At 65.8% G+C, this 54368-nt stretch carries 60 protein-coding genes (1 of these 60 running past the window's edge); 34 read left to right on the forward strand and 26 right to left on the reverse strand.

The window, feature by feature from the left end; all coding sequences use genetic code 11:
• Positions 1-257 precede the first annotated feature (257 nt).
• Both HCU64_RS00005 and qatD read left to right on the forward strand, forming a co-directional pair.
• Positions 258-722, forward strand: a complete 465-nt coding sequence (locus tag HCU64_RS00005) for a hypothetical protein (protein WP_233381762.1) — start codon at positions 258-260, stop codon at positions 720-722.
• Between the two features lie 4 nt (positions 723-726).
• On the forward strand, positions 727-1470 hold the full coding sequence (gene qatD, locus HCU64_RS00010; RefSeq protein WP_233381763.1) for a Qat anti-phage system TatD family nuclease QatD: 744 nt from the start codon (positions 727-729) through the stop codon (positions 1468-1470).
• 464 nt (positions 1471-1934) lie between these two features.
• Here the strand turns inward: qatD and HCU64_RS00015 are convergent, their stop codons facing one another.
• A complete protein-coding gene (locus tag HCU64_RS00015) occupies positions 1935-2267 on the reverse strand; it encodes a hypothetical protein (protein WP_233381764.1) in 333 nt (110 codons plus the stop codon).
• A gap of 147 nt (positions 2268-2414) precedes the next feature.
• Entirely contained in the window at positions 2415-4481 is a 2067-nt protein-coding gene (locus tag HCU64_RS00020; protein WP_233381765.1) for a helix-turn-helix domain-containing protein, read from the reverse strand.
• A gap of 777 nt (positions 4482-5258) precedes the next feature.
• On the opposite strand from HCU64_RS00020, the gene HCU64_RS00025 reads away from it, so the two are divergent.
• The 7 genes from HCU64_RS00025 (at position 5259) to HCU64_RS00055 (ending at position 7080) form a co-directional block, all read left to right on the forward strand.
• Complete coding sequence (locus HCU64_RS00025; RefSeq protein WP_233381766.1) at positions 5259-5537, forward strand: glycoside hydrolase family protein; 279 nt, start codon at positions 5259-5261, stop codon at positions 5535-5537.
• 2 nt (positions 5538-5539) lie between these two features.
• On the forward strand, positions 5540-5824 hold the full coding sequence (locus HCU64_RS00030; RefSeq protein ID WP_233381767.1) for a hypothetical protein: 285 nt from the start codon (positions 5540-5542) through the stop codon (positions 5822-5824).
• Positions 5817-6197, forward strand: a complete 381-nt coding sequence (locus HCU64_RS00035; RefSeq protein ID WP_233381768.1) for a hypothetical protein — start codon at positions 5817-5819, stop codon at positions 6195-6197. Before HCU64_RS00030 ends, HCU64_RS00035 begins: the two co-directional genes overlap by 8 nt.
• On the forward strand, positions 6194-6430 hold the full coding sequence (locus HCU64_RS00040) for a hypothetical protein (protein ID WP_233381769.1): 237 nt from the start codon (positions 6194-6196) through the stop codon (positions 6428-6430). Before HCU64_RS00035 ends, HCU64_RS00040 begins: the two co-directional genes overlap by 4 nt.
• Positions 6427-6597, forward strand: a complete 171-nt coding sequence (locus tag HCU64_RS00045) for a hypothetical protein (protein WP_233381770.1) — start codon at positions 6427-6429, stop codon at positions 6595-6597. Before HCU64_RS00040 ends, HCU64_RS00045 begins: the two co-directional genes overlap by 4 nt.
• Before the next feature lie 61 nt (positions 6598-6658).
• Positions 6659-6820: a hypothetical protein gene (locus HCU64_RS00050; protein ID WP_233381771.1), complete on the forward strand. Its 162-nt coding sequence runs from the start codon at positions 6659-6661 to the stop codon at positions 6818-6820.
• Positions 6820-7080: a hypothetical protein gene (locus HCU64_RS00055; RefSeq protein WP_233381772.1), complete on the forward strand. Its 261-nt coding sequence runs from the start codon at positions 6820-6822 to the stop codon at positions 7078-7080. The genes HCU64_RS00050 and HCU64_RS00055 overlap by 1 nt, the downstream gene beginning before the upstream one ends.
• A 248-nt stretch (positions 7081-7328) precedes the next feature.
• Here HCU64_RS00055 and HCU64_RS00060 read toward each other — a convergent pair whose 3' ends face one another.
• The 8 genes from HCU64_RS00060 to HCU64_RS00095 all read right to left on the reverse strand — a co-directional run bounded on the left by HCU64_RS00060 (position 7329) and on the right by HCU64_RS00095 (position 13030).
• Entirely contained in the window at positions 7329-8156 is an 828-nt protein-coding gene (locus HCU64_RS00060) for a metallophosphoesterase (RefSeq protein ID WP_233381773.1), read from the reverse strand.
• Positions 8153-8374, reverse strand: coding sequence for a hypothetical protein (locus HCU64_RS00065; RefSeq protein WP_233381774.1), 222 nt, complete (start codon positions 8372-8374; stop codon positions 8153-8155). Before HCU64_RS00065 ends, HCU64_RS00060 begins: the two co-directional genes overlap by 4 nt.
• Positions 8355-8624 (reverse strand): hypothetical protein, encoded by a 270-nt coding sequence (locus HCU64_RS00070; protein ID WP_233381775.1) that lies wholly within the window; start codon positions 8622-8624, stop codon positions 8355-8357. Before HCU64_RS00070 ends, HCU64_RS00065 begins: the two co-directional genes overlap by 20 nt.
• A gap of 11 nt (positions 8625-8635) precedes the next feature.
• Positions 8636-10246, reverse strand: coding sequence for an AAA family ATPase (locus HCU64_RS00075; RefSeq protein ID WP_233381776.1), 1611 nt, complete (start codon positions 10244-10246; stop codon positions 8636-8638).
• A 67-nt stretch (positions 10247-10313) separates the two neighbouring features.
• Positions 10314-10898 carry a hypothetical protein gene (locus HCU64_RS00080; protein WP_233381777.1) on the reverse strand — a complete coding sequence of 195 codons (585 nt, stop codon included), beginning with the start codon at positions 10896-10898 and terminating at the stop codon, positions 10314-10316.
• Between the two features lie 140 nt (positions 10899-11038).
• Positions 11039-11368: a hypothetical protein gene (locus tag HCU64_RS00085; RefSeq protein WP_233381778.1), complete on the reverse strand. Its 330-nt coding sequence runs from the start codon at positions 11366-11368 to the stop codon at positions 11039-11041.
• A complete protein-coding gene (locus tag HCU64_RS00090) occupies positions 11368-11700 on the reverse strand; it encodes a hypothetical protein (protein ID WP_233381779.1) in 333 nt (110 codons plus the stop codon). The genes HCU64_RS00085 and HCU64_RS00090 overlap by 1 nt, the downstream gene beginning before the upstream one ends.
• A gap of 151 nt (positions 11701-11851) precedes the next feature.
• Positions 11852-13030: a DUF6011 domain-containing protein gene (locus tag HCU64_RS00095; protein WP_233381780.1), complete on the reverse strand. Its 1179-nt coding sequence runs from the start codon at positions 13028-13030 to the stop codon at positions 11852-11854.
• 417 nt (positions 13031-13447) lie between these two features.
• On the opposite strand from HCU64_RS00095, the gene HCU64_RS00100 reads away from it, so the two are divergent.
• From HCU64_RS00100 to HCU64_RS00115, 4 genes are read left to right on the forward strand one after another with little or no spacing between them, the layout of a single operon-like run.
• The gene (locus HCU64_RS00100) at positions 13448-13684 is read left to right on the forward strand and encodes a hypothetical protein (RefSeq protein ID WP_233381781.1); all 237 of its coding nucleotides are present in this window, start codon (positions 13448-13450) and stop codon (positions 13682-13684) included.
• The gene (locus tag HCU64_RS00105) at positions 13677-13943 is read left to right on the forward strand and encodes a hypothetical protein (protein WP_233381782.1); all 267 of its coding nucleotides are present in this window, start codon (positions 13677-13679) and stop codon (positions 13941-13943) included. The genes HCU64_RS00100 and HCU64_RS00105 overlap by 8 nt, the downstream gene beginning before the upstream one ends.
• Positions 13940-14386 (forward strand): hypothetical protein, encoded by a 447-nt coding sequence (locus tag HCU64_RS00110; RefSeq protein WP_233381783.1) that lies wholly within the window; start codon positions 13940-13942, stop codon positions 14384-14386. The genes HCU64_RS00105 and HCU64_RS00110 overlap by 4 nt, the downstream gene beginning before the upstream one ends.
• Positions 14383-14661, forward strand: a complete 279-nt coding sequence (locus HCU64_RS00115) for a hypothetical protein (RefSeq protein ID WP_233381784.1) — start codon at positions 14383-14385, stop codon at positions 14659-14661. Before HCU64_RS00110 ends, HCU64_RS00115 begins: the two co-directional genes overlap by 4 nt.
• 150 nt (positions 14662-14811) lie before the next feature.
• Here HCU64_RS00115 and HCU64_RS00120 read toward each other — a convergent pair whose 3' ends face one another.
• The 3 genes from HCU64_RS00120 to HCU64_RS00130 all read right to left on the reverse strand — a co-directional run bounded on the left by HCU64_RS00120 (position 14812) and on the right by HCU64_RS00130 (position 17101).
• Positions 14812-15630: a hypothetical protein gene (locus HCU64_RS00120; protein WP_233381785.1), complete on the reverse strand. Its 819-nt coding sequence runs from the start codon at positions 15628-15630 to the stop codon at positions 14812-14814.
• Positions 15631-15979: 349 nt separating this feature from the next.
• A complete protein-coding gene (locus HCU64_RS00125) occupies positions 15980-16504 on the reverse strand; it encodes a hypothetical protein (protein WP_233381786.1) in 525 nt (174 codons plus the stop codon).
• A 3-nt stretch (positions 16505-16507) separates the two neighbouring features.
• Positions 16508-17101: a hypothetical protein gene (locus tag HCU64_RS00130; RefSeq protein ID WP_233381787.1), complete on the reverse strand. Its 594-nt coding sequence runs from the start codon at positions 17099-17101 to the stop codon at positions 16508-16510.
• A gap of 305 nt (positions 17102-17406) precedes the next feature.
• Here HCU64_RS00130 and HCU64_RS00135 point away from each other — a divergent pair, with 305 nt between their 5' ends.
• The 6 genes from HCU64_RS00135 (at position 17407) to HCU64_RS00160 (ending at position 26564) form a co-directional block, all read left to right on the forward strand.
• Positions 17407-18300, forward strand: coding sequence for a methyltransferase domain-containing protein (locus tag HCU64_RS00135; RefSeq protein WP_233381788.1), 894 nt, complete (start codon positions 17407-17409; stop codon positions 18298-18300).
• Positions 18301-18555: 255 nt separating this feature from the next.
• On the forward strand, positions 18556-21849 hold the full coding sequence (locus HCU64_RS00140) for a glycosyltransferase (protein ID WP_233381789.1): 3294 nt from the start codon (positions 18556-18558) through the stop codon (positions 21847-21849).
• Complete coding sequence (locus HCU64_RS00145; protein WP_233381790.1) at positions 21849-23291, forward strand: O-antigen ligase family protein; 1443 nt, start codon at positions 21849-21851, stop codon at positions 23289-23291. Before HCU64_RS00140 ends, HCU64_RS00145 begins: the two co-directional genes overlap by 1 nt.
• Positions 23288-24076 (forward strand): polysaccharide deacetylase family protein, encoded by a 789-nt coding sequence (locus HCU64_RS00150; RefSeq protein WP_233381791.1) that lies wholly within the window; start codon positions 23288-23290, stop codon positions 24074-24076. The genes HCU64_RS00145 and HCU64_RS00150 overlap by 4 nt, the downstream gene beginning before the upstream one ends.
• A 5-nt stretch (positions 24077-24081) precedes the next feature.
• Positions 24082-25356, forward strand: coding sequence for a glycosyltransferase family 4 protein (locus HCU64_RS00155; RefSeq protein WP_233381792.1), 1275 nt, complete (start codon positions 24082-24084; stop codon positions 25354-25356).
• A complete protein-coding gene (locus HCU64_RS00160) occupies positions 25356-26564 on the forward strand; it encodes a glycosyltransferase family 4 protein (RefSeq protein ID WP_233381793.1) in 1209 nt (402 codons plus the stop codon). Before HCU64_RS00155 ends, HCU64_RS00160 begins: the two co-directional genes overlap by 1 nt.
• On the opposite strand, the gene HCU64_RS25385 is transcribed toward HCU64_RS00160, so the two are convergent.
• Positions 26536-27669, reverse strand: a complete 1134-nt coding sequence (locus HCU64_RS25385) for a GNAT family N-acetyltransferase (protein ID WP_233381794.1) — start codon at positions 27667-27669, stop codon at positions 26536-26538. The two genes, HCU64_RS00160 and HCU64_RS25385, sit on opposite strands and share 29 nt — an antisense overlap.
• A gap of 210 nt (positions 27670-27879) precedes the next feature.
• Positions 27880-28194 carry a hypothetical protein gene (locus HCU64_RS00170; protein ID WP_233381795.1) on the reverse strand — a complete coding sequence of 105 codons (315 nt, stop codon included), beginning with the start codon at positions 28192-28194 and terminating at the stop codon, positions 27880-27882.
• Between the two features lie 352 nt (positions 28195-28546).
• Between HCU64_RS00170 and HCU64_RS00175 the strand changes: the two genes are divergently transcribed.
• The gene (locus HCU64_RS00175) at positions 28547-28900 is read left to right on the forward strand and encodes a hypothetical protein (protein ID WP_233381796.1); all 354 of its coding nucleotides are present in this window, start codon (positions 28547-28549) and stop codon (positions 28898-28900) included.
• Here the strand turns inward: HCU64_RS00175 and HCU64_RS00180 are convergent.
• Positions 28875-29801, reverse strand: coding sequence for an amino acid ABC transporter substrate-binding protein (locus HCU64_RS00180; protein ID WP_233381797.1), 927 nt, complete (start codon positions 29799-29801; stop codon positions 28875-28877). The genes HCU64_RS00175 and HCU64_RS00180 overlap by 26 nt on opposite strands.
• Before the next feature lie 23 nt (positions 29802-29824).
• Entirely contained in the window at positions 29825-31108 is a 1284-nt protein-coding gene (locus HCU64_RS00185; protein ID WP_233381798.1) for a dicarboxylate/amino acid:cation symporter, read from the reverse strand.
• A gap of 526 nt (positions 31109-31634) precedes the next feature.
• Between HCU64_RS00185 and HCU64_RS00190 the strand changes: the two genes are divergently transcribed.
• The 6 genes from HCU64_RS00190 to HCU64_RS00215 all read left to right on the forward strand — a co-directional run bounded on the left by HCU64_RS00190 (position 31635) and on the right by HCU64_RS00215 (position 38098).
• Positions 31635-33278 (forward strand): porin, encoded by a 1644-nt coding sequence (locus HCU64_RS00190; RefSeq protein ID WP_233381799.1) that lies wholly within the window; start codon positions 31635-31637, stop codon positions 33276-33278.
• 131 nt (positions 33279-33409) lie between these two features.
• Positions 33410-34321 carry an amino acid ABC transporter substrate-binding protein gene (locus HCU64_RS00195; protein ID WP_233381800.1) on the forward strand — a complete coding sequence of 304 codons (912 nt, stop codon included), beginning with the start codon at positions 33410-33412 and terminating at the stop codon, positions 34319-34321.
• 10 nt (positions 34322-34331) lie between these two features.
• On the forward strand, positions 34332-35054 hold the full coding sequence (locus HCU64_RS00200; protein WP_233381801.1) for an amino acid ABC transporter permease: 723 nt from the start codon (positions 34332-34334) through the stop codon (positions 35052-35054).
• On the forward strand, positions 35054-35746 hold the full coding sequence (locus HCU64_RS00205) for an amino acid ABC transporter permease (RefSeq protein ID WP_233381802.1): 693 nt from the start codon (positions 35054-35056) through the stop codon (positions 35744-35746). Before HCU64_RS00200 ends, HCU64_RS00205 begins: the two co-directional genes overlap by 1 nt.
• Before the next feature lie 196 nt (positions 35747-35942).
• Positions 35943-36671 carry an amino acid ABC transporter ATP-binding protein gene (locus tag HCU64_RS00210; protein WP_233382843.1) on the forward strand — a complete coding sequence of 243 codons (729 nt, stop codon included), beginning with the start codon at positions 35943-35945 and terminating at the stop codon, positions 36669-36671.
• Positions 36672-36739: 68 nt separating this feature from the next.
• Positions 36740-38098 carry a dicarboxylate/amino acid:cation symporter gene (locus HCU64_RS00215; protein WP_233381803.1) on the forward strand — a complete coding sequence of 453 codons (1359 nt, stop codon included), beginning with the start codon at positions 36740-36742 and terminating at the stop codon, positions 38096-38098.
• Between the two features lie 21 nt (positions 38099-38119).
• On the opposite strand, the gene HCU64_RS00220 is transcribed toward HCU64_RS00215, so the two are convergent.
• The 7 genes from HCU64_RS00220 to urtA form a co-directional block, all read right to left on the reverse strand.
• A complete protein-coding gene (locus tag HCU64_RS00220; RefSeq protein WP_233381804.1) occupies positions 38120-38626 on the reverse strand; it encodes an ureidoglycolate lyase in 507 nt (168 codons plus the stop codon).
• The gene (locus tag HCU64_RS00225; protein ID WP_233381805.1) at positions 38626-39459 is read right to left on the reverse strand and encodes a bifunctional allantoicase/(S)-ureidoglycine aminohydrolase; all 834 of its coding nucleotides are present in this window, start codon (positions 39457-39459) and stop codon (positions 38626-38628) included. The genes HCU64_RS00220 and HCU64_RS00225 overlap by 1 nt, the downstream gene beginning before the upstream one ends.
• Positions 39460-39746: 287 nt before the next feature.
• On the reverse strand, positions 39747-40442 hold the full coding sequence (gene urtE, locus HCU64_RS00230; RefSeq protein WP_233381806.1) for an urea ABC transporter ATP-binding subunit UrtE: 696 nt from the start codon (positions 40440-40442) through the stop codon (positions 39747-39749).
• A gap of 3 nt (positions 40443-40445) precedes the next feature.
• Complete coding sequence (urtD, locus tag HCU64_RS00235) at positions 40446-41192, reverse strand: urea ABC transporter ATP-binding protein UrtD (protein ID WP_233382844.1); 747 nt, start codon at positions 41190-41192, stop codon at positions 40446-40448.
• A 59-nt stretch (positions 41193-41251) separates the two neighbouring features.
• The gene (gene urtC / locus HCU64_RS00240) at positions 41252-42406 is read right to left on the reverse strand and encodes an urea ABC transporter permease subunit UrtC (protein WP_233381807.1); all 1155 of its coding nucleotides are present in this window, start codon (positions 42404-42406) and stop codon (positions 41252-41254) included.
• A 1-nt stretch (position 42407) separates the two neighbouring features.
• Positions 42408-43994, reverse strand: a complete 1587-nt coding sequence (gene urtB, locus HCU64_RS00245) for an urea ABC transporter permease subunit UrtB (protein ID WP_233381808.1) — start codon at positions 43992-43994, stop codon at positions 42408-42410.
• Positions 43995-44135: 141 nt separating this feature from the next.
• Positions 44136-45431, reverse strand: coding sequence for an urea ABC transporter substrate-binding protein (urtA, locus tag HCU64_RS00250; protein WP_233381809.1), 1296 nt, complete (start codon positions 45429-45431; stop codon positions 44136-44138).
• 235 nt (positions 45432-45666) lie between these two features.
• Here urtA and rocF point away from each other — a divergent pair, with 235 nt between their 5' ends.
• From rocF to HCU64_RS00290, 8 genes are all read left to right on the forward strand, one after another.
• Positions 45667-46605: an arginase gene (gene rocF / locus HCU64_RS00255; RefSeq protein ID WP_233381810.1), complete on the forward strand. Its 939-nt coding sequence runs from the start codon at positions 45667-45669 to the stop codon at positions 46603-46605.
• A 34-nt stretch (positions 46606-46639) separates the two neighbouring features.
• Positions 46640-47461: an urease accessory protein UreD gene (locus tag HCU64_RS00260; RefSeq protein ID WP_233381811.1), complete on the forward strand. Its 822-nt coding sequence runs from the start codon at positions 46640-46642 to the stop codon at positions 47459-47461.
• 72 nt (positions 47462-47533) lie between these two features.
• Positions 47534-48154, forward strand: coding sequence for an urease subunit gamma (locus tag HCU64_RS00265; protein ID WP_233381812.1), 621 nt, complete (start codon positions 47534-47536; stop codon positions 48152-48154).
• A 2-nt stretch (positions 48155-48156) separates the two neighbouring features.
• Positions 48157-49884, forward strand: a complete 1728-nt coding sequence (ureC, locus tag HCU64_RS00270; RefSeq protein ID WP_233381813.1) for an urease subunit alpha — start codon at positions 48157-48159, stop codon at positions 49882-49884.
• On the forward strand, positions 49884-50390 hold the full coding sequence (locus tag HCU64_RS00275) for an urease accessory protein UreE (protein ID WP_233381814.1): 507 nt from the start codon (positions 49884-49886) through the stop codon (positions 50388-50390). The genes ureC and HCU64_RS00275 overlap by 1 nt, the downstream gene beginning before the upstream one ends.
• Complete coding sequence (locus tag HCU64_RS00280) at positions 50308-51051, forward strand: urease accessory protein UreF (protein WP_442785881.1); 744 nt, start codon at positions 50308-50310, stop codon at positions 51049-51051. Before HCU64_RS00275 ends, HCU64_RS00280 begins: the two co-directional genes overlap by 83 nt.
• A gap of 6 nt (positions 51052-51057) precedes the next feature.
• On the forward strand, positions 51058-51675 hold the full coding sequence (gene ureG / locus HCU64_RS00285; protein ID WP_233382846.1) for an urease accessory protein UreG: 618 nt from the start codon (positions 51058-51060) through the stop codon (positions 51673-51675).
• A gap of 65 nt (positions 51676-51740) precedes the next feature.
• Positions 51741-52334, forward strand: coding sequence for a HupE/UreJ family protein (locus HCU64_RS00290; protein ID WP_233381815.1), 594 nt, complete (start codon positions 51741-51743; stop codon positions 52332-52334).
• A 46-nt stretch (positions 52335-52380) separates the two neighbouring features.
• Here HCU64_RS00290 and HCU64_RS00295 read toward each other — a convergent pair whose 3' ends face one another.
• Together HCU64_RS00295 and HCU64_RS00300 are read right to left on the reverse strand one after the other, a co-directional pair.
• A complete protein-coding gene (locus HCU64_RS00295; protein ID WP_233382847.1) occupies positions 52381-53928 on the reverse strand; it encodes a gamma-glutamyltransferase family protein in 1548 nt (515 codons plus the stop codon).
• Between the two features lie 137 nt (positions 53929-54065).
• Positions 54066-54368 carry the 3' portion of a DUF1097 domain-containing protein gene (locus tag HCU64_RS00300; protein ID WP_233381816.1) on the reverse strand. 225 nt of this gene lie beyond the right edge of the window, so the window shows 303 of its 528 coding nt (coding positions 226-528); the start codon falls outside the window, past its right edge; it ends in the stop codon at positions 54066-54068.

The raw sequence follows: 54368 nt of genomic DNA on the forward strand, positions 1-54368 counted from the left end.
GCTCGTGAAGCGCCAGATGTACGGCCGCGGCAAAATGGATCTCCTCCAAGCCCGGCTCATTGGCCTATCGCCATAAGCATCAGCGAGAGTGAGTCAGAGCCAAAGTTGCACGCCGAAACACACCCGAGAACGGGCTCATTTCCCTCAACGTGCCTCTGGATCCGTTGCGTCTAGGCGCTTGGAGCACCAGGACGACCCACCCGTTCTACCTGGCACGGTGGGAGGAGCTGCTGCGGGCTCTGGATCTCGCGGATCGAGTGGAGAACCGTTACCGCTTCAAGACCAAGGGGCAGATGCTCGACGAGGTTGCCCACCGTGGTTTCGTTGAGAGGGCCGTACCCACCACCATCTCGTGCTCTTCGATCTCCAAGGCACGTTGGGATGGCCATGCACCGGGCCATTGCGGCTACTGCGTTCCGTGCCTCATCCGGCGCGCGGCTGAGACGCGGGCATACGGGCGTGAGCCAACGGCTTATGTTGGACTGCCCCAACTGAACGGAAGGGTCGACCCCCGCACATCGATAGGCGAGCATATCAGGGCTTTTGATTATATGGCCGAGCGCCTGCGCCAGAAGCCTGAGATTACCGGAACCCTCGTCCGCAAGCCCGGGCCGCTAATGGATTACACGCCCGACGACATCCAGGCCTACACCGGCGTGTTCGCCGAGGGTATTAGAGAAGTCGGCCGTGCCCTTAGAGGAGTGCGCGCCACCGCGATTTGAGGCAGTGGGCAGCGACGGCGTGCACGATTTTCACTGCCACCTCGACCTCATGGCAGATCCGGCCGCAGAGTATCTCTCCCGTCAGAAGTATCGCGTGACGACACTTGCCGTGACGACCACGCCACGGGCATGGCAGCAGAACATGTCGTGGGCTGACGGGAACCCATGGACCAAGCCAGCCTTGGGGCTTCATCCCGAACTTGTGGAGCAGGCACACAGGGAGGTCGGTCTTATGCTCGACCTCATGTCCGAAGCCCATTTCATCGGCGAAATCGGCCTGGATGGAAGCCCGCAACATGCCAGCTCACTCGACCTCCAGCGACGCGTGTTTCGCGAGATAGTGCTTCGCGCCGGAGCTCTCGGTGGCCGAGTTCTAAGCATCCATAGCCGGCGTGCCGCGACCCAGGTTCTCGATGAAATCGAAACCTGTCCTACCCGCGGCGGTGTCTTGGCGGTCTTGCACTGGTTCTCGGGCTCGGCGTCGGAGTTTGCCCGAGCCATCTCCCTGGGATGTTGGTTCTCGGTGAATGGATCCATGCTGAGCAGCGCTCGGTCACGATCGATGATAGAGGCGATCCCCCGAGACGTACTATTGATCGAGAGCGACGCCCCTTTGCGAGGCGGAAAGGGAGACCTTCGGTCCACCCTGTCCCGTCTTTCAGAGCTTCTTGGATTGCCAAGCTCCGAGATCGAGGCCGCCACGGACGCCAACGCCACGCGTTTGCTGTCCTGCGCAGCGCTCGCTTAACTCCCTAACTCCGAGTTTCCGGATTGTACTAGAACCGCCACATCACGCAAAACTACGCAGCGCGTTGATCTTGTTCGATATATTTCCCAGCTCTCTTTCCGGGACTACTTGCGGTTCTGTTCGTTTACCTGCACTTAAGCTACCATGTTCCCACGCAGGGAATCTGTGGCGAACCGGGCGGGGTTTCCCACGCCGGCCTATGCCTATTCCTCCTCCCGAGGATAGCCGAAGGCGTTCCTGATCGAGAAGTCGACGGCCCTATCGAACTCCCTTTAGGCCTCGTCGCGGAGGTTGTCGCGTGCGCGGAAAATCACCCCGTTCAGGGCATAGGACGAGGCGAAGGGAAGAACGTCCTTGGCGAACCCGCCGAGCCCCAGCTTGCCGTGTCCACCTGGAAGCGAAGCTGGATGAGATGGTCGTTGGCCATGCCGGCATCGTGCGTGCCGAGCCGGGACCTGCCTAGGTCAGTCCTGACGAGGCGCCAGCCTGTTAGCCAGGGCGAGGTGCATCTGGGCTCGGTTGAGCGGGATGCCCTGCTGCTCGCGCCCCTGGAGGCCGTCGAGGGCGAGGCGCAGCACGTCGCGGAACGCCACCATCGTCTTCTCGTTCGGCACGCCGTAGGAGAGAACGAGATCACGCAGGGCGTCGACTATCGCCGCGTCGAGCAGCCTGGCATCGGGGATTCCTGCGGCTCGCATGGCCTCGCGAGCCTCGCGCTTGCGCCGGCGGTCGGCATCGCGACGGGCGGCCCGGGAAGGCGCTGTATGGGTCATTGAGAGGGACGGTGCCGGGATCATGCCGGCATCGTGCCTGCGGGTCTGGCAAGGCACCACGGCCTCTGAAACGACGACACCCCGCCCGGGTTTCCGGGGCGGGGTGTGTGTCCTGGCGGACGATGTGGTGCATCAGTGAGCCAGTCCCGGGAGGCTCTCGCCACCCATGCCTTAGTGTAGGCGGGTCGCTGGCCGGGGACAAGGCAAGTAGTTGTTGGGGTCAATGCGTAGTCTGGCGAGACGCGCGCGAAGCTTGTCCTCGTGATGCGGCTTAGCCGGAGCGGGGTGCAGCTTCCTGCCCTGCAGCATCTCCTCCTCCAGGACCATGGCAGCCCCGGTCATATCGCCCCAATCGTCCCAACAGCAGCCGCGGACGTATTGGTAGATGGCGAGAAGGCGCAGCAGGGGGCCATGTGGAGGCCACTTCGGCTTCGGGGCCGTGGGGCGCGCCTTGGGCTTGCTGCGCCGGGCTGGGACGACGGCGTTTTCCGAGGCGTCGATCTGGCCACGGCAGGGGGCATAAGGGGGGACCATTAGATGCCGTGACACAGATTGAACAGCATCGGAGGAGTCTCCTGCCTCCCCGATCGCCGTGGCGGCAGCCTCGACGGCGTCCGCCTGGTTCGCCGCGAGCGCGCTATACACGGTGCCGCGGGCGCAGCCGAACATGGCCGCAATGTCCGTGAGCGGGATCCCGTCTGCGAGCATCTCGCGGGCAACGCGGGCCAGCGTGGCGCGGGAGTCGGCCTGCTTCTCGCGAGTGGCACGTCCCTCACGCCGGCGCTGTGCGGCCTTGCGGGCCTTCGCCGGCACCGCCTGGCAAGCCTCGGCCCCCGGGCGCAGGTACGTCAGGCCGGCCGCTTCGGCGAGATCCGGCGTAAGCCCAAGGCTCTCGATGACCTTCGCGTTGCTCGGGCTGTAGAGCACAGAGACCTGCCGGCCGTCCCACGTCGTCGTCTCGCCCGCCTCATGCCGGCGCAGGCGCTGGGCGACGCCCGAGAGATATCGGGCAAGCTCATCCTCGGGCAGCCCGACGATGGGCGAGAGCTTGGCAGCCCAAGAGGCCGCAGTGTCTCCTTGGCCCATGTGCGACCAAGCTGTCGCGACGTGATAGGCGACGAGGTCGCGGCGCCCCTCCAGCCCGGTGGGGCCGAGATAGCGCGCGAGGGTCAGAATATCGGCAGCGATGGCGCCCCAGCGGGACATGCGCAGGCGCGGCTTGGCGGTGGCGGCCGGCTTAGACTTCGAGGCCTTGGTCTCGCGGTAGGCCTGCACCTCGGCCCGGCCGTAGGGCAGGACGGCGGCGGCGAGCGCTTCGAAATCGACGCGCTCGGCTTCCTCGAAGGAGGCTGGCCAAACGATGCGAACGACCGTGCCCGACTTGGGATTGACCGTGCCGGCGAGCCGATGGACGCGCGTCACGTCCCGAACGGCATGATCTAGGGCGAAGCCGTCCCAGATCCGAGCCGCACGCGCCTCGGCCGCGCGCACGCGGGCATCATGCTTGGCGTGGCGGGAGTGGATAACGGTGCCGTCCTCGGCCACGCGGGGCCCGTTCAAGAAGTTGATGACCGCGCGCACGCGCTTGCGGGCGCCGGGGCACATGCCCTCGAAAACCCAAACTGGCCACAGCCCGCGGCCGCTGTCGAGGATGTAGCTCGGGAACGGGATGTTCTTAGACTTCAGTCGCGCAAGCAGAACCTCGGCGACGATGCGCCTGTCCATGCCCTCGAAAGGGGAGCCCTTGCGAAGCTCGGCATCGGCCCAGACGGCACGGATCGAGGCGAGCTGGGCGGCAACGCGGCGATCATCGAACGTGTTCAGCGAGACGAACTGCGCCTCGTCGAGGGCTTGCCCGCGTCGGCGGAATTGGCTCGGATGCAGGGCCTTCGGGCGCCGGCAGTCCTTATCAAGCAGGATGACTTCGCCAGCTGTGCAGGAGCGAGGGTGCAGGAAATCGAGATGAGCCAGCTTGGCAGCGCGCGCTTGAGACTGCTGGACATTGCGGTCGTTGTTTCGATCCGGCTTCCACTGCCGGCCGACTTCCCATTCGCCGAGCGCCGTCTCGTCCATGCCGTCGCACCAGACGACTTCCATCGCCTCAGGTGAGAGGGGCGCGAAGGCGTAGTCGGTGAAACTGGGGGCGGAGGCCAGATCCTCGGCACGAGCGATCGTCTCGACAGGCTCGTCGAGTAGGAACGCCGGCATCTCTGGGATCACGTACGGGCGGGGCTGCATTCGATCCGGGACGGTGGCTGCCAGCGGGGCACCACACCCGCAAGCAAGGCTAAGATGCTGAATTCGCGGGCCTGCCACAAGCGCCGCGCCTTGCTCCTGAAGGCCCACCGTTAACGGCGAAATCAGCCCCTCCGACGGGGCCGCCGCCGCCGCCCGAAGGCCCCTGGATGCGCGCCATCCGACCGAGCCACGCCTGATCGCGACTCCTGCAGGCGGCGCGCTCAGTCCGCTCCACGGCCGAGAAATCGCCCTCGCCGGGCCGCGCGTCATTTTGCGTAGACGAGGCGGCCGCCCCCGCAACAGGGCCTGATCGGAGGCGTCAAAGACCGAATAGGCCGTCCTTGCGCCGAATCGGTAGAGGTTCCACGACGTTACCGTGCGCGGTCCCGTCCCATCATGATCATCGAGCCTGCACCCACCGTCGTCGACCGCCGCGTGCCCCGAACCTGCGCCGCCCGCGCCCTCAGCGCGATGGCCGCGGCATGACCGGTCTCCCCTTCTCCGGGCATCACGAACGCCGCGAGGCCGAATGAGTCGGCGCGCTCGTCTGCTTCGGCGTCTCGCTCGCCCTGCTATCGCCTGGGCCGACCTTCTCGCGACCGACCTTCGATCCCTTCGCGGCAATCGCTGCTGAGGGAACTTGGGGCGTGGGCCTGCTCGCGGTCTCCGTGATCCGCATGCTCGGCCTCTGGGTCAACGGATCGAAGCGGCACAGCCCCTCGATCCGGTTCGTCACCGCCGCCATCGGCGCCGCCCTTTGGGGCCGGGTGCGACGCCATGCTCGTGAAGGCGCTCGGCGAGTTCGCCGGCGCGTCGGTCGAGAAGTGCATCACGCGAGAGATCTTGGACCCGACCTACGTCGCCTTCCTGGACCTCGCATACAACATCGGGTCCGGCGCCTTCTGCCGCTCGACCGTCGTCCGCAAGTTCAACGCCGGCGACCGCCGCGGCGCCTGCGACGCGCTCCTGCTGTTCAACAAGGCCGGCGGCAAGGTCATCCCCGGCCTGACCGCCCGGCGCGAGCGCGAGCGCGCCCTCTGCCTCAAGGGGATCTGACCATGACACCATTCCAATTCGTGTGCTTGATCGCGTCCTTCGGACTCGTCGTCGAGATCCTTGTCAACCGCTTGGCCTTCGCCGCCCGGCTGGAGCGGGACAGGGCTCCGGCATTCCTGCTGGCGGGCATCATCTGGATGTTCGCCTGCCAGCCGTTGACGGCGTCACCGCTCACCATGGCGGTTCTTAGGGCACTAGGCTTTGTCTTCTTCGCCGTCGCCCTGGTGCTGATGGTTTGGAATGTCTGGAAGGCGCTCCGGGCCCTGTGGGACACCCGGCGTGCTTGATCTGGCTATCGCCCTTGTCTGGACGCCGCTGGGCATAGCTGCTCTCGTCGCGGTGGCGGCCGCCGCCCTGGCGCTGGCGTACCTACCGCGCGCCGCGCTGCCTCTGGCCTGCGTCGCAGTCTTGCTCGCCGGGGCGGCCTACGTCGCCAGTCTGCAGGCCGATCTCGCCGCCTCGCGCATCGAGGCGCGGGAGGCGAAGGCGGACGCCGCGGCCAAGGGCAAGGCCATCGAGGCCCTGGAGCGGAACGCCAGGGCGACGGCGGCTCGGAACGCGGCCTCCCGCACCCGCCGGGACCGGATCCTCTCGGCCCCAGCGTCCGACGACGGGCCCGTGGCCAAGATCCTCGACGACACCCTGGAGAGCCTGCGGTGAGACGCCTGATCCTCGCGGCCGCCGCCGTCCTCCCGCTCGCCGGCTGCCACGACAGGCCGGTCCTGGCAGTCCCTGGCGAGCTGCTCCATTGCTCCGGCCGCCCGGCTGTACCGTCCCGGCAGGGCCGCACGCAGCTCGTCGTCGCCGGCTACGTCTCCGACCTGGCGGACGCACATGGCGACTGCCACGACAAGCTCGGCGCGGTGCGCGAGATCGTCGAGGGCACGCCGTGAACCTGACGCTGGCCCTCATCGTCCCGCTCGCCTGCTGGAATCCCCCGCCGCGGCCGCTCGTCGACGCCACGGTCCTCTCCGCTCTGCGCGGCGAGCCGGTGCCCGATGCCAAGCCGGACGTGTCGGCAGCGCTCGCCGCCCTCAAGCCCCCGCGAGTGCGCCGGTGATCATGTTCGCCATCGGCGTCGCACTGATGCTCTGCCTCGTTCCGCCGCCCCAGAGTCTGCCGTGAGTGAGGCGGCCGCCGCGGTGATCAAGGCCGCCCGCGACCTGGTGTTTCGGGAGCGCTGGCGCATGAAGCTCCCGCCTGAGAGGCCGCTCCCCTCCGAGCTGGCGGCCGCCCTCGAACGCGCGCTCGCCGCCCTCGATGCCGAGGCGAAGAAATCCTGATGGGTTCCCCGCACGTCGACCGCCTGGAGATCTATCCCTCTCGTAGGGAGCTGAACCCGCTCACGGTCGCAGATGTCATGGACACATCAGGCAAGCACGCCCGGGTCCGCCTTGTCCGGACGCGGCCGGGACAGCACCGCGAGCAGACACTCGTCACCCGGCAGGGCCTCGTCTGGCTCGGCCACCGGTGGCAGGCCAAGCTCGCCCGGGACGCGCGCGAGGTCGAGAGGGCCAAAATCCAGGGCGATCTCGACCTCTAGAACCGATGCAAGGAAAGCGAAGCTATCGAGGCTTCGCTTCCTATCGCGCGAGGTTTGCCACTTTTCGCGTGGAATTCAGGCGGTTTGACACCGGCGCGCGAGGTTTGCCACCGCGCCGGTCTCCCCGCAGCGCACGCGTTTTGTCATTTTGGGGGCCCAACGCACGCGCTTTGTCACTCGCGCACCTCGTTTGTCATTTCCGAGCCCGAAAACACCTCGTTTGTCACGACCAACACCTGGTTCGTCACTCAGACAGTGATCACGAGCGCCGGATCGAACGAGCGGTTCTCGGGCTCCGGCACCGCCAGCGCCCGGCCGCCGCGCCTCTCCGTGACGTAGCCGCGAGGGTTACACACGATACGCGTTTCCCCAACTCGGTAGTCTCGGGACTCATGGATATGCCCGTGGATCCAGAGGTCCGGGGCATGCGGCCCCTGCAGGATCGAGGACAGGTCGCTGGCATACGCCGCGTCCAGCAACTCCCTCCACTCGCCCCCGCGCAGGCTCCGCTCATGCGGGGCGTGATGTGTGACGACGACCGTACGACCGGCGAACGGGACGGCCAAGGCCGCATCGATACGGCGGCGCTGCTCAGCATGCAGCCCGCCCGAGATGGACGGGTGGAACGCCGAGTAATCGCCGGGCCCGCGCCGCCAGCGGATGCGCCGGACGTCGCGCATACCGGTGTTGCGGTCACTCGCCGTGCTCTGCGCAAGGCCACGCGCGCCTGGCCTGATCGACCAGTCCGTCCACAGCGTCGCGCCCACGAATCGCACGCCCGCGATCTCGGCGACGTCGCCCTCGGCGAGCAGGTGGATCCCCGAGGCCGCGGCAAGCTCGCGCGCGTCGGCAAGCTGGCTCTGATACGAGGCCCGGCCATGCCAGTAGCAGTGATTGCCCGGCACATAGACGAGCGGACGGTCGAACCGGTTGTGCAGCCAGGGCAGCACCCGATCCGCGAGGCGCTCGTCTACGTCGCCGGCGATAACGACGACGTCATGCTCCGGCAGCGTGAGATCGAGCGGATGCGTGCCGCCGAGGTGCAGGTCGCTGAGGATCCAGAGGCGTGTCGTCATCGTAGTCTCTCCTCAGCATCCCATGCGGCGGCGCGGGCGGCACGCAGCGCGCGCCCCGGTTCGATCATTCCCCGGCCGACGAGCGACCGGATGCGGAGCACACGCACCAGCGCGACGCGGGCAGGCAGTCTGCAGGACCGCCCCGGCACCCAGCAGGAACGGATGCCGGCGGCGATGTCGTCGAGGGCCTCGACGGTCTCAGGCTCGAACGTCCGCATCGCGAACCTCGCGGCGGGCATCGGGCCGTGTGAGCGAGATCGCACGAGCGACCCGGGAGGCGTCGAGGACGGCCACGTCGCCATCGATGATCCCCTCGCGCAGCTCGTGCTCCAGGCGGCGGATGTAGAGGACAGCGCCGGCTCCGAGCCCGACATCGATCTGCCCGGCATCCAGGGCGCGCCGCACGATCTCGCGGTTTACGACGAGCATCCGTTCGGCCGTCGGGACGTGGAGGAAAGAAGTCACCATCTTGCCCTCCCTCAGTGACGCGGCGACAGAACTTCGCGGGCCGCCAGGGCGGCTTCGCAAAGTCGACGGAGCGAACGGATCGATCCTCCCGGCCGCCAGTTCTCGACGACGGCGGCGAACTCCTCGCCGTCCAGCCCGGGCAGCCATTCCTCCGCGACGCCGCGCTCCTGCCGAATGTCGGCGAGGATGCCGGTGACGAGGGCCGGCAGGGACTCCTGCGTCGGCGCTGGCATCTCGATGACGAGAAACCGGTCCCGCAGCGGCGCCGACAGTCCAGCGAGGCTATTGGCCGTCGCGATGAAGGTCACGCCAGATAGGTCGACAGCGCACTCCAGGAACGGGTCGTGGAAGTGGCCGGCATGATCGAGCATGCCGAGCAGCGCGTCCTGGAGATTGCCGTTCGACTTACCGTCACCGGACTTCTCGGCCTCGTCGAGGATGATGGCCACGGAGCCCAGCATCGCCCGGCGGATCGACTGCAGGGGAACCGACCCCCGGCCCGTCCCCCACTGGCGGCTCGTCCCGGCGAACGCCGCGTCCGCGACACCGCCACAGGCGAAAACGGTGACAGGCAGCCCGAGGGCCTCGCAGATCTCCCTCGCCAGTCGGGTCTTGCCCGACCCAGGAGGACCGACGAGCAGCAGCGGCCGGAGCCGGGCAAACGGTTGCCCGAGCGCCAGGTTGAGGATCCTGTCGATCACCGCCTCGGCATGCGGGAAACGGCCGACCAAGGCGGCACGAATCGCCGGGAGATCCCCCGGCGTAGAGCAAGGCAGCCTGATCCCTGCGATGCAGGCGAACTCTGCCCGCGGCGTCGACGAGGATGCCGTCCGTGAGCCGTCTGACGTCGTGCCGGGCAGGTGCGAGACCGACTTCAGGACAACCAAACCGGGGCCATTGTCCGGTATGTAATCGGCGTGATCCGGGTCTCTTGGATCCCAGCCCGTGTCGTCGCGGACAGGGCCAAGCAGCCGCTCCGAGAGCGACCTGGTAGCAACCGCATCCCTGACAGCCTCGGCCATGTCGGCCCGCTGCCAAAAGATCACGCACTCGGCATCGGCGCGCAAGTCGCTCCACACGCTTTCCCGGATGCCCGCGCGGACCGAGTCCCGCTGCGTCTCTAGCGTGTTGCAGATGATCAGGTGTGCGAGGTGGCTGATCTCCTGGCGCGTCGTGAGGAGTAGCCGCTTCTCGGCATCATCCGTGGCGAGTCCGGCCGCGAGGTCCGCCTGGTGGTGTGCGATGCATGCCGAGCCATAGTGGCCGAGCCACGCCGCCAGGAGACGGCACCGGCCGGCATGCTTCTGGCATGCATCGCGGCCAAGATCCGTCAGGCCCTCGTTGGCGACGGCCCGCTCACAGGCCTCGGCGCATGCGACCAGAGCGGCCGCCGTCACGCCGCCGTGTGCCAGGGCAGAGATGGCCGCGCGCACGTCGTCCGGCAGCCCGGCCGTGTCTGCCGTCTGAGCCCAGGCTTGCCCGTCAGCGTACGGGGAATCCCAATACAGGGGCGCGCCGAGCAGCAGGTCTCGGTAGCTCGCCGGTGTCGCTGAGGTCTCGGGGGGAGTGAGCGCGATAAAGCTCGCGCGAGCGCGCTGAGCGCGCCGGTCGGCGTCGGTCATCTGCTAGTCTCTCGGTCAGTGCGCCAACTCATGGCGGCGCTCCAGCCGGAAGACTGACAGACAGGCGTTAAGATCGAGTTGACGAGCGGAATGCGAATATAGAGGCCCGGATATCGTCGACTTGATCGAGCGCCACGTCGACGACGCCCTTGAGATGATGACCGAGCTCGTCGCGGGCGGACGTGGACATGCGCCCCGCGGTCTCGGCGGGGTCGTCGCCCTCGGTCGCCTCGCGCCAAGAGTAAGCAATCGAGAGCATGGCGAAGCCCAGCGTCCTCGGCATGTGGTGCGCGCAGGCGCGAGCGAGGAGCTGAAGCACCGGCGCCGGCAGGCCATGCTCCGCGATGCGGTCGCGCTGCACGGATCGGTGCGCGAGTCCCGAGACGGTGGAGACGTGCCCGATCCAGTCCTGACCGAAAACTCGCTGCCCGGCGAACTCGATGGCCTCGGCAAGCTCATCTTTCATGCCCTTGGCGTCGACTGGCACGCCGTCGACGAGGGGCTGCCGGCCAGCGTACGTCAGCACCGGCAGGCCGCCCCATTCGCCGCGAGAGCCGTAGGGGCCCTTGAGCTTCGCCAAGCCGCCCGCCGGCACACCGACGTAGCCGACGGCATCCGGGTTTCCTGGGACGGCGATGATGCGGATAGCCATTACGGTCCTCTAAGCAAACGCGTAGTAATAAGCAGTGATGAGATAGTGACCGGAATTCTGATTGCCGGCGATTTGTAGATCGGGCACGGACATGTGCTGCAGCATGAACACACGTCCGCCGTAGATCATGAGTGGCATCCTCACGCGGCTTCCCTCCCGGCGACGTATTCTTCGATGAGGCGGTCGATCTCGTCGATTACGAGCCAAGGTATGTGGCCCGGCTCGCCCTTGATGATCACCGGGATCGTCAACGTGGGAGCCGGTTGGATCCCGGGGGACAGCAGGCCATCGTCCGTGAGCTCGATGGAGGCCAGCACGTCGCCGAACGGCGTCGGCGTGTCACGAAACCACGTAAGCGTCGTGCTGTACCGGTCGCCCTGGTAGTGCAGCTTGAGCATGGCCTCGAAGCCGACGCTCTCGAAACAGCCGACTGCGAGGCTATTCGTCCGGAAATCTGCAGAGAAGGCCATCAGGCAGCCGCCTTCTGGCTTTGAGCCCTGGCGAGGAGGCGGTCGATCTCGTCGAGAGCCTCCTCGATCGTGCCGGCAGCCTCGCCCTCGAAATCGTCGGCGCGGTTAAGCCAGCTGGCGTGCAGGTCGGTCGCGAGGCGGCCGTCGGACATCATCCAGATCGTGCTGCGCGCGCGGCCGCACGCCGTCTGATGGTCCTTCTTCCACTGCAGCGTCGTCCAGTAACGCCCTTCGAACAGGGAGAGCGACACGTTAGCGACGTAGCGCTCCCGCTCCAGCCGCTCGACGGCGGGCTGCGTCTCAGACGAGACACGGAATCCGATAGTATTCATCAGTTGTCTCCGAATGAGTATTGCTGGAAAGACTTGAGCCTGCAGGCGGCGCGGTTCGCGATAGAGACGAATTCCCAGTGGAGTGCCCACGGGCGCCCCTGAAGGATGACGATGGGCATCGTGCCGGCGTAGCGATGTGGAAGGCGGCGCCTCACCGGAGCGCCCTCAGGGCCTGCTTTCGCTCCTGATCGATCCCGTGGAAGCAGAGGAAAGCCCCGTTCCGGACGACCATTTCGTCCCAATTGCCCTGCGTGTCCCGGTAGATCACCGGCATGCGGTCGAGGTCGTACCCGAGCCTGCGCAGGTCCTCGACGACACCGGCCGCGTCGTTCGTCACGGTCCTCCCGCCGCGGGCGAGATCCGTGATGCAGATCACCGCCCCGGCGAGCTCGATGCGATAGTCGCTGGGCTCGTCGAAAAGGCTGAGCTGGCGGCGCTGGTGCCCCGCGGCCCTGCAGACCGGACCGATGCCGGTCTCTATGCTGACGGGATCCGTGAGCTCGCGGCCGCAGGGGTCGCAGGTCGTCGAGGCAAGCCGGAGATCCCGGGCCTGCGCCTGCTGCACGGGAGTCGGCATCTTCGCCCTGGCGGGGCGGTACACCGGCTCGATCTCCAGGCTCGCGCCGCACTCGACGTCATCGGGACCCCAGAACGTGGGATCGCCCGTGCCGGCAAGCAGCGCCGCCTTCAGGGGCTCGGCGTCGGCGGCACGGGCGAAGAGCACCGGCCACGTGTCGTGACGGAGCCCGCCGTACTCGTCGATCCAGAACTTCATGAGATTGAAGCCCTCGATCTCCTTGCCGGCGGGGACGTGCTGGGCCTGGGCCTGCTGGACCGGCGTGCGCATCATCGCCGGGGTCGGGGGGACCTGCTCCATCATCAGGATCACGCCCGCCTCCCTTTCGGTCGGGCTGAACAAGCTGGGGTCGCGGCCGCCGAGCAGCGAGACGATCTCGCCCGTTGCGTCCTCGGGGCGGCTGTAGATCTGTGGGAAGACGTGCGCCTGGAACGTGTCGCTCGCATCGAACCAGCACTTCACCACGCGGAAGCCGGAGATCGCGGACGGGGCGGCCTTGGCCGCGAGGATCGCCTTGAGCTTCTTCTTGGCGGCGGCGCGGTCGTGCCGCCCGTAGCGCTCTTCATAGTAGGCATCGCCTGCGAGGCGGTACTCGCCCGAGGCCTGAGCCGAGCGGAACGAGGCCCAGGCGGCGCGCATGGCGCTGGAGAGATGCTGGCTGACCGGGGTCTCGGTCTGGATGGCGGAATCGTAGGCGCGGATCCAGGCGTCGCGGACGACGGACGCGCGGTCCTGCAGCGTGACTTTGGTCATGGATGAGGTGTCTTTCTTTGCACTGGTTCGGATTGGTCCGAACCGGTAATGTCCATATATACAGACAATACGGGGATGCACAAGCGCCGAGCTTGGGCGAGCGAGATCCCCGGAGGAATCCCGCCGTTGCCCGCACGCAAGGGCGCGGTGTCGAAGGTTATCGTTGAGTTGCCCGTGCTTATTGCGCGGTGGCCGCTTGGGCCGGGCCGCGTCTTGTTTCGCGGTTTGGGGAGCATCCCGAATTCGGATCACCGGGGCAATAGCCTTGAGGGCCCACGGTTAACGGCCGTCAACCTACCCCCGAACTGGACGGCCTGACATCTGTTCTTCGCCAGCGCCGAGGCTAACCTTTGATCATGGCCTGGATAGACATCCTCTCCGGTTGCACCGGTGCCGAGATACCCATCGATCCGCGTGATGCCGATGACCACTGAGACCGTGATCGCTCTCGTCTGCCCCGATTGCGGGCGGCCGTATCCTCCGCACGAGGGCATGCGCCCGGAGATCCAGGGCTGCGGCCGCCTCGCCGTGCCGGTCCCGCATGTCGGTCTCTGCGTGGCTACGGACGACCGCGGGGGATTCGCGGTGCGCCGGTCGACGCGCCCCATTCAGACGTCGCTCTCGCTTCCGCAGGTGGGGTCGTTCCATGGCTGAGCGATCTGAAATCTGGCTGGCCCGCAAGCAGGATCAGGCGCGCCTTGGCCTGGATGTGCATGCCCTTGGGCGTGGCATCGACCAGCTCCGAAAGGTGCGAACCCAGTTCGCGCTGCTGGAGCACATCAGCAAGGACGCCCGCCGCATGACGGCGTTCGCCGGCATCGTCGAGGACATCGAGTCGCTCACGGTCCGGGCGACCTCGCTGCAGCGGCGCCTGAAGGCGAAGCGCCGGGATGAGAAGGGAGCCAAGGCGTGAGCAGGCGCGAATTCTGTTGGATCGAGACCCAGCGCAAGGACGGCTCTTGGGACAAGCCTGAGGTCGGCGAGGTCTGCCGGAACACGCCGGACAGCTTCATCGTCTTCCTGACGGGCAACGAGTGCGAGACGTATGGCCCGACGGTGCGCCTGATCGCGCCAGTCATCCCGCCCTGCATCGAGGCCGACGTCGCCGCCGTCGTGGTCGAGGGGCACCGCGATCTGGGCGTCGCGCTGGCCAAGGCGATGCTGTCCTTCTTCCAGGCGTCCTTCGACGGCGGCACGCCCCTCATCATGCTCCGCGGATCCCGTCTGATCAGCCCGGCAGTCCAGGCCGATGTCGAGCGTTGGTTCACGACCTGGGAGGCCAAGCACCAGGAAGGCATCCGAGCCATGCACCGGGCGATGGACCTCCTCCGCGAGGCGAAGGACGAGGCGGCGTGAGACCCCGTCAGATCACCACCCACGGCTGGTCCGTCGCAGACGACATGAGGGCTGACGCAATGTCCCAGGAGCGCGAAGCACCGGCCGCTGACGACGTCATGCAGCAGCCCTGGTGCTGCCTCGTGTGCAGCAGCCGGTTCCGGTTCGGCAAGATCATCTTGCGCGGCGGGAGCCTCGTCCGCCCCAAGTGCGAGGGCGTCAGCGGCCTGCATCCGGCGGATGGGACGGTCAAGGAAATTGGGGAGTATCAGGGCGAGATCGGGACGCGGAACTGACTGCTGGCGTGGTTTACGAGAAGTAAATACAGATTAACTGAATAGATAAAGTTAATATAGTTGGTGGCTCATATAGAAGTCACGTTCTCGGTCCGTTTCCCCAAAAGAAATCTGTGCGAGTCAGAATAAAATCGTTTACCAAGTCGTCAGTTAACCCTTCAGGCGCTCGATCCCATCCTGCACGGCCGCCTCGACCGTGGCCCCCAGGCCGTCCGTCTCGCGCCCATGCTGCCGGATCTCGTGCAGGGCGGCCCCGCGATCCCGTTCCGACACGATGACAGTGCTGCGGGCGGTCCCGACCATCACGCGGACGGTCAGCTCGACGAATCGCCCTGAGCCCGGGCCGTCCTCGACAGGATATCGCGGGGCGTCTGACATGCGATGCACGTGCGATCTGATCGCCGCGGCGTCGGCGTAGGCCTGGACGGTCGCGGCGTGAACTGGATTGTCGGTATGATCCCGCTCAGCGGCAGGCGGCGCCTCGTACGGGAGAGCGTGCGCGAGGTCGAGCAGTCGCAGCGCCTCCGCGATAAGGCCCTGTCGCGTCCTTCGGTCCCCCTGCAGCGCGCCGTAGAGCGGCCGCCCATCCTCGGGGAACAGATCGATCCTGGGGTGCCCGTCGGCGTCCCGGCGGGCATTGGATTGCCTCTGCAGCATCTCCCTGAACTCGGGGCTTTCAGTCGGGTCGAAGTCGGCATCGAGGCCTTGAGGATTCGATCCGACGAGCGGCCGGTCGATGGCCTGCAGCGCCTCCTCGACCAGCTTGACGTCCTCGAAGGGAAACCCGGTGTCTCGGTCAGTCGTGTACCAGAGCGCCCGGGTCCGGCTGGCAGGCATGGCGATCCGGGATGGCCTGCCGCCTAGCGCTCGCTCGCAGTCGTCGAGGACGGCCAGCGGGTCCGGCCAGCCGGCGTCCCGAGCGGCGCGCAGGCGGTCGAGGGCGGTGGCGCGGTCGGTGTCGTCCGTCATGCCGACACGATCGCAGCTCGCACGGCTGCCGGGCAATCGAGTCTCCCTACGGAGGATTCACCCGAGCGGATGAATTTGCCCACTGAACGCGAAATTCATCCGCTCGGCTAAATGCACCCGCTCGGGGACTTTTCGCCCCGCAGGCCCGGAAAGTCCCCGCTCGGGTACCTCGCCGGCGAACCACACGAGCGTGTGTATTTCAGCCCCGAGCGTTCAAAACCACACGAGCGTGTGTATCGGAAGCTTAGGTGGCGAGGGCGGCCCCGTTCTCAATCAGGAGTGTACCGACCGAGACTGCCGAGCGCCCAATCGTTCCTACGGCCGTTGAGCAGGCATAGGCAAAACTGAGCTACGCACGGCGGAAACCTGCTACGATCCAGCGCCCTATGAACCAGAGCGCAAACAACAACAGCGGTGGCACCAGGGCGACCCACAGCAGATAGGACTGTCGGGCCAGAGCGTTCCACCGACGCTTCCAGCGCTTCTCCCAGAACCATCGGCCGACGAGCTCCTGCTCCTGCTTTCCGAAGGCCGTATAGAGGTAGAGGACGCAGCCGTCCGGGAAGTCGACGACGATCTGCGTGCCGTCCTTCACGGACGCGTCGAAGTTCGACTGATATCGAAATTCGATCTTGGAGAAGGACGCCGGCCATTTGGCTTGCGAAGGCTTCTTGAAAACCTCGGCGATGGGGCGCTTGCTGTCGAAAGGCTCCGACCCCAGGTCCTCCCGAAGCTCGCCTGCATACTGGTAGTTGCCGATCATCTCGTAGCTGACAGCATCCCACGCGAGGAACGAGATGATGCCCAGCCAGAGGACACTGAGCACCGTCCAGATTCGAAATGCCCCCCGGGCGACGTTGACCCTATGCAGCACGTCTTACCTCTGCGCTTTGGGGTCAGTGCCGATGCGGTCAGCGAGTTCGGAGACCTTCACGTAGATCTCTTCGAGACCCACGCCCGTCAGGGCCCAGGACACGGCCGTGACGAAGGCCCCCTTAGTGAAGATGTCGATGGTCTGATCGCGCAGCAGCCAGGACGCCTGCATCGCGTTCATGAACGTGAACCGGAACACGAACGGCTCCATGTCGCTGCCGGCGCCGTCCTTCACGCGCGTCAGCCAGTCGAGCTCGGCCATCACGTCTTGGGGCGCGCGGTCGCGGAGCTGCTCGACGTAACGCTCCCGCTGCAGCAGCGTCAGGTCGTTGCGCACGACGTGAATCAGGCTGCCGGCCATCGTCATGACCGCCACGGTCTGAGGCGACCAGCCCCGGGGACGGCCCTCATTCATCCAGCGCTCGACGTCGTCCCGAAGCGTGTGACGAACCTTCCTCTCCTTATCCGGGTAGAGCAGGACCGCGATGTAGAGGCGCACCTGGCGTCGGTACCGCCATCGCTTGAACCCCTCGATCATGCTCGACAACCGCTCCGCTCCCCGGGGCCGGCATATAGCATAGCTGTCGCGGGCGATCATGGGCTGCCGCGGTTTGCTACGGGTTTGCTACGGAGCGGCAAGGAACGCCGCCGCGACGGCTGCTCTACGCTGACATAGTATTTGGGAGAGGCCGCCTGCTGTCTGCCGCTTAGAAGGCGGCTGCTCTATCCAGCTGAGCTACGGAGTCAGACATGCCCGAAGGGGCAAAAGCCATGCTCGGCTTTCACGGTCAACCCTTTGCGCATCGAGGCCGCGATGGCCGGCAAGACAGCCTCGCCCGATACGAGCGCTGATACGTTGCAGCACGCTTTACCAGCGATTGGTGCACGCTGTATCAGCGACGCGTGATCTCTCTCCGAAACGGCTTTCACTACGCACTCGGCCTCGCGGCGCTTGCGGCAGCGAGTCTGCGCCATCGGATCGGCGGCTACCGGCGGGCGACAGATTTCTCGCCAGACGACTGGCCAACCGCGGTCACGCACGTCCGCGAGATCGTCGAGGATTGGATCCGTCACCTCGCGGGCCCGGATGGCCGAGCGTACGATCTCATGGGCCTCGACATCCTCGAACTCGGTCCCGGCGCAACCCTCGGCACGGGCGTCCTGCTCGTGGGACTCGGTGCCCGCTCCTACCGCGCCATCGATGCCTTCGCCCTCGCGAAAGGCACGCCGCTCGGATTCTACCGAGCCCTCGAGGAAGCGGTGCGAGAGGCTGGTTTCGACGAGGCGCGCATCCGGAACGCAGTCGATGAGGTAGCAAACCAGGGATCGGATCCGATCACCTACGTCGTCGATCGGGACTTCGACATCGTGCGCGCTGCCGCGGGTCGATCTTTCGATCTCATCTTGAGTGCAGCGGCCTTCGAGCATTTCGACGATATCGAGCAGGTGCTCGGCCAGGTGAGCAAGGTCGCGCGGCCAGGCGCCATTTTCCTCGCGGGCGTCGACTTCCAGACTCACACCCGCGGCATCCGGGGCAACGATCCCAACAGCATCTACCGGTTCTCACCGGACCTCTATCGCAGCCTGTCGTTCCCGGGCCAGCCAAACCGGCGTCGCCCAGCCGACTACCTGCGGATCCTCCAGAATTTCGGCTGGACGGAAGCCGAGTGCCGCCCTGTCGACCTGGCCGCTCCCAAATATACTGAGTGGAGCGCATCTGGGCTCGATGCCAAATTCTCAGGCTCGGAGGCGGACATGCACGTTCTAACTGGCTTCGTTCGCGCCGTGAAACCATAAATGCATAGATCTTTCCACAGCATTTAGCCAGAGATGCTTCGGAAGGATGGTATTTATGAAGTTGAAGTGCTGGCATTGTCGCGCAGAAATGCGCCCACTTAGACGGGCGTAATATCTGCTTAAGTACGAAGATCGGGTATAGCGGTCAGCCTTGGGGGTGAAAGAGCCGGGCGTCTCGACTTATCTGGCGCGGCCACCGGCATCGTCGGTGGCGAGATGAGAGGCATGGACGGCATTCCGACGGATGGACTCCCGATGACCAGTGGAGCCAAGGACGCGCCGGGCACTGAGGTCGCGATCACGGTGGTGATCAAGGCGCTCAATGAAGAGGCGCATATCCGCCGCGCTGTGGAGAGCGCCCAGAAAGCCCTGCATGTCGCCGGAGAGGCCGGCTGGGGCGAGGGCGAGGTGATTCTCGCCGACAGCCGCTCGACGGACCGGACCGCCGCCATCGCAGCGGCCTGCGGGAGCCGGGTCGCTCGACTCGCGGATGACGTGCCCCGCAGTTGCGGGGTTGGTCCGCAGCTCGGCTACCAGTACGCCCGCGGTCGCTTCGTTTGCCTGATCGACGGCGACATGGTGCTCGACCCAGCCTTCCTCGACGCAGGGATGCGCTATCTGGCCGACAATCAGGGCGCGGCCGGGATCGGCGGTGAGGTGCACGACGTCAACGTCGTGAACCTCGAGTTCAAGCGCCGTGCCCTTCGCGGCGCAGCCGATCTGCAAGCCGGCCCGGTCGACCGGTTAAATGGCGGCGGCCTTTATCGCCGCGAGGCCATCGCGCAGGTTGGCCATTTCAGCGACCGGAATCTGCACGGCTACGAGGAATTCGATCTCGCGGTGAGACTTCGCGCGGCGGGCTGGTCACTGCACCGTCTGGCCGCGTCGTTCGTCGACCATCATGGCCACGTGATCGGTGGCTATGCCCTGCTGCTGCGGCGGATCCGCAGCCGCTACCTCGACGGCATCGGGGAGTTGTTGAGGGCCGCCATCGGCGGACCGCATCTACGGATGGCCCTGCGAGACCTCCCCGAGATCCGGCTCTGGCTCGGCGTCTATGCCGGATGGCTGATCGCGGCGGCGATCGCCACAACGTTTCCAGGCTGGACGAAGCTCGCCGCGCTCGCTGGACTGATGGCGTTACCCATCGCCGCCTTGAGCCTGCGCTATCGCTCGGCGCCGCTCGGCCTCTACGCCTTCGTCGCCTGGAACGCGCACGCCTTCGGCATGGCGCGCGGCTTTCTTCAACCCCGCATCGCGCCGGAGGCTTGGATCGCCAGCACCATGGCCGAGCCGAGCACCGCACGTACCGACGTCGCGGCAGCCGCGCAGCCTCCCTCGCCGATTGCGCGAACGACCCAGGCCGTGGCCCTATCTCTTGCGCTCGCCCTAACCGTCGCCTCGGCCATCGTGGCGAGACCCGCCGAGGCGAAGCCGGCGGAGGCCCGATGGGTCGCGGTGAAGGACCACAATCTTGCAATCGCCGAGGGCAGCCCGCTCGATTTCTCTGCGCTCTCGCCGCCCGGTGCGGCGGGCACCAGCGGCCGGGTAATCGCTAATTCGGCCGGCCAGCTCGCACTCGCCGACAAGCCGGATCGTCGTGTCCCGTTTCTGTGCGCCTCGCTTGCCTGGAGCCCCGCCTCTGGGAGCTATCCGGACAAGCCGACGGCCGACCGCTACGCGCGCCAGCTCCGCATCCACGGCTACAACGTCGCCCGGATCCATTTCGCCGACGCCATCCTGATGAGCGGACGCCGGAACGACTTCGATCTCGATCCGGAGCAGTTCGACCGGCTCCGCTATCTGCTCGCGGCGCTGAAACGGAACGGCATCTACTGGATGATCGACGGTCTGACCTCGCAATCCGGCGGCCTCGGTGGCATCGAGGACCGTTGGGGAAATGCGGGCGGCCTGAAACTCGCCGTCCACTTCGACGAAGCGGCTCGCACGCACTGGCGGAGGCTGGTCCAGACAATCTACGGCAGCGTCAATCCTTATACCGGATCGAGCCCGCTCAAGGATCCGGCTCTGGCGCTCGTGGTGCTCGCCAACGAGAACGGCGTCGAATTCGACACGATCCTGGCGGAAAAGGACACCGGCAAGGCCTATCCCGAGACGCTTCGGGCGCCGTTCAATGCGTGGCTCCGCAAGACCTATCGTGGCACCTCCGCCCTGCGCGCCGCCTGGGGCGATCTCGGCAGCGACGAACGCCTGGAATCCGGCACGGTGCGCGTGCCCCAGGATCGCTACACGCCCGGCCCGCGCATGCGCGATCTCAAGCGCTTCTTCGTGGCGTCGGAGACTGACACGCTCGGCTGGATGACCGACGCGCTGGCCGGGCTCGGCTATACCGGGCTGGTCACCGCCTACAACAACGGCCTGTCGAGCCAGACTGACCTGAGCCGCGCAGCGTTGCCCGTCGTGAGCATGAACGCCTATTTCGACGAGGTTCTCTCGTTCGATCCAGGCACGGAGATCTCGCAGAAGAGCTCGCTCGACGATGCCGCCAGCTACCTACGCGAGCTGATCGGACGCCGGCGCTTCGGGCGGCCCTTCGTGGTGACCGAGTACGATCACCTGTTCTGGAACCGGTTTCGGCACGAGGCCGGGGTCGTGGTGCCGGCCTACGCAGCCCTGCAAGGCTGGGACGCGATCTGCCGCCACGCCGCCGGGCCGATCGACCTGACATTCGATCAGCCCTGGCCGCACAAGCGTCGCCTCCTGCCCTTCGGCATCTCCCTCGACCCGGTGGCCAGAGCTGGCGAGACGCTCGCGGCGCTGCTCTTTCGACGCGGTGACGTCGCGCAGGCGCGCGGCGGAGCGGCGTTGCCGTTCGGCAGTTCAGATCTGATCGAGGACGGCCTCGGCTCCCTGCCAGATGCCGTTACCAGGCTCGGGCTGACGACGCGCTTTGGCCTCGTTCCACCTTCCGTTCACACAGGTCCGGAGAGCACCACACTCCTGCCGCCCCTTTCGCAGACGTCCGCCGACGAGACCGCGTATCGCCGCCTCCTGCAGGATGCCGGGCTCGCGCAAGATGGCTCGGCCGGCACCTACGAAAGCGACGGCGGCCAGATCCAGCTCGAACCCCGCGCGCGGCGCGTCCAGGTCGTGACACCCCGAACGGTCGCCGCGAGCTATGCCGCCCTGCCCGACCCCTTGCATCTGGGGCCAGCGACGATCGAGGCCGCCAGCGGACCTGCCCTATTGGCGGTGAGTGCGCTTGATGGGCGCGACCTCGTGCGATCGCACCGCGTTCTCCTGATCTTCGCAACCGATGCCCGGAATACCGGGATGCGGTTCCGCGATGCCGACGAGCGCGTAATCGACGACTTCGGAGCGATGCCGGTGCTGATCGAACGCCAGACCGTGCGCCTGCGACTGGAACTCGACGAGCCCCGCAGATGGAGGTTGCACGCACTCCATCTCGACGGCGCGCCGGGAGACGCGATGAAAACCCGAGTCGAACCGGGCGGCTTGGTGATCGACCTCGACAACACGGCGCCGAGCCACGGCCCGACGACCTTCTTCCTGATCGAGCGGTCGTGATGGCGGCCGAGACAACCCCTCCCCTCGATTTCCGCCATCGGATCGGGCCAAGGCGTGCGGAGCAGCGCCAGCAACCCGAGCCGACGGTCGAGGCCGAAGCAGAGCCGAAGACGGTGCATCCTGCCGAGCCGGCCGAAGTTGTGTCGGAATCTGGGACGGGCCGCTTCGCGTCGCTCCCTAGCCTCGTCGCTTCCGGCGCCCTGTTCCTGCTGGTGTTCCTGTTCTTCTGGATCTCGGTGAACCCCTTCATCGACCTGACGGACCCGACCTCACAGACTCCCAGTGAATCGGCGGGCGTCCTCAATCAGGTGGCCGGCATCCTCTTGGCTGCGTTGTCGGCCGTCAGCCTCGCCTTCGGTGCTTGGCGCCATACGAAGAGCCTCGCCGTTCCGCTGTTCCTGGCGCCGCTCGCCTGGTTCCTGTTGGCAGCCGGCCTGTCGGTCGATCCGGCCCTTTCAGCGCGCCGCTACGTGCTGACCTTCCTGATCATCGTGCAGGTGGTCAACGTGCTGCTGATGCCCGGAGACCGGCGCCTGTTCGCGGCCTTCCTCGGCATCTCCGTGCTCGCCGTGCTGGCGATCTGTTATGGCGGCGTCATTTTCTGGCCGAGCCACTCTATCCATTCCGCCGACGACATCCTGGAGCCGATGCATGCCGGGCATTGGCGCGGATCGTTCCTGCACAAGAATGCCGCCGGCGGCGCCATGGCGCTCGCGGTGATCGTCTCGATCTATGTCGGGCGCGCCTTCAACGGCGCGTTCGGCTGGCTCCTCGGGATCGCCTCGGCGTTTTTCCTGTTCGCGACGGTGTCGAAGACGGCCATCGCGCTCCTGCCGGTCTCATTGCTGCTTTCGGAGCTTCTGCTTCGGCTGCCCAGCGCGCCGACGCGCAGCGCCATTGTCGTTGCCGTCCTGGCGTTGTTCGGATTGTTCACGGTCGGCTCCGTGGTGCTGCCGCCGGTCCACACGATGCTGGCAGCGATTTCGTCAGACCCGACCTATACGAACCGCACCGAGATCTGGAGCTACGCCCTGTCGAAGCTCGGCGAGAGGCCGCTGATCGGTCACGGCTTCGAGGCGTTCTGGCGCTCCGACTCGGTGTTCTACAGCGCGACCGAGACCTTCGCGAGCCAGGCCGCCAACGGCCATGACGGCTATCTCGACATCCTGCTCACAACGGGGCTGCCGGGGTTGGTCCTGGCTCTCGGCGCCTTCGTGGTTCAACCGATCCTGGACCTCAACCGCAGCCTCGCAGACCGCAAGGACCCGTCCACGACGGCATTCTTCACGCGGATCTGGATGTTCTGTCTGCTCTCCGCCTTCCTGGAGAGCATATTCCTCAACAACACGCCCGGCTGGTTCATGTTCTTGCTTGCCATCATCGGCCTGCGTTTTCTCGCCTGCGCCCGCGTAATCGTGGCGGCACCCGAGGCGGCACGATGATCGGCGCCGCAGTATCGACAGGCCGTGAGCCTTTACGGCTCCGCTTTGCGCGGCTCGCAGCGCGCACGGTCCGCACGCGTACGGTGCAGGAACGGCCTCATGCGCCGCTGGTCAGCTTCACCTTCGACGACATCCCGGCCACGGCAGCGGAGCACGGCGCGTCGATCCTCGAAACGGCAGGCGGGCGCGGCACCTTCTACATCGCTGGCAGCCTCGTCGGGACCGTCGAGCCGGAGCGGCGCCTCGTCACGGCCGAGCAATGCCGCAATTTGCATCGCAGCGGCCACGAGATCGGCTGCCATACCTTCGCGCACCGCGCCGTCTCGGACATGGCTGGGCCAGCGCTCACCGATGACCTCGCGCGCAACGCCGCTTTCCTCGATGGGGTCGCCCCAGGCGTCGCACCGACGAGCTTCGCCTATCCGTTCAACACGACGTCGCTGCGGGCAAAGCGGCAGCTCGAGCGACATTTCGCGAGCTGCCGCGGCGGCGTGTCGGGAATCAACTCCGGGCGCATCGATCTCGGCTTTCTGCGCGCGGTCGAGCTCGCCGACCGGTGCAGCAATGCCGAGATCGTGCGCGGGTGGATCGCCCGGACGGTCGCGGCGCGAGGCTGGCTGATTTTTTTCAGCCACGGCATCAGCGAGAACCCCGAGCCCTACAGCTGCCAGCCGGATCTCCTGCGCCTCGCCGCCGACGAAGCGCGCGCCCAGGGCGCAGCGATCGTCACGATGCGCGAGGGCCTGGCGCAGGTGATCGGTGACCGCGCGGTCCGCCCAGAATGATGCCGGTGGCGGAGAGAGCCGGACTCGACCTCGTGCCGGCTGCCTCGCCATCGGGCGGGCGGCTGCTCTCGATCAACAACTACCACTATCGCCGCGGCGGCGCCGAGGTGGTCTTTCTCGAGCAGAACCGCCTGTTCGAGGAGATTGGATGGGACGTGGTTCCCTTCGCCATGCGGCACCCACGCAACCTTCCCTCACGCTACGACCGCCATTTCGTTGAGGAAATCGAGTTCGGCCACGCCTATGGGCCGCTGCGGCAGCTTCGGCATGCGGCGAGCATCATCTACTCGCGCGATGCCCGCGCGCGGCTGCGCGATATCCTGGCCGAGGCACGGCCAGACGTGGCGCATCTGCACAACGTCTACCATCACCTCTCACCTTCCTTTCTGCCGCTCCTGCGACAGGCCGGCGTGCCCGTCGTGATGACGTTGCACGACCTGAAGCTCGCCTGCCCCGCCTACACGATGCTGCGCGACGGCCAGGTCTGCGAAAGCTGCAAAGGAGGCCGCATTCACAACGTCGTCTTGAACCGTTGCATCAAGGGATCGCTGCCGCTGAGTGGCCTCGTCCTGTTGGAGACGACCGTGCATCGGATGCTCGGACTCTACCGCGACACCGTAGATGCCTTCGCCGTCCCGAGTCGGTTCTACATCGACAAGCTGGTGGAATGGGGCTGGCCGCGCGAGCGCTTCGTCTACGTGCCGAACTTCGTTGACGCCGCCGAGCTGCGGCCGGGGACCGATACGGGCGATGGCTTCCTCTATGTCGGCCGGCTCAGCCCGGAAAAGGGGCTCGAAGCCCTGGTGCGCGCCGCTGCACTTTCGCGCCAGCAGGTGACGATCGTCGGCACCGGACCGATGGAGGATTCGCTGCGCACGCTCGTTGCAGAGACCGGCGCCGACGTGCGCTTCCTCGGCTTCCGCACCGGCGAGGCGCTCCACGACGCGATCCGCGCCTGCCGCGCCGTGGTACTTCCCGCGACCTGGTACGAAAATGCGCCGATCAGTGTGCTCGAAGCCTACGCCCTAGGCCGCCCTGTAATCGGGACCCGAATCGGCGGCTTGCCGGAGATGATCCGCGAAGGAGAGACCGGCGCTATCGTGCCGCCGGGAGACGTCGTGGCTCTCGCTGATGCGCTCGCTCACTTTGCCGCCCTGCCGCCAGAGGTTCCTGCCACCATGGGCCGGGCGGGACGGCACTGGGTCGAGACCGACTTCTCGCGAGAGGCTTACCGGGATCGGCTTCTCTCGCTCTACGCTTCCCTGCGCAGGGCGCGCTGATGAGGCTGCCGATCAAGCCGCGCCGACGCGCGCCCGGCCGCCCGCTCAAGGTGATGATGCTCGGCCTGCGCGGTTTGCCGCGCGTTCAGGGCGGCGTCGAGCGCCATGTCGAGGAGCTCGCCTCGCGCCTTGCCAAGTCAGGCTGCTCCATCGAGATCCTGGTACGGCAGCCCTATGTCGAGCGAAAGGGCCCGCACCGCTGGTCCGGACTTCTCGTCATGCCGCTGCCAGTGCCTCGCGCGCGCTCGCTGGAAGCCCTGGTGCATACCTTCGTCGGCGTCGTCCACGCGGCGAGGCGCGGACCGGACGTCCTGCATATCCACGCCGTCGGCCCGTCGCTGCTGGTGCCGGTGGCGCGGGCGCTCGGCCTGCGCGTCGTCGTCACGCATCACGGGTTCGATTACGACCGGGCCAAATGGGGGCGCATCGCGAAAACCGCATTACGGCTCGGCGAGTGGGCCGGCATGCGGTTTGCCGACCGGCGCATCGCGGTCTCGCGGTCCATCGCGGGCACGATGAAGGAGCGCTATGGCGTCGCGATCGCGGCCGTACCGAACGGTGTGACGCCGCAGGCCCGGCCCGCCAGCACCGGCGCGCTGCAGCGGTTCGGACTGACCCCGCGCCGCTACATCATCATGCTCAGCCGCCTCGTGCCAGAGAAGCGGCATTTCGACTTGATCGAGGCTTTCGCCCAGGGCGCGCCGGAGGGATGGAGGCTCGCCATCGTCGGAGCCGCCGACCACGAGGACAGCTATTCGCGCCTCGTGCTCGCCGCCGCCGGGTCGACGCCCGGCGTTGTCGCAACAGGCTTCCAGAGCGGCCTCGCGCTTCGCGAGTTGATGGCGCATGCGGGCCTGTTCGTGCTGCCGTCGAGCCACGAGGGCCTGCCGATCGCACTACTCGAAGCCCTGGCCGACGGCCTGCCGGTGATCGCCAGCGACATCCCCGCCAACCGCGAGGTCGGACTGCCGGAGGAATGCTATGTGCCGGTGGGCGACATCCCGGCCCTCACGGCAGCTATCGCCAACTCTTGTGCGAAGCCCTTCACCGAAGCCGAGCGGGACGCGGCGCGGGCGCGGGTGAGCCACGCTTACGACTGGGACACAATCGCCGGGGACATCCGCCGCATCTACGAGAGCCTGCACCGGGATGAGGATCGTGAGCCTGGCACCGATGGACTTACGCCGCTTCCCCGTCCTTCCCCGTAGGCGACGGCCCGCGTTTCAAGGCACGCAGAACCACCCACTTGTAAGGCCGCAGCCGCTGCCAGAGCGGAAGGGCGCGCAGTCGTGCGAGCAAGGCGCCCGACTGCAGGTAGAGTTTTCCGCGCGCCGTAACCGGGATCACCGCCGCATGAAGCGGCACGACGACGTCGCAGTACTCATCCTTGTAGGCTTCGTCGCCGATGCCAAAGTCGAACCAGCGGTAGCCATTCGCATGGCACCAGCGGATCAGCTCGTCGTTGAGAATGCGACCAGGCGAGAACTTGCGCCACTCGCCGCCAGCATAGGCGGTCATGAGGAAGTAGAACCGGTCGGCGAAGACGAGGCCCCAATGGCTCGCCACCACCGTCTCGCCTGCCCTCACCGCCGAGAGGTGGACCGGCGCAAGATTCGGCAACCGCCGCGTCGCCTCGTCGTAGAACGCGCGCTTGCCAGGAATCTCGAAGCCAGGGACGCGGGTTTCGTGAAACTTGCGGGTCTTGTTCTCGATCATCTCGTCGAGGAAGAGCCGCGCCCGCTCGGGCGTCTCCGCTACTTCCAAGGCGACTGTCTGATCCTTCGCCAGCTGGCGCATGTAGCGCAGGTGGCGCTTCGAGACGGGGATGCGCGCCTCGAGTTCCTCGCGGCCGACCGGCAGGCTCATCACGTGGCCGGAGACGGGCATAGCCACTGGGCCGAGATGCATCAGCGGGTTCGCAAGGCCTCCGACCTCGGTGAGCATCTTGTCGAGAATGGCGACGTCGAAGCCGGGCAACGCTGATCGGATCCGCGGCCAGAGCTGCGCCATCGCCGAGGCGTCGAGCTGCGCCGCCGGGGGAAACAGCACCGGCTGGCTGTAATCCATCACCGAGCCGTCGACGAACCCGAGAACTCGGATACCGTTGATGCGCTCGATGCCGAGCGGGAGCAGCATCACCGTAGCGCCCGCTGCGGTGGCAATGCCCACGAAAAGCGGTCGGATGCGCCGCGCTGCGCCGATCGTGTCGAGCCAGATCTCCAGCACGTCGGCGCATTGAAAGATGTGGCATTGCGCCTGTCCCGGATCACCGGTGCGCGGCCAGTCAGGGAAAGCCGAAGGCGTGTCGGCCACGCGCACTCGTAGGTCGTCAACTGGACCGAGCCCCGTCACGGCCGCGCTCGCAGCTTGTGGATCCAACAGGGCCAACTGGATTCCTTTCGCTCGAGCCACGGTGGCTGGCCCGGTCGTCCGAAGCTTAAGCGTGGAGCGGAGGAAGCGTTCACTGCCGCGCCAACAACATTACGCCGTATGGTGAAGACCATGAGACGAGTCGATGACGACTCACGCGATCTCCGGATCGCGGCCGGCCGCCTCGATCACTTCCAGCGTGCGCAGGATCGCCAGGCCGACCACGTCCGCATCCGCTTCGCCCTCCGGCAGGGCCGGCAGGATCGCGACGGCCTCGACTTCGTTGCCCGTCGTCGGCCCAACCACGACTTTGAGCGCGGGACCGGTCCGGTCATCCTCATCCTGGATGAGCGCGACCGTATAGCCTGCGGCCTGCCCGAAGATACGCAACGCGCGGTGTTCGGCAGCCTGCGGCTGGGCTTCGGGCTTCGGGCGCGCGCCGAAGGTCGGTCGGATCACGTTGCTCATGGCTCCTTATAGCTCCGAGCGGCGGCGATGGCAGCCGGCCTCTGACACCTTCTGGCGTCGTTTCATGCCGGGCCGACGATGCTTTGGGAGCACTGGGGAGGGAACCTTCGGATCCGAACAGCGCTCTCTACAGCATTCCGCTGAGCTTCCCATGTCGACATCGACATCAGCACGACTGCCAAAGAAAACCGCGAAAGCGCCGGATACTAACGGTCCAACAGCGCCAGCATCCGTTAGGAAGAAGGAACTGGATGACCGCAAGCCCGCCGACAACAAGAGGGGCGGCTACGGATCCGGCTGATCGGTATTCGCAAGCTGCAACTCAGCGACATAACCCGTTCCGCGGAGCGACATGGCGAGCGTCCTGGAAACACCAGATGGCCGCTACGTCGTCGTGCGCGGCCGGCTCTGGCGCCGCCAGCGGCCGGATCTGACGTTGCCCGAGCGCGACCGCCTCGTCCAAAAGCTCATGGATGCCCGCCGTTCCGTTGGCGCGGCCAAGCGCAGCGGCGACGCTGGCGCCCTCGCAGAGGCCCGCAGCGCGGTCGACGCGGCGAAGCATGGGCTCGGCGAGCGCGGACCCGTCTGGTGGACTGACGGAGCGCCCGATCTCAACAGGCACCTGATCCGGAACACGCCCTACGCCGAGTGGTATGCCGGGCTGGACGTCGCGCCCGGTCTCAATCGCGCAGACCCATTACGGTGAAAGCCGTCCTGAGTTCTTCAGACATCGGGATATCGAGGCGCTCCCCGTTCGGAAGGCGCTTGATGAACCATTTCTCGTAGGTCCAGCGCAGCTCGCGCGTGTCGGCGAGACGTTCGAACGTGCCGGTCACGAGCGCCGCCAGCGCCGGATCGTCCTTACGAAACATGATCGCGTAGGGCTCGAAGGAGATCTTTTCAGGCAGCACAGTATAGTTCGCCCCGTCAGCCCCGGCGGCGGCCTTGAGACCGTAGAGCAGCACGTCGTCAGTGGCGAAGGCGTCGGCGCGGCCGTCCTTGACCATGGCGAATGAGTCGGCGTGGTCCCTGCCGATCAGGATCTCGGTCTGGATTTTCGACTTCGCGAGGAGGTCGCGCAAAGCTGCCTCGTTCGTCGTACCGGCCGTGACGACGACTTTTTTCCCGCCGAGGTCGCGATAGGACGCAATTCCAGAATCGCGCTTCACCAGCAGCTTGGTCGCGCTGATGAAGGTCACCGGCGAGAAGCCAACGCTCTTTCGGCGCTCAGCGTTGGTGGTGGTCGATCCGCATTCGAGGTCGACCTTCCCTGAAGTCACCGCCGGGATGCGCGACTCCGAGGTGACGGGCTCGTAACGGATCTTGAGCCCTTCGCGACCGCTCGCCTTGCCGATGTCGTCGACGATCTCCTGGCAAATATCGACGGCGTAGCCGATCGGGTGTTCGCTTTGTCCGACTTTCTCTTGGAAGGAAAACGGCACCGAACTCGCTCGAACACCGATTACGACCTCGCCGGTCTCGGCAGCTTTCCTGATGGTGCCGGTGAGAACCTCTACCGCCTGCACGGGCGTGGCGGCCATCGAGGTCACCAGGGCGATGAGCCCCGCCCCGAACCATGCCGAAGCGCGTGTTCCGGCAACCGACATGTCGTAGCTCCTGCGCCGTTCCACTACTCAGCCGGCGACGGCACGGGGGCCGCGTCGCGATCGAGGCTTTGATCGGTCGCGGCAAGCTGGCCCTCCCACTTGGCGACGGCAACCGTGGCGACGCTGTTGCCGAGCACGTTGGTTGCCGAACGGCCCATGTCGAGGAACTGGTCGATGCCGATGATCAGCAGCAGGCCGGCTTCCGGGATGTTGAACTGCGACAGCGTCGCCGAGATCACGACGAGCGAGGCGCGCGGCACACCCGCCATACCCTTCGAGGTCACCATTAGCAGGAACAACATGGTCAGTTGCTGTCCCCAGGTCAGGGGTATGTTGTAGGCCTGCGCGATGAACATCACCGCGAAGGTGCAATACATCATCGAGCCATCGAGGTTGAACGAGTAGCCCATCGGCAGCACGAACGAGGTGATGCGGTTGGGCACACCGAACTTCTCGAGGTTGCTCAGCGTCTTCGGATAGGCCGCCTCGCTCGATGCCGTCGAGAAGGCCAGGACGAACGGCTCCTTGATCAGGTTCAGGAGGCGCATCAGGCTGGGGCCACCAAGGAGCAGGAAGCCGGCGAAGGCCAATGCGCACCAGAGGACGCCAAGGCTCAGGTAGAATTCCACGAGGAACTTGCCGTAGGTCACAAGCACGCCGATGCCTTGCGTGGTGATCGTCGCGGCGATGGCCGCGAACACGGCGACCGGCGCGAACATCATCACGTAGCCGGTGACCTTGAGCATCACCTCGGCGAGTTGCTCGACACCCTGGGCCAGTGCGTGACCCTTCTCGCCAAGGGCCGCGAGGCCCACGCCGAAGAAGATAGAGAAGACGACGATCTGCAGGATCTCGTTGTTCGCCATCGCCTCGACGGCGCTCTTCGGCACGAGGTGCGTCACGAACTCCTTCAGGGAGAGCGAGGCCGCCTTGAGGCCAGTGCCGGCTCCAACGTCGGGGAGCGGTAGGTTCAGGTTGTGCCCGGGCTGCAGCAGATTGACGAGGATAAGCCCGAGCATCAGCGAACAGAACGAGGCGCCGACGAACCAGAGCAAGGCCTTGCCACCGACGCGGCCGACGGAGGCTGTGTCGCCCATATGGGCAATACCGACCACAAGCGTCGAGAACACCAGTGGCGCGATGATCATTTTGATCAGGCGGAGAAAGACGTCACTGATCAGCGCAATATAACCTGAGATCTCCTTGGCGGTCTGTGGATCCGGCCAAGTGATACTGCAAAGGTATCCTACGGCGATGCCGAGCAGCATGCCGATGAAAATCATCGTCGTCAGCCGGCTGCCGCTCATGATTGCTCCTCAGGGCACAAGGTTGTTTTTTATTACAGGCCGATTTGAAGCACGAAACAAGCCAAGCGCAAGTGGCAGATCACGAAATCTTCTGAAATCGATGGACCGAGAACGGATCACGGGTTCGTGAGCATTGTCGTGGGAAATCACTACCTCGCACTGCGGCGCTCTGGTCGAATGCTCCTGCGGCATTGTGCGCAAAAGGACACACACGCTCGGCTCTTGCGATTAATCCGGCCAGTGATGCGGAAATGGACTTGTGCCGTCGTCTCAACAGAGATGGAATTCCTTTCGGGTCTTTCGAACAGTCGCTGCTTACAAAAAGAACATCGGCGCACAAGAACTGGTCATCGATCCAAGAGATGCGTGGAACGCGAGAGCGCTCACCGCATTGGGGGCGGCGGACGTTTCGACAACAAGGCCGAATGGTCACGAAATGCTCGTCCTCGCAAATGGACAGTATTACCGCCTGCGATCGACTTCGTTCGATTGATGGGCCGCGGGCTTTGGGTTGGGGGTTGGCGGTATGTACGGGATTCGATCGGCGCTGCTCTGTGGAACGGCGGCTGTGACGGCACTAGGAGCGGCCCACGCTGCGGATTTGCCGGTCAAGAAAGCTGCGCCGATCGAGTACGTTCGTGTTTGCGGCGCCTATGGAGCAGGCTTTTTCTACATTCCTGGCACTGACACGTGCATTCGCGTCTCGGGCCGAGCCCGGTTCGAGGCCGGCACGATCCCAAATCCCGACCGCAGTCGCGGCTCGGGCGATGAGTCTCAGTTTCGCGGGCTCCTGCGCATCGCCGTGGATGCTCGGACGCAGACCGACTACGGCACTCTGCGCGCCTTCGTGCGCGAAGAGATAGCGAGCCGTTCGGGAACGCTGCTCTCGTCGGCGACACAGCTTCGCATCGCCAACGCCTTCTTCGCGACAGGCCAGGATTCTTACAGCCGCGTGCAGAACTTTGCGGTGACCGAGAAGGCCTTCATCCAGTTCGCCGGCCTGACCGCCGGCCGCGCCTCCTCGTTCTTCGACTTCTACGCACACGATTACGAGCTGATCGGCACGACGGGTGGCTCGGACATCGCCTCCACAAATCTGCTCGCCTACACCAAGACCTTCGATGGCGGGTTCTCGGCAACCATCTCGATGGAAGATCCCGCCTTCCGCAGGCAGCCCGTCTACTCGCCCAACTTCACGACGACGTTGCCGGTCGCCGGAACTTCGACGTTTCTCGGCCTCGGAACGAATGCGCCGGCACCGATCATTCTCACCACGAACGGCGCCTTCGACGCCACGAGCGTCGCGTACCTCGACGCCGTCCAGCGCAGCCGCCTTCCAGATTTCGTCGGCGTGTTGCGATACGACGCGCCTTGGGGATCGGCCCAGCTCTCGGGTGCTCTGCACGAGACCAATGTCGGCGGCTTCCTGTCCACCGCCGGTTCCGGCGCGATCGCAGCACCGAGCGCCGCAGCGGCTCAAGCGCTCCTTGCCGCACGCGGCGTGACGTCCGGTGCCCAGACCGCGGACGGCTGGGCCGTCCAGGGCGGCCTGAAGGTCAACCTGCCGATGATCGCCCCGGGCGACGGCTTCTACCTGCAAGGTGCCTACGCGGAAGGCGCCATGAGCTACACCGGCTACACCTACCTGACCGGCAGCTATTCCACGAACCTGACGCCCGTCCAGGGCGCTTCGTTCAACCAGTATGTGCCCGACGCGGTCGTCAATCCGATCACCGGCAAACTCGACTTGACGAAGGCCTTCACCGTCTCAGCCGCGTATCTGCACTACTGGACGCCGCAATGGCGCTCGGCCTTCTTCGGCAGCTACGGACAGGTCAATTTCAACAGGGGCACGCGCCAGGCCTACAGCCTGCTCGGCACCAATTTCGCCACGGGCGCTCCGCCGAGCGCCTTCACCAACCCAGCTGCCTTCGCCGTCAGCCCCGTGCTCAGGGATAACGCCCAGGTCACCGCCGGCGCGAGCATCATTTGGTCGCCAGTCAAGGATCTCGATATCGGGGTCGAGGGCACGTATATCGGCACCAGCGTTCTCGAAGGCCGCGTTGCCGACGCGACGAGGCCGGGTAACGACGTCAACGGCGTACCGATCCATACGGTCAAGCGCTACGACGCGACTCAGATCCGCATGCGCGTGCAGCGCGACTTCTGAGGCGGTACGCCCTTTGCGCAGCGCCGGATGACAAGTCCGGCCTGCGGGCACACTATGCCCGCACGGGCCCGATCGCCGGCTCCTCCCGGACCGGACGTCGAGCCGAACCTTTCACGCGAAAAGGATGCGCAATGCGCCTCAGACACGTGCTTTTCCTGGCCTCGCTCGCGGCTCTGACAGCGAGTGCGTCTGCGCGCGCCGAAGAGCTCACGGGCAGCCTGAAGAAGATCAAGGATTCGGGGGCGATCACCATCGGCTACCGCGATTCCTCGGTGCCGTTCTCCTATCTCGACGGTGACCAGAAGCCGGTCGGCTACGCCTACGCGATCTGCCGCAAGGTGGCCGATGCGGTGAAGGCGCATCTCAAGCTCGACAAGCTCGAGGTGAAGCTCAACCCGGTCACCTCAGCCACCCGCATCCCGCTGATCGCCAACGGCACGATCGACCTGGAATGCGGCTCGACGACCAACAATGCCGAGCGCCAAAAACAGGCGAGCTTCACCAACACCCACTTCCTGACCGCGACCCGCTACGTCGCGAAGAAGGACAAGAAGCTCGACAAGATCGAGGACCTCAAGGGCCGCACCGTGGTCTCGACCTCGGGCACCACCAACATCAAGATGATCAACGAGGCGAACACCGCGAGGAGCCTCGGCCTGACCATCCTGCCGGCGAAGGATCACGCCGAGGCCTTCCTGATGGTCGAGACCGGCCGCGCCGATGCCTTCGTGATGGACGACGTGCTGCTCGCCTCGCTCGCGGCCAGTTCGAAGACGCCCGACGCCTATGCGATCTCCAGCGAGGCGCTCTCCAAGCCCGAGCCCTACGGCATCATGCTCCGCAAGGACGATGCGCCCTTCAAGGCGGTGGTCGATGCCGCCACCAGCGCGCTCTACAAGAGCCCCGAGGGCAAGGCACTCTACGAAAAGTGGTTCACGCAGCCGATTCCGCCGCGCGGCATCAACCTCAAGCTCCCGATGAGCGAGGCCATGGTGAAGCAGTTCGCCTCGCCGAGCGACAGCCCCGATCCGGCCGCGTACTGATCGCCCATCGATGAACTACAACTGGAACTGGAGCATCTTCTTCGAGCCGTCGCCGGAGGGGGTCGGCACCTACACGGACATGCTCCTGTCCGGGCTGGTCTGGACGATCGCGACCGCCCTTGCCTCCTGGGCGATCGCCTTCTGCCTCGGCTCGGCGATCGGCGTGATGCGCACCCTGCCCTCCAAGGCAGCGAATGCCGTCGGCACGGCCTATGTCGAGCTGTTCCGCAACATCCCGCTGCTCGTCCAGATGTTCCTCTGGTACTTCGTCGTGCCCGAGCTTCTCCCTGAGAAGCTCGGCTCGGCGATCAAGCAGTTGCCGAACGCGCCGTTCTACACGGCGGTCGTCTGCCTCGGTCTGTTCACCGCCGCCCGCGTCGCCGAGCAGGTGCGGGCCGGCATCCTGGCGCTGCCACGCGGCCAGCGGATGGCGGCGACGGCCCTCGGGCTGACGGTGGCCCAGAGCTACCGGCACGTGCTGCTCCCGAACGCCTACCGCATCATCCTGCCGCCGCTGACCTCCGAATTCCTGAACAACCTCAAGAACACCTCCGTCGCCCTGACGATCGGGCTGCTGGAACTCACGGCGCGGGCGCGCGCCATGCAGGAATTCTCCTTCCAGGTCTTCGAGGCCTTCACCGCGGCGACGGTGCTCTACATCGCGATCAACCTCGTGGTGATCGTGCTGGCGACCTGGCTCGAACGCTCCGTCGCGGTGCCGGGGACGCGCTGATGTTCTCGAATTTCGATTTCGGGGTCATCGCCTCCTCCCTGCCCTACCTGTTCGGGCAGGGCATGGTCTTCACCGTGACGCTGACGGCGCTGGCTGCCGCCATGGGCGTCGTGTTCGGCACGCTGATCGCGATGATGCGGCTCTCGGCCATCCCCGGCGTGACGCATCTCGCCAAGGGCTATGTCGAGCTGATGCGCTCGCTGCCTCTCGTGCTGGTGATCTTCTGGTTCTACTTCCTGGTGCCGTATATCGGCGCCTGGTTGACGGGCTCGCCGACGCCGATCCAGGTCGGCGCCTTCTCCTCCGCGCTGATCACCTTCACGCTGTTCGAGGCGGCCTTCTTCTCCGAGATCATGCGCGCGGGCATCCAGTCGATCCCGAAGGGGCAGACGGCTGCCGCTCAGGCGCTGGGGATGAACTACTGGCAGACCATGGCGACGGTGGTCCTGCCGCAGGCCTTCCGCAACATGCTGCCGCTGCTGCTGACCCAGACGATCGTGCTCTTCCAGGACACCTCGCTGGTCTACGTGCTCTCGCTGACCGACTTCCTCGGCGCCGCCTCGAAGGTCGCCCAGCGCGATGGGCGGCTCGTCGAGATGTATCTGTTCGCGGCCGTCGTCTACTTCGCCGTCTGCTTCACTGCCTCCTTCCTGGTGAGGCGCCTACACAGCCGCGTGGCGATCATTCGATGAGAGCCTTTTCGAGCGCGGTGACCGCAGGTCCGCGCAAAAACGATGCGGCAAAGGAGTTCGGCCGATGACCTCCACACCGATGCCGGCTCCCGGCGGCACAGCCACCGTCGTGACGGGCTCCGAGGCGCTCGAGGACGAGGGCCTGCAGAAAGGCCCGCTGGTCACCCCTCACGCTGCCACCGCGACCGGCGCGCCGATGATCGCCATCGACGGTATCAGCAAGTGGTACGGCAGCTTCCAGGTGCTGACGAACTGCACGACGCAGGTCGCGAAGGGCGAGGTCGTCGTGGTCTGTGGCCCCTCCGGCTCGGGCAAGTCGACCCTGATCAAGTGTGTCAACGCGCTGGAGCCGTTCCAGTCCGGACAGGTCACCGTCGACGGCACCCGGGTGAAGGACAAGGCCACCAACCTGCCTAAGCTGCGCTCGCGCGTCGGCATGGTCTTCCAGCATTTCGAGCTGTTTCCTCATCTCTCGATCATCGCCAACCTCACGCTGGCCCAGCGCAAGGTGCTCGGGCGTGGTTCGGAGGATGCGGGCAAGCGCGGCCGCGACCTGCTGGCCCGGGTCGGCCTGAGCGCGCATGCGGACAAGTTCCCGGGTCAGCTCTCGGGTGGCCAGCAGCAGCGCGTGGCCATCGCCCGCGCGCTCGCCATGAACCCGGTGGTGATGCTGTTCGACGAGCCGACCTCGGCCCTCGACCCGGAGATGGTCGGCGAGGTGCTCGACGTGATGGTCGAGCTCGCCCGCGACGGCATGACCATGATGGTCGTGACCCACGAGATGGGCTTCGCCCGCAAGGTCGCCGACCGGGTGATCTTCATGGACAAGGGCGAGATCGTCGAGGACGCGGGGAAGGACGACTTCTTCGGCAAGCCCCGCAGCGAACGCGCCCAGCACTTCCTCTCGAAGATCCTGCAGCATTAGCCCCGGCACCTCTCCTGCATGGCGGGCCGCATGCCCGCCGTAGCGGGCCCGTGAAGGAATTACTCCCGATGTCGGCCGCTTCCGCCTCGCCCTCCCCGACGGCCGCAAAGCCGGCGAAGACGGCCAAGCCGCTCTACGCCTCGCTGTTCGTCCAGGTGGTCGTGGCGCTGATCCTCGGCGTCGTGATCGGCGTGACGGTGCCCGACTTCGCCATCGGCCTGAAGGTGTTCAGCGATGCCTTCCTGAAACTGATCTCGATGATCGTCGGGCCGATCGTGTTCTGCGTCGTGGTGCACGGCATCGCTGGCGCCGGCGATCTCAAGAAGGTCGGACGCGTCGGGGTGAAGGCGCTGATCTACTTCGAGGTGATGACGACGGTGGCGCTCGCGCTGGGCATCGTCATCGCCTACCTCGTCGGCCCCGGCCACGGCATGCACATCGACACCACGACGCTCGATGCCAAGGCGATGGGCAACTACGCCGACAACGCCCACAAGCTGCAGGGCGGTGGCATCGGGGCCTTCCTGCTCAACATCATCCCGACCACCGCCTTCGATGCCCTGGCGCGCAACGACGTGCTGCAGGTGCTGTTCTTCGCGGTCCTCTTCGGCGTCAGCCTCGCCCTGTATGCCGGCCCCAAAGGGCAGAAGGTCTCCGAGATGATCGACGCCGTCGCCGGCGTGTTGTTCAAGGCGATGGGCCTGATCGTGCGGGTCGCCCCCCTCGGCGTCCTGGGAGCCGTCGCCTACACGGTCGGCAAGTTCGGCGTCGGCTCGCTCACGCGGCTGCTCTCGCTCGTCGCGCTCTACTACGTCGCGGTCGCGGTCTTCGTGCTGGTGATCCTCGGCGGGGTGATGCGGCTCGCCGGGATCAGCCTGTTCAAGTTCCTAGCCTATCTGCGCGAAGAACTGACCATCGTACTCGGCACCGCCTCCTCGGACGCGGTGCTTCCGCAGATCATGGCCAAGCTCGAGTATCTCGGCATCAAGCCGTCTACCGTCGGTCTCGTGGTGCCGACGGGCTACTCCTTCAACCTCGACGCCTTCTCGATCTACCTGACGCTTGCCGTGGTGTTCATCGCCCAGGCGACGGGCACGCCGCTCTCCTTCGGCGACCTGCTCCTCGTGCTCGGCGTCTCGCTAATCACCTCGAAGGGTGCGCACGGCGTGCCGGGCTCGGCCATCGTGATCCTCGCTGCGACGCTGAATGCCGTGCCCTCGATCCCGGCCATCGGACTGGTGCTGGTGCTCTCGGTCGACTGGTTCATCGGCATGGCCCGCGCCGTCGGCAACCTCATCGGCAACTGCGTGGCGACGGTGGTGGTCGCGGCCTGGGAGGGCGACCTCGACAAGGACCGCGCCCGCACCGTCCTCGATAACCCGCCGCCGGACCTCGCCAGCATCGTAGCTGCGGAACCGCAGGCCTGATCCGGGGCGCCTTACTTCGCGTCAGGACACCCTGGCGAACCAGGGCTTCTCGAAAAAATGCTCCTCAAGGTTCAGGCCGGGCCCATCCCGGTCGACGATCAGGTAGCTCTGCTGCTGCTCGATTGGGGCAAGGATGCCGTGCCAGACATTGGCGCGATAGTTCACGCCCTGCCCTCGCGAGGCGATGAAGGCTTCAGGCTTCCCCGGCCTGCCCCCCTCGTCGGGGCACACCACCACGAGCAGGCCGCCGTCATCGAGCGGCATGAAGACTTGCGATCCAAGCGGGTGGCGTTCGACCATCGCGATCTCAACCAGCCCCGAAACCGGCTTCGACACGGCGATGCTGACGATCACCCTGGCATCGCTGCCGAGCGCCTGCGCCGCGGCCAAGGCGTGGTAGCGTAGTGCTCTGTCACCGTTCATGGACATCGGCTGATCGCCGCTGATGTCGAGAACATCACCGAACGGCGCGAAAGCCTCGCGGGTCAGCGGCCGTGCCGCCAAGGTTCTCGCCTCGATTGCCGCCATCACACGCCGATCCTGCCGAAGCCGGCGTGGCGGTTGACGTCCTTGTAGAGGAGGTAGCGAAAGCGACCAGGACCGCCCGCGTAGCAGGCTTGGGGGCAGAAGGCGCGAAGCCACATGAAGTCACCGGCCGCGACCTCCACCCAGTCTCTGTTCAGCCGGTAAACCGCCTTGCCCTCCAGCACGAAGAGGCCGTGCTCCATCACGTGCGTCTCCTCGAAGGGGATCACGCCACCGGGCAGGAAGGTGACGATGTTGACGTGCATGTCGTGCCGCAGGTCAGCGGGATCGACGAAGCGCGTCGTCGCCCAACGACCATCGGTGCCCGGCATCGCGATCGGCTCGACATCAGCGTCGGAGGTGAAGAACGCCTCGGGCCGCTCAAGGCCATCGACGGCGCTGTAGGGCTTCCTGATCCAGTGGTAGCGCACTGCCACCGCACCTTGATTCCGGATCGTCCAGTCGGCTCCTGCCGGGAGATAGGCATAACCGCCCGGTCCCAGTGGGTGCGCGCTGCCGGAGAGGGAAATGGTCAGCTCGCCCTCGACGACGAAAAGCACACTCTGGATCGTGGAATGCGGATCCGGGCGTTCGCTACCGCCTCCGGGCTCGGTCTCCATCAGGTACTGCGAGAACGTCTCGGAGAAGCCGCTCATCGGCCGCGCCAAGATCCAGGCACGGGTCTTGTCCCAGAACGGCAGAAGGCTCGTGACGATGTCCGTCATCACCCCCTTTGGAATGAATACGTAGGCATCCGTGAAGACGGCCCGCCCGGTATGCAGCGCGGACTGGTCCGGCAGACCGCCGGCGGCCTCGTGATAAGGACGGCTCATCATCGAACGACAGCTCCGCTCGTGGGTGAGGTTCCGCGTCTCGCTCGTGTCTGTTCGAAGGGTCGACTCATGGTGGACCGATCTCGGCGGCCTCGATCCGGGCCTGCCTAGCCCGAACATGCGAAATGCGTAAACGGGGCGGTCAGCTTTTGGCCGATGCTCGCGCTCCGATCTTGCTGTTTTCGGGTCGAGTCAAAGCGAGAGGGCGCGCGTCGAGCACGGTGCGGCTCGCTTTGTTCCGATCGGATTTTGTAGGCAGCCGGGTCGCAGAGTGACCGCCAAGTATCCGTCTAGACGGAAAGCCAGCGCAGCACCTGCTCCTCGTCCATCTCGGCCCTTGGTCCGAAACCGACGACCTGCCCGCGATCCATGACGGCGTAGTCGTCGCAGAGATCGCGGGCCCATTCGAAATACTGCTCGACCAGCACGATCGCCATGGTGCCTTTGCTGCGCAGATAAGTGATCGCCCGGCCGATATCCTTGATAATCGAGGGCTGGATTCCCTCGGTCGGCTCGTCGAGCACCAGCACCTTCGGGCGGGTCACCAGGGCGCGGCCAATGGCGAGTTGCTGCTGCTGGCCTCCAGAGAGGTCACCGCCGCGTCGGTGCAGCATGTCCTTGAGCACCGGGAACAGATCGTAGACTTCCGAGGGCACGAAACGATCCGCGCGCTTGAGCGGCGCATAGCCGGTCTCGAGGTTCTCCTTGACGGTGAGCAGCGGAAAGATCTCGCGCCCCTGCGGAACGAAAGCCACGCCGCGACGGGCGCGATCGTAGGGCGCGAGCCGTGAGATATCGTCCGAACCGAGCTTGATTGCCCCCTTGGCGATCGGCTGCTGGCCGACGATGGCCCGCATCAGCGAGGTCTTGCCGACACCGTTGCGGCCGAGCACGGTCGTGACCTTGCCGGGCTCGGCCGTGAGCGAGACGTCGCGCAGGGCCTTTGCGGCCCCGTAGAACAGGTCGATGCCTTCGACGGTCAGCATGCTTCAGCGTCCCAGATAGACTTCGACGACCTTTGGGTCGGCGGAGACGACATCGATCGAACCCTCGGCAAGCACCGAGCCCTCATGCAAGCAACTGACCCGGCATTGCAGAGCGCGCACGAAATGCATGTCATGCTCGATCACCACGACGGCGTGGTCCTTGGCGATCTCGCGCAGCAGGGTCGCTGTCTCGGCGGTCTCATGGTCGGTCATGCCGGCCACAGGTTCGTCGACGAGCAGAAGTTTTGGGTCCTGTGCCAGCAGCATCCCGATCTCGAGCCATTGCTTTTGGCCATGCGAGAGATCCGCCGCCGGCCGGCTGCGATGCTCGATCAGGCCGACCTTGGTCAGCAATCGCTCGATCTTCTCGGCCTCGACCCGGTTGCGCCAGCCGAACAGCGACGCGAAGGCCGCGCGCGGCCCTTTGAGCGCGAGCAAGATGTTGTCGGCCACCGTGTGGCTCTCGAACACGGTCGGCTTCTGGAATTTCCGGCCGATGCCGAGATCAGCGATGGCAGGCTCGTCGAGCTTCGTCAGGTCCACGATGCCGTCAAAGACGATGCGGCCAGTATCGGGCCGGGTCTTGCCGGTGATGCAGTCCATCATCGTGGTCTTGCCGGCACCGTTCGGGCCGATGATCGCACGCATCTCACCCTTGTCGAGGGTCAACGAGAGGCCACGCAGCGCACGGTAGCCGTCGAAGGTGACCTGGACGTCGTCGAGATAAAGCAGCGCCGAGGTCAAGCGCATGTCCGGCGCATGGCTGCCCGATGGGGCAATGGGACGTTCGAGAACGGCAGCCTCGCTCATCAGCCGCGCCCCTCTTCGGCGAGTTTCGGTGCGATCTCGGGAGCTGGTGGGAGTTTCGCAGCAGCGCGGCGGCTGCCGAAATGCTCGACCAACGTGCCGACGATGCCCTTGGGCATGAACAGGGTGACCAGCACAAACAGCGCGCCGAGGCCGAAGAGCCACGCATCCGGCAGAGCGCCGGTCAGAACGGTCTTGGCGTAATTCACGAGCACCGCGCCGAGAGCGGCACCGACGAGCGTGCCACGGCCCCCTACAGCGACCCAAATCACGGCTTCGATCGAGTTGGTCGGAGCGAACTCACCCGGATTGATGATGCCGACCTGCGGCACGTAGAGGGCCCCGGCGACACCGGCCATCATCGCGGAGACGGTGAAGGCGAGCGTCTTGAAGTGCTCCGGTCGGTAGCCGAGGAAGCGCGTGCGGCTCTCGGCATCACGCACTGCGATCAGGATTTTCCCGTAAGCCGTCACGGTCATGAGCCGGGCCACGAGATAGCCAAGGGCCAACGCCAAGGCAGTTGCCAGGAACAGCGCGACGCGCACGCCCTGCGCCTGGACCGGGAATCCCAAGATGTCCTTGAAGTCGGTCAGGCCGTTATTACCGCCCAGCCCCATATCGTTGCGGAAGAAGGCGAGCATCAGCGCGTAGGTCAACGCCTGCGTGATGATCGAGAGGTAGACGCCCGTGACGCGCGAGCGGAAGGCGAGCCAGCCGAACAGGAAGCCGAGCAGTCCCGGTACGGCGAGCACCATCAGCGCGGCGAACGGAAACCAATCGAAGCCGAGCCAGTACCAGGGCAGTTCCTTGTAGTTCAGGAACACCATGAAGTCGGGCAGGATCGGATTACCGTAGACGCCGCGTGGACCGATCTGGCGCATCAGGTACATGCCCATCGCGTAGCCGCCGAGGCCGAAAAAGGCGCCGTGGCCGAGCGAGAGGATGCCGCAATAGCCCCAAACCAGGTCCAGGGCGACGGCGAGGAGCGCGAAGGCGAGGTACTTGCCGAAGAGCGAGACCAGATAGGTCGGCAGATGCAGGGCCGAGCCTTCCGGAACTGCGAGGTTGAACACGGGCACGGCGATGCAGGCGGCCGCAATGGCCGCGAGCATGATCCAGCCTTTGGTGTCGACGAGGGAAGCGCGCGGTGGGCTCATGTCACGACTCCACCGCTCGGCCTTTGAGCGCGAACAGGCCGCGCGGCCGTTTCTGGATGAACAGGATGATGAAGATCAGCAGCCCGATCTTCGCGAGCACCGCGCCGAAATACGGCTCAGCAAGCTTGTTCGCGACGCCGAGCGTCAGGGCCGCGACGAGGGTGCCCCAAAGGTTCCCGACGCCGCCGAACACCACGACGAGGAAGGAGTCGATGATGTAGCTCTGTCCGAGGTTCGGCGAGACGTTGTCGATCTGCGAGAGCGCGACGCCGGCGATGCCGGCGATGCCCGAGCCGAGACCAAAGGTCATCGCGTCGACGTAGGGCGTGCGGATGCCCATGGCGGCGGCCATGCGCCGGTTCTGCGTGACCGCGCGGGTCTTCAGTCCGAACGAAGTCTTTCGCAGCACGAAGAGCAGAAAGAAGAACAGTCCGAGGCAGAACACCACGATCCAGAGCCGGCCCCAGGTGATGGACAGGCCGAAGAAATCGAAGGCGCCGGTCATGAAGCCCGGTACTCCGACCTCTCGGTTGGTCGGACCGAAGATCGTGCGCACAGTCTGCTGCAGGATCAGGCTGACGCCGAAGGTCGCGAGCAGGGTCTCCAGCGGCCGGCCATAGAGGAAGCGGATGATGCCGCGCTCGATGGCGACGCCGACCGCGCCGGACACGAGAAAGGCCGCCGGGATCGCCACCAGGATCGACCAGTCAAACAACCCCGGCGCGTGGGCACGGAACGCCTCCTGCACGAGGTAGGTCGTGTAGGCGCCGATCATCACCATCTCGCCATGGGCCATGTTGATCACGCCCATGACACCGAAGGTGATGGCGAGGCCGATGGCGGCGAGCAGCAGGACAGAACCGAGGGAGACGCCGTACCAGATGTTCTGGACGCCTCCGATGGTCGCGAGCCGCGTCTCAATCGACGCAATGCTCTTGGCGGCAGCGTTGCGCGCGGCCTCGCTCGGATCGTTGGCAAGCCCGCGCAGCACGGCCATGGCATCGCCGTCGCCACGCGCTTGGATCGCAGGGATCGCCGCGAGTTTGTCGGCTTCCGAACTACCGCTCTTCGACAGGATCGCGGCTGCGCGTGCCTCGGACATCGTGCGCCTGATCCCGGCATCTTTCTCCTTGGCAATCGCCGCATCCAGCGCGGGCAACGCGGCGATATCGCGCGCCTTGAAGACGGCATCTGCCGCCTCCTGGCGCTTTGCCGGATCGGGGCTCACGAGATTAAGCTGACCCTGCGCCGCGTCGAGGGCGCGTCGCACCTTGTTGTTCACTCGCAGAGGTTTCAGACCGTCGGTCGGCCCCTCGGCAGGCTTGCCGGTGCGGGCATCGACGAAATTGGTACCCTCCTTGATCAAGACGGCCTTGTCGGCCGAGCGGGCGTAGAGTCGGCCATCGGCGAGCGCCGAGAGCACGATGGCGGCACGCGGATCGCCGCTGGCGGCCAGCTCAACGATCCCCGTTTCGATGTCGGAATAGCCACCGGCGCCGAGCTTGCCGTAGGCGCTATCGGCCCCGCCCTCGGCCAAAGCGAAGGCTGGCGACAGCAGCAGCAGGAACAGGGCTAGGATGCGGATCATTGAGCCTTACCGATCACGGAGGCGGGGTCCGTCATTGCGAGGCGGAGCTGAAGCAATCCAAGGACGCTGGCGCCCTGCGATGGAGGTTGGATTGCTTCGCTTCGCTCACAATCACGCTTGCGCGGGTCGGAGAGCAGTGCGCTACGCGCCGCCGCACTTCTTGGTCTTCGTGTTGAAGTTGCCGCAGTTCAGCTTGACCCAGTCGGCTTCGAGATCCTTCGAGCCTTCGAGCTGCTTGGACCACGCCTCGCCGGGGATCAGGTCTTCGGTCTTGAAGACGGTGTCGAACTGGCCGCCTTCCTTGATCTCACCGATGAAGACCGGCTTCGTGATGTGGTGGTTCGGGAGCATCGTGGCCGTGCCGCCGGTCAGGTTCTTCTGCTCGATGCCGGGCAGCGCGGCGATGACCTTGTCGGGATCGGTGCTGCCAGCCTTCTCGACCGCTTTCACCCACATGTTGAAGCCGATGTAATGGGCTTCCATCGGATCGTTGGTGACGCGCTTCGGATTCTTCGTGAACGCTTGCCACTTCTCGATGAACGCCTTGTTCTCGGGCGTATCGATCGACATGAAGTAGTTCCAGGCGGCGAGGTGGCCGACGAGCGGCTTGGTGTCGATGCCGGCGAGTTCTTCTTCGCCGACCGAGAAGGCGACGACTGGAATATCGGTGGCCTTTACGCCCTGGTTCGAGAGCTCTTTGTAAAACGGCACGTTGGCGTCGCCGTTGATCGTGGAGACGACGGCGGTCTTCTTGCCTGCCGAGCCAAAGGCTTTGATGGAGGCGACGCGCGTCTGCCAGTCGGACTGGCCGAACGGCGTGTAGTTGATGGAGATGTCCTCCGGCTTCACGCCCTTGGACTTGAGATAGGCCTCGAGGATCTTGTTGGTGGTGCGAGGATAGACGTAGTCGGTCCCCTCGAGCACCCAGCGCTCGATGCCCTCTTCCTTCATCAGGTAGTCGACGGCCGGGATCGCCTGCTGGTTCGGGGCGGCACCCGTGTAGAAGACATTCCGCTCGCTCTCCTCGCCTTCGTACTGGACGGGGTAGAACAGGATCGAGTCGAGCTCCTTGAACACTGGGAGTACAGACTTGCGGGACACGGAGGTCCAGCAGCCGAAGACGGCCGAGACCTTATCCTTCGAGATCAGCTCCCGGGCTTTCTCGGCGAAGAGCGGCCAGTTCGAGGCCGGGTCAACGACGACAGCTTCGAGCTTCTTGCCGAGTACGCCCCCCTTGGCGTTCTGCTCGGCAATGAGCATGAGCATCGCGTCCTTGAGCGTCGTCTCCGAGATCGCCATCGTGCCCGATAGAGAGTGCAGGATCCCGACCTTGATGGTCTCCTCGGCCTTCACGGAACGGGCGCCGAGCGCTCCAGCGAGAAGCCCACCGGCCAGCGCGGCGGCTCGACCCCAACGTTTCCAAATCGCGTCTTGCATGCCCGTCCCCGGCTCTTCTTGGTGAGCCCACATTGGCAAGCGCTGTGCCAAACCTTTGGGCAGAGCGCGGGTAGGAGCCGAACGTCGGACAAGCCTGTGCTCATGATCTCGGCAGTGGCGCGAAAATAGGCAAAATTGGCCAAGGTTCTTTGTGTCGCCGTGGCAGCGCCGCGCGTTGGCGGCATACATTTGACGGTTGCCAAAGGTGCTGCCGGGAGATCAGAGACGAGGCCTCATGCAGCGGATTGCACTCATCGGCGCCCCCATCGAGATCGGCACTGGCGAACCGGGCGCCGTGATGGGGCCTGCCGCCCTCCGCACGGCCGGCCTCGTCCATACGCTGCGCGACCTCGGCCATGAGGTGATCGACCACGGCGACGTCGGCCCCCGTGGAGCGCCAGGAGAGCGCGGGGTTCCCGCCGTGGCAGCCTGGGCGAAGGTCCTATCCGAGCAGGTGGGCGCGTGCCTTGCGGAGGGGAGCCGCCCCGTTGTGCTCGGCGGCGACCACAGCCTGTCTTTGGGCACGGTCGACGCCGCGCTGCGTCACTGTCGCGATCTCGGAAAGCCGCTTTTCGTGCTCTGGCTCGATGCCCATGCCGACTTCAACACGCCGGAGACCTCGCCCTCCGGCAATGTGCACGGCATGCCGCTCGCCGCGCTCTGCGGACAGGAAGGTTGCTCCGAATTGCTTCCAGATCCGGATCGTCCTCTGCTCGACCCGCGTCGTCTGCATCTATTCGGGCTTCGTTCGATTGATGAAGGCGAACGTGCGCTCGTGACCGCGGCGCAGGTTGGCGTCACCGATATGCGCGCAATCGACGAGTTCGGCGTGATCGCGCCACTTCGACAGGTTCTCGCCCGCGTCGAGGCCGAGGGCGGTCATCTCCATGTGAGCTTCGACATTGACTTCCTCGATCCGGGCATCGCCCCGGCCGTCGGTACGACGGTGCCGGGGGGCGCGACGTTCCGCGAGGCGCATCTCATCATGGAGATGCTCCACGATTCCGGTCTGGTTCGCTCGCTGGACGTCGTCGAGTTGAACCCCTTCCTCGATGAGCGCGGCCGCAGTGCCCGCGTCCTCGTCGAACTCGTGGCGAGCCTGTTCGGCCGGCGCATCCTCGATCGACCGACGCCGATCATCGACGCTGTGCCTCATCCCGGCAGCCTGAACTGAGGTCCGCTCCATTCACGCTCCGCTTCCACCGGCCATGGCGCAAGCACCCGTCCGTCAACGTTCGCACGGCACAGTGCGCCTGTCCGTTTCTGCGTTCGGAGGTCGCTCGCGTATCGTCGATCTCGCCGAGGCCGGTCCTCTGCGGTTGCGTTTTCCCAATGTCGTAGACGGCACGCCTGAAGGCATCCTGGTCAACACAGCCGGTGGCGTTGCCTGCGGCGACCATTTTGAGACCGCGCTCGATCTGGCCCCTGGGACCGAGTTCGTCCTGACGACAACGGCGGCCGAAAAAATCTACAAATCCGATGGGCCGACCAGCACGATCATCAATCGGGTCACGGTCGCCGCGGGCGCGAATCTGGCTTGGTTGCCACAGGAGACCATTCTGTTTGACCATTCGCGCCTCCGCCGCAGCTTCGAGGCGGTTCTCGCCGGCGATGCTGGCCTTCTGGTGGTCGAGCTCCTCGCCTTCGGGCGCAACGCGCATGGCGAACGGCTCACCGACGGGCTGTTCGAGGACGTCTGGCGTATCCGCCGCGATGGCCGGCTGACTTACGCGGATGCGCTCAGGCTCGACGGTCCGATCGATGCCATGCTGGCGCGCGCAGCGATCGGCGGCGGCGCGCGGGCGCTCGGCACGATCATCGATTTCACGCCAGGCGCAGAGGCGAGGCTCGAAGAGGTTCGGGCGCTGCTCGACGAAACGACCGCGGGAATCGACGCCGGTGCTAGCGCTTGGAACGGCCATCTCGCAGTGCGTCTGCTCGGTCCAGCCATCGGGCCTCTTCGCACCGCCGCCGCGCGTTTCGTGAGCGCCTATCGCGGAAAAACGATGCCGCGCGTCTGGCAAAGCTGAGCCGGGCTGGTTGATCTTTGAACGCGCATGATCCTTGCTCGGCACGATCCAATCGGGAACGGGACGCGCCTTGTGCTGCTGACACCTCGCGAAAAGGACAAGCTCCTCGTAGCCATGGCCGCGCAAGTGGCACGCAATCGGTTGGCTCGCGGTATCAAGCTCAACCATCCCGAGGCGGTCGCGCTGATCACGGATTTCGTGGTCGAGGGGGCGCGAGATGGCCGCTCGGTCGCCGAGCTGATGCAGGCCGGCGCCACCGTGCTCACGGCCGATCAGGTGATGTCGGGCATCCCGGAGATGATCCACGACATCCAGGTCGAGGCGACTTTCCCCGACGGCACGAAGCTCGTGACCGTGCATCATCCGATCCGCGGTGCGGCCTCGGACGATGTGCCCGGCACGGTGACCACCAAGCCGGGTGAGATCGTCTTCAACGAGGGAGTAGAGCGCACCGTGATCGAGGTCGCCAATAGCGGGGACCGTCCGATCCAGGTCGGCTCGCATTACCATTTCTACGAGGTCAATCCGGGGCTGGTCTTCGACCGTGAGCAGGCCCGCGGCAAGCGGCTCGACATCTCGCCGGGCACGGCAGTGCGCTTCGAGCCCGGCTCGACTCGAGAGGTCGTGCTGGTGCCGCTCTCCGGTAGCCGCACCGTTTACGGGTTCCGCGGTGAAGTGATGGGCAGCCTCTGACGATGGCGAATCCCCCCAGGGCCGCATCGCTGCCGCGCGCCGCCTATGCCGACATGTTTGGCCCGACCAAAGGCGACCGTATCCGGCTCGCCGACACCAGCCTCGAGATCGAGGTCGAGCGCGACTTCACAACTTATGGCGAGGAGGTGAAGTTCGGCGGCGGCAAGGTCATCCGCGACGGCATGGGCCAGTCACAACGCACCAACAAGGAAGGCGCGGTCGATACCGTCATCACCAACGCCGTCATCCTTGATCATTGGGGCGTGGTGAAATGCGACGTCGGCATCGTGCAGGGCCGAATCTTCAAACTCGGAAAGGCCGGCAACCCGGATATCCAGCCGGGCGTCGACATCGTGGTCGGGCCGGGCACCGAAGTGATTGCCGGTGAAGGAAAAATCCTCACCGCCGGCGCCTTCGACAGCCACATCCACTACATCTGCCCGCAGCAGATCGAGGAGGCGCTCTGCTCGGGTGTCACGACGATGCTGGGGGGCGGCACCGGGCCGGCCCACGGCACCCTTGCTACCACCTGCACGCCCGGTCCCTGGCACATCGCCCGGATGATCGAGGCGGCGGATTCCTTCCCGATGAACCTCGCCTTCGCGGGCAAGGGCAATGCCTCCGTGCCGGGAGCGCTGGAGGAGATGGTTCGCGCCGGAGCCTGCGCGCTCAAGCTGCACGAAGATTGGGGCACGACACCTGCCGCGATCGACACGTGCCTCTCTGTGGCCGACCGCTACGACGTCCAGGTGATGATCCACTCGGACACACTGAACGAATCGGGTTTCGTCGAGGACACGATCGCGGCCTTCAAGGGCCGCACCATCCACGCCTTCCACACCGAGGGCGCCGGTGGCGGCCACGCGCCGGACATCATGAAGGTGGCGGGCCTCGCCAACGTGCTGCCCTCATCGACGAACCCAACGCGGCCCTTCACGAAGAACACCATCGACGAGCATCTCGACATGCTGATGGTGTGCCATCACCTCGACCCGTCGATTCCAGAGGATCTCGCCTTCGCCGAGAGCCGGATCCGCAAGGAGACCATCGCCGCCGAGGACATCCTGCACGATCTCGGTGCGCTCTCGATGATGTCGTCGGACAGCCAGGCCATGGGTCGCGTCGGCGAGGTCGTCATTCGTACTTGGCAGACCGCAGACAAGATGAAGCGCCAGAGGGGAAGCCTGCCCGGTGACGCCTCTGGCAACGACAACCTGCGCGCCCGCCGGTATGTCGCCAAGTACACGATCAACCCGGCCATCGCCCACGGTGTCTCGCGGCATGTCGGCTCGGTCGAGCCGGGCAAGCTCGCTGATCTCGTGCTCTGGTCGCCCGCTTTCTTCGGCGTGAAACCTGATCTCGTTCTCAAGGGGGGCATGATCGCCACGGCCCCCATGGGGGACCCGAACGCTTCGATTCCGACGCCGCAGCCCGTCCATTATCGCCCGATGTTCGGTGCCTTCGGCCGGGCGCCATATGCCACGGCGCTGACATTCGTCTCGAACGCGGCGATCGAGGACAGCTTGCGCAAGAAGCTCGGCGTCCAAAAGGAACTCGTTGCCGTCGAGAACGTGCGTGGCGGCATCTCGAAGAAGAGCATGATCCTCAACGACGCCACCCCCATCATCGAGATCGATCCCGAGACCTACGACGTGCGCGCCGACGGCGAGCTTCTGGTTTGCGAGCCGGCCGAGGTATTGCCCATGGCCCAGCGCTACTTCCTGTTCTGATGATCCGCGCCACCCATGTGATCCGCCGCGACCGGCTCGGCGGCGGCGAGATCGTTGACCGGATCGTGCTCGACCATGGTGACCGCCACCGCCGCCGCATGGCCATGCAGGGCGTCGGCGGCCTCGCCTTCTTGCTCGATCTCCACGAAGCGACCGTGCTCGACGACGGCGATGCGCTGGTGCTCGAGAACGGCCGGCTGGTCTGGGTCGAGGCCGCACGGGAAGCGCTGCTCGAAATCCGTGCCGCTTCCGATCATGCCCTTAAGCGGCTGATCTGGCACATCGGCAACCGGCACATCCCGGCCGAGATCACAGCTGATGCTGTCTACATCGCCCACGACCACGTATTGGCCGAGATGGTGCGCGGCCTGGGCGGCACGGCTGAGGCCGTCGACCGGCCGTTCCGTCCGGAGGGCGGCGCCTATGCCGGTGGCCATTCACATGGGCACGACCACGCGCACAGGCACGGGCACGCGCACCACGATCATGCTCATGCTCATGATTGAGGCTCTGCGTCTCATGGCCTGGCTCTCGCCTACCTATCCGGTCGGGAGCTTCGCCTATTCGCATGGGCTCGAATGGGCGGTGGAGACTGGCGAGATCCACGACGAGGCCAGCCTGGAGGCTTGGCTCGGCGACGTGCTGGAGTTCGGCGCGGGCCGGAACGACCTGATCCTCGCCGGTAACGCGCATCGGTTCGCGGGCGACATCGCAGCGCTCGCAGCAGTGAACGAACTGGCGCTGGCCCTGGCGCCGTCGCGCGAGCTGCATCTCGAAACGAGCCAGCAGGGCCGCAGCTTCCTCGACGCAACGCTCGCCGCGTGGCCCTGCGACGGTATGACCGGTATCGCTACGGCGTTGCCCGCAACGGTGGCGTTTCCTGTCGCAGTAGGTGCGGCTGCAGCCGCCCATGGTACGGCGCGGCGCGAGACACTCGCGGCCTACGGCCTCGCCTTCGTCCAAAACCTCATCTCGGCGGCATTACGGTGCGCGCCCATCGGTCAGACCGTAGGTACGCGCCTGGTCGCAGCGCTCGCCCCACGGGTCACCGTGCTTGCCGAAGAGTTCGAAGATGCCGGGCTCGACGCGCTCGGCTCGGCAACGCTCAGGGTCGATCTCGGCTCGTTCCGGCACGAGACCCAATATTCCCGCATCTTCCGCTCCTGAGGACCCATCATGGCATCCGCGAACGGACCACTCCGCGTCGGCATCGGCGGCCCCGTCGGCTCCGGCAAGACCGCTCTGATGGAGCAGCTCTGCAAGCGCCTGCGCGACACCTACGACATCTGCGCGATCACAAACGACATCTTCACCAAGGAGGATGCGCGCATCCTGACCATGGCTGGGGCGTTGCCAGAAGAGCGCATCATGGGCGTCGAAACCGGCGGCTGCCCGCATACCGCGATCCGCGAGGACGCCTCGATCAACCTCGCAGCGGTCGCTGAGATGCGCCGGCGCTTTCCGCTGCTCGACGTCGTGCTGATCGAGTCCGGTGGCGACAACCTCGCAGCGACCTTCTCGCCGGAACTGGCCGACATCACGCTTTATGTGATCGATGTCGCCGGAGGCGAAAAGATCCCGCGAAAGGGCGGCCCGGGCATCACCCGCTCTGACCTGCTCATCGTCAACAAGACGGACCTCGCCCCCCTCGTCGGTGCCGATCTCGGTGTGATGGAGGCAGATACGAAGCGGATGCGGGGCGCGCGCCCCTATGTGTTCTCTTCGCTGCGCGAGGGCCGTGGGGCGGACGAGGTCACCCAGTTCATCAAGACGGCCGGCGGTCTCGCTTGACCCTGCCTTTGCCGCCCGGTTTGGTTCGGCTGCAACGCCTGCTCACGAGACCATCAGGAACCGCCATGATCCGTCGCCTCATGTCTGTGGCCGTCGCCGGCTCACTCCTCGCGGGTATGAGCACTGGGGCGCTGGCACATCCGGGCCATGACGACGGCCACGGCCTCGCTGCCGGTGTCCTCCATCCCCTCCTAGGAGCCGACCACGTGCTCGCGATGGTCGCAGTCGGCCTGATCGGTGCATTGCGCGGGGGTCGCGCCGTCTGGGCGCTGCCAGCGACCTTTCTGGGTATGATGGTAGCCGGCGCCGGTTTCGGTCTGCTCGGCGTGCCATTGCCCTACGCTGAGGGCGCGATTCTCGCCTCGGTCGTCTTGTTCGGCCTGCTCGCGATCTCCAGCCGGCGACTGCCGACCGTGCTTCTCGCCGGCCTGATCGGCGCCTTCGCGGTGTTTCACGGCTACGCCCATGTGGTCGAGATGCCGGAAAACTCATCGGCGGTGCTGTTCGGTCTCGGCTTCCTCGCCGCGACCGCCTTCCTTCACGCCGTCGGCGTAGCGATCGGCGTTTTCACCAGCCGCACGATTCTTGGCGCTAAGCGGACTGCTGCCAGTTCGCACCGCCCCCTCGAAACGCTGACACCGGCTTCCGACCAAAACTAGCTCGCTGCTCCGCGACCTTCGCATCGCAGGCAGCCACTGCCTGAAATCACAGCCCGAGCGCGAGTCCGTCGCTCCGCGGATCGTGCGCGCCCGACATATGCCCTTCGGCATCGATCACGATGGCACCAGCCTGGCCGGCCAACGGGCTCTGAGCCGGGATCAGGCTGATCGCATGCCCGCGCTCGCGCAGGCCCGCCACAGTCGTCGGATCGACGTCGCTCTCCAGCTTCAGGCTATCGCGTTCGTCGGAAAAAGTGCGCCCAAGCAGGAAGCGCGGGCGAGCCAGCGCCTCGGCTGGATTGAGGGCGTAGTCGATGAGGCGGGTCAGCAGCACGGACAGGGTCTGGGGTTGCCCATCGGCGCCTTGTGTTCCGTAAAGGATGTGCGGGCGCCCGTCCTTCAGGGCCATGCCGGGATTCAGCGTGTAGAATGGCCGCTTGCCCGGCGCGTAGACGTTGGGGCTTGCCGGATCGAGGCTGAAGGCAGCGCCGCGGTTCTGCCAGAGCACGCCGGTATCGCCAACCACGACACCGCTGCCCCAATCGAAGTATGTGCTCTGCAAGACGCTGACGCTGCGCCCCTGCGCATCGGTCGCGCCGAAGAAGACCGTGTCGCCCGTCCGGTATGGCTGCGGCCATTCCAGCGCACGATCGAGATCGACGGAAGCCGCCTTCGCGGCGAGACGGTCCGCGCCAATCCAGAGGTCGTCCGCTGGGGCAATGTAGGCTGGATCTGCGATCTCGCCACGATCGAGAAAGGCCTGTTTCACCGCCTCAACGCAGCGGTGGAAGTAGTCCACGCTACCTTCTTTCACGTCCGACAATCCGAGACGTTCCAGCACGCCCATGATCGCGAGTGTCGTGACGCCCTGCGTGGGCGGTGGTGGGGCCAGAAGCGTCAATCCGCGATAGTCGAGGGAGATCGGAACTTCCTCCCGTGCATGCGTATTACGCAGGTCGTCGGCCGTGAGCGGAGATCCTACTTCGGCGAGGCCCTTGGCGAGACCGGCGGCAAGCTCGCCTTCGTAGAAGTCGCGGGGGCCGTTCTCGGCGATCAGGCGAAGGCTGCGCGCCAGCGCCTTTTGCACGAAGGGCTCTCCGACGCGGGGGACGCGACCCTCGTGCAGGAAGGTTCGGACGAAGCCGGGCCAAGCCGGTAGGTCTGCACGGCGAAATTCAGTCCAGAATGCCTGCGAGGCCGAGAACGGAAAGCCGTTCTCCGCATAGCCGATGGCCGGATCGAGCAGGCTGGCGAGGCTGGTCCGCCCTCTCCAGTGTCGGCGCGAAAAATCCTGCGCGAGGCGCCAGGTGTCGACGACAGCGGCCGATGCGAGGGTCGAAAGCGGGCCGCGCGTCGGAATCGTGCCTGTGCAGGCAGGCGGTGTGGAGGCAGCCTGACCGATGCCGGTGAGCGTGGTGCGCCGCCCCTCGCGATCGGCTATGATCCAAATGGCATCGCCGCCGATGCCGCAGAAGTGTGGATACGTCACCGCGATCACGCCACCGATGGCGATGGCCGCCTCGATGGCGTCGCCGCCCTCGCGCAGCACTTTGAAGCCAGCCTCGCTCGCCAACGTGTGCGGGCTCGTCACCATGCCGCGGTTCGAGCTCGCGAGAATGGGACCGGGCGCACCCGTATCCGGGCAGCCCGCTGTGGCGACAGGACGTGTCATGGCGATTTCCAAGTGGAGACCCTGGCGTCGGGTGGCGCCAGGGAGGACTGTTCGGCGCGCTAGTGCTGCGTTGCCGGATGGGACAGGTTGGTCTCGGGGCGACCCGGATGGTGTGCGCCGAGCGTCGCGGTGAGCCAGGCGTAGACGGGGCCGAGGGCATTCATCGCCATCACCGAGGCGAGCGCCACCAGCGGGTCCTTCGGCACGGGGCCGAAGCCCCCGAAATAGGTCGCGAAGAAGCAGGCGAAGCCGAAGAACATTCCGGGCACGAAGCTCAGCGGCTCGAACCGGCCGAGCGCCATCATCGATCCGTTGAGGCTGAACAGGATTGCGCATTGCGCGAGCGTCAGCGCGGTTCCGGA

It is taken from the genome of Methylobacterium sp. C25 (assembly GCF_021352225.1).
Taxonomy (GTDB): Bacteria; Pseudomonadota; Alphaproteobacteria; order Rhizobiales; family Beijerinckiaceae; genus Methylobacterium.

What these genes read in the sequence shown, in the direction of transcription:
- HCU64_RS00015 (WP_233381764.1), bottom strand. Translation starts at nt 2,267, where the DNA reads ATGATCCCGGCACCGTCCCTCTCAATGACCCATACAGCGCCTTCCCGG.
- HCU64_RS00020 (WP_233381765.1), bottom strand. Translation starts at nt 4,481, where the DNA reads ATGCAGCCCCGCCCGTACGTGATCCCAGAGATGCCGGCGTTCCTACTC.
- HCU64_RS00025 (WP_233381766.1), top strand. Translation starts at nt 5,259, where the DNA reads ATGCTCGTGAAGGCGCTCGGCGAGTTCGCCGGCGCGTCGGTCGAGAAG.
- HCU64_RS00030 (WP_233381767.1), top strand. Translation starts at nt 5,540, where the DNA reads ATGACACCATTCCAATTCGTGTGCTTGATCGCGTCCTTCGGACTCGTC.
- HCU64_RS00055 (WP_233381772.1), top strand. Translation starts at nt 6,820, where the DNA reads ATGGGTTCCCCGCACGTCGACCGCCTGGAGATCTATCCCTCTCGTAGG.
- HCU64_RS00060 (WP_233381773.1), bottom strand. Translation starts at nt 8,156, where the DNA reads ATGACGACACGCCTCTGGATCCTCAGCGACCTGCACCTCGGCGGCACG.
- HCU64_RS00065 (WP_233381774.1), bottom strand. Translation starts at nt 8,374, where the DNA reads ATGCGGACGTTCGAGCCTGAGACCGTCGAGGCCCTCGACGACATCGCC.
- HCU64_RS00070 (WP_233381775.1), bottom strand. Translation starts at nt 8,624, where the DNA reads ATGGTGACTTCTTTCCTCCACGTCCCGACGGCCGAACGGATGCTCGTC.
- HCU64_RS00075 (WP_233381776.1), bottom strand. Translation starts at nt 10,246, where the DNA reads ATGACCGACGCCGACCGGCGCGCTCAGCGCGCTCGCGCGAGCTTTATC.
- HCU64_RS00080 (WP_233381777.1), bottom strand. Translation starts at nt 10,898, where the DNA reads ATGGCTATCCGCATCATCGCCGTCCCAGGAAACCCGGATGCCGTCGGC.
- HCU64_RS00085 (WP_233381778.1), bottom strand. Translation starts at nt 11,368, where the DNA reads ATGGCCTTCTCTGCAGATTTCCGGACGAATAGCCTCGCAGTCGGCTGT.
- HCU64_RS00090 (WP_233381779.1), bottom strand. Translation starts at nt 11,700, where the DNA reads ATGAATACTATCGGATTCCGTGTCTCGTCTGAGACGCAGCCCGCCGTC.
- HCU64_RS00095 (WP_233381780.1), bottom strand. Translation starts at nt 13,030, where the DNA reads ATGACCAAAGTCACGCTGCAGGACCGCGCGTCCGTCGTCCGCGACGCC.
- HCU64_RS00100 (WP_233381781.1), top strand. Translation starts at nt 13,448, where the DNA reads ATGCCGATGACCACTGAGACCGTGATCGCTCTCGTCTGCCCCGATTGC.
- HCU64_RS00105 (WP_233381782.1), top strand. Translation starts at nt 13,677, where the DNA reads ATGGCTGAGCGATCTGAAATCTGGCTGGCCCGCAAGCAGGATCAGGCG.
- HCU64_RS00120 (WP_233381785.1), bottom strand. Translation starts at nt 15,630, where the DNA reads ATGACGGACGACACCGACCGCGCCACCGCCCTCGACCGCCTGCGCGCC.
- HCU64_RS00130 (WP_233381787.1), bottom strand. Translation starts at nt 17,101, where the DNA reads ATGATCGCCCGCGACAGCTATGCTATATGCCGGCCCCGGGGAGCGGAG.
- HCU64_RS00140 (WP_233381789.1), top strand. Translation starts at nt 18,556, where the DNA reads ATGACCAGTGGAGCCAAGGACGCGCCGGGCACTGAGGTCGCGATCACG.
- HCU64_RS00145 (WP_233381790.1), top strand. Translation starts at nt 21,849, where the DNA reads ATGGCGGCCGAGACAACCCCTCCCCTCGATTTCCGCCATCGGATCGGG.
- HCU64_RS00150 (WP_233381791.1), top strand. Translation starts at nt 23,288, where the DNA reads ATGATCGGCGCCGCAGTATCGACAGGCCGTGAGCCTTTACGGCTCCGC.
- HCU64_RS00160 (WP_233381793.1), top strand. Translation starts at nt 25,356, where the DNA reads ATGAGGCTGCCGATCAAGCCGCGCCGACGCGCGCCCGGCCGCCCGCTC.
- HCU64_RS00170 (WP_233381795.1), bottom strand. Translation starts at nt 28,194, where the DNA reads ATGAGCAACGTGATCCGACCGACCTTCGGCGCGCGCCCGAAGCCCGAA.
- HCU64_RS00175 (WP_233381796.1), top strand. Translation starts at nt 28,547, where the DNA reads ATGGCGAGCGTCCTGGAAACACCAGATGGCCGCTACGTCGTCGTGCGC.
- HCU64_RS00180 (WP_233381797.1), bottom strand. Translation starts at nt 29,801, where the DNA reads ATGTCGGTTGCCGGAACACGCGCTTCGGCATGGTTCGGGGCGGGGCTC.
- HCU64_RS00185 (WP_233381798.1), bottom strand. Translation starts at nt 31,108, where the DNA reads ATGAGCGGCAGCCGGCTGACGACGATGATTTTCATCGGCATGCTGCTC.
- HCU64_RS00190 (WP_233381799.1), top strand. Translation starts at nt 31,635, where the DNA reads ATGTACGGGATTCGATCGGCGCTGCTCTGTGGAACGGCGGCTGTGACG.
- HCU64_RS00195 (WP_233381800.1), top strand. Translation starts at nt 33,410, where the DNA reads ATGCGCCTCAGACACGTGCTTTTCCTGGCCTCGCTCGCGGCTCTGACA.
- HCU64_RS00200 (WP_233381801.1), top strand. Translation starts at nt 34,332, where the DNA reads ATGAACTACAACTGGAACTGGAGCATCTTCTTCGAGCCGTCGCCGGAG.
- HCU64_RS00205 (WP_233381802.1), top strand. Translation starts at nt 35,054, where the DNA reads ATGTTCTCGAATTTCGATTTCGGGGTCATCGCCTCCTCCCTGCCCTAC.
- HCU64_RS00210 (WP_233382843.1), top strand. Translation starts at nt 35,943, where the DNA reads ATGATCGCCATCGACGGTATCAGCAAGTGGTACGGCAGCTTCCAGGTG.
- HCU64_RS00215 (WP_233381803.1), top strand. Translation starts at nt 36,740, where the DNA reads ATGTCGGCCGCTTCCGCCTCGCCCTCCCCGACGGCCGCAAAGCCGGCG.
- HCU64_RS00220 (WP_233381804.1), bottom strand. Translation starts at nt 38,626, where the DNA reads ATGGCGGCAATCGAGGCGAGAACCTTGGCGGCACGGCCGCTGACCCGC.
- HCU64_RS00225 (WP_233381805.1), bottom strand. Translation starts at nt 39,459, where the DNA reads ATGATGAGCCGTCCTTATCACGAGGCCGCCGGCGGTCTGCCGGACCAG.
- urtE (WP_233381806.1), bottom strand. Translation starts at nt 40,442, where the DNA reads ATGCTGACCGTCGAAGGCATCGACCTGTTCTACGGGGCCGCAAAGGCC.
- urtD (WP_233382844.1), bottom strand. Translation starts at nt 41,192, where the DNA reads ATGCGCTTGACCTCGGCGCTGCTTTATCTCGACGACGTCCAGGTCACC.
- urtC (WP_233381807.1), bottom strand. Translation starts at nt 42,406, where the DNA reads ATGAGCCCACCGCGCGCTTCCCTCGTCGACACCAAAGGCTGGATCATG.
- urtB (WP_233381808.1), bottom strand. Translation starts at nt 43,994, where the DNA reads ATGATCCGCATCCTAGCCCTGTTCCTGCTGCTGCTGTCGCCAGCCTTC.
- urtA (WP_233381809.1), bottom strand. Translation starts at nt 45,431, where the DNA reads ATGCAAGACGCGATTTGGAAACGTTGGGGTCGAGCCGCCGCGCTGGCC.
- rocF (WP_233381810.1), top strand. Translation starts at nt 45,667, where the DNA reads ATGCAGCGGATTGCACTCATCGGCGCCCCCATCGAGATCGGCACTGGC.
- HCU64_RS00260 (WP_233381811.1), top strand. Translation starts at nt 46,640, where the DNA reads ATGGCGCAAGCACCCGTCCGTCAACGTTCGCACGGCACAGTGCGCCTG.
- ureC (WP_233381813.1), top strand. Translation starts at nt 48,157, where the DNA reads ATGGCGAATCCCCCCAGGGCCGCATCGCTGCCGCGCGCCGCCTATGCC.
- HCU64_RS00275 (WP_233381814.1), top strand. Translation starts at nt 49,884, where the DNA reads ATGATCCGCGCCACCCATGTGATCCGCCGCGACCGGCTCGGCGGCGGC.
- HCU64_RS00280 (WP_442785881.1), top strand. Translation starts at nt 50,308, where the DNA reads ATGCCGGTGGCCATTCACATGGGCACGACCACGCGCACAGGCACGGGC.
- HCU64_RS00290 (WP_233381815.1), top strand. Translation starts at nt 51,741, where the DNA reads ATGATCCGTCGCCTCATGTCTGTGGCCGTCGCCGGCTCACTCCTCGCG.
- HCU64_RS00295 (WP_233382847.1), bottom strand. Translation starts at nt 53,928, where the DNA reads ATGGTGACGAGCCCGCACACGTTGGCGAGCGAGGCTGGCTTCAAAGTG.